This window comes from Brevibacterium gallinarum, assembly GCF_014836885.1.
GTDB lineage: Bacteria > Actinomycetota > Actinomycetes > Actinomycetales > Brevibacteriaceae > Brevibacterium > Brevibacterium gallinarum.
The window spans coordinates 230,474-288,144 of the sequence record NZ_JACSPY010000003.1 but is presented as its reverse complement, the minus strand read 5'-3'; the positions used below and the strand labels follow the sequence as shown (position 1 = coordinate 288,144).

51 protein-coding genes and 1 tRNA gene (2 of these 52 running past the window's edge) are annotated in these 57,671 nt (G+C 67.8%); 41 read left to right on the top strand and 11 right to left on the bottom strand.

The genetic code is table 11. The annotated features are described in order from the left end of the window. From H9634_RS05440 to H9634_RS05420, 5 genes are all read left to right on the top strand, one after another. Window positions 1-944: the 3' portion of a type IV secretory system conjugative DNA transfer family protein gene (locus H9634_RS05440; RefSeq protein ID WP_191725707.1), read on the top strand. Its footprint begins 838 nt before the window's first position; 944 of the gene's 1,782 nt are visible here — the last part of the coding sequence; its start codon lies off the left edge, out of view; the stop codon is at window positions 942-944. A 104-nt stretch (window positions 945-1,048) separates the two neighbouring features. Then, entirely contained in the window at window positions 1,049-1,933 is an 885-nt protein-coding gene (locus H9634_RS05435) for a hypothetical protein (RefSeq protein ID WP_191725706.1), read from the top strand. Between the two features lie 155 nt (window positions 1,934-2,088). Next, window positions 2,089-2,658 carry a hypothetical protein gene (locus H9634_RS05430; protein ID WP_191725705.1) on the top strand — a complete coding sequence of 190 codons (570 nt, stop codon included), beginning with the start codon at window positions 2,089-2,091 and terminating at the stop codon, window positions 2,656-2,658. Next, complete coding sequence (locus tag H9634_RS05425; RefSeq protein ID WP_241241407.1) at window positions 2,655-2,867, top strand: helix-turn-helix transcriptional regulator; 213 nt, start codon at window positions 2,655-2,657, stop codon at window positions 2,865-2,867. The genes H9634_RS05430 and H9634_RS05425 overlap by 4 nt, the downstream gene beginning before the upstream one ends. Beyond that, window positions 2,854-4,224 carry a site-specific integrase gene (locus H9634_RS05420; RefSeq protein WP_191725704.1) on the top strand — a complete coding sequence of 457 codons (1,371 nt, stop codon included), beginning with the start codon at window positions 2,854-2,856 and terminating at the stop codon, window positions 4,222-4,224. The genes H9634_RS05425 and H9634_RS05420 overlap by 14 nt, the downstream gene beginning before the upstream one ends. Window positions 4,225-4,266: 42 nt before the next feature. Here H9634_RS05420 and H9634_RS05415 read toward each other — a convergent pair. Continuing rightward, window positions 4,267-4,340 (bottom strand) — tRNA-Pro (locus tag H9634_RS05415). Window positions 4,341-4,659: 319 nt separating this feature from the next. Between H9634_RS05415 and H9634_RS05410 the strand changes: the two genes are divergently transcribed. The 8 genes from H9634_RS05410 (at window position 4,660) to H9634_RS05375 (ending at window position 11,268) form a co-directional block, all read left to right on the top strand. Continuing rightward, a complete protein-coding gene (locus tag H9634_RS05410) occupies window positions 4,660-5,565 on the top strand; it encodes a DUF881 domain-containing protein (RefSeq protein WP_165882708.1) in 906 nt (301 codons plus the stop codon). After that, a complete protein-coding gene (locus H9634_RS05405; RefSeq protein WP_165882709.1) occupies window positions 5,562-5,894 on the top strand; it encodes a small basic family protein in 333 nt (110 codons plus the stop codon). Before H9634_RS05410 ends, H9634_RS05405 begins: the two co-directional genes overlap by 4 nt. Before the next feature lie 3 nt (window positions 5,895-5,897). After that, window positions 5,898-6,791, top strand: a complete 894-nt coding sequence (locus H9634_RS05400; RefSeq protein ID WP_191725703.1) for a DUF881 domain-containing protein — start codon at window positions 5,898-5,900, stop codon at window positions 6,789-6,791. A gap of 108 nt (window positions 6,792-6,899) precedes the next feature. Next, entirely contained in the window at window positions 6,900-7,304 is a 405-nt protein-coding gene (gcvH, locus tag H9634_RS05395) for a glycine cleavage system protein GcvH (RefSeq protein ID WP_165882711.1), read from the top strand. After that, a complete protein-coding gene (locus tag H9634_RS14990) occupies window positions 7,304-8,191 on the top strand; it encodes an FHA domain-containing protein (protein ID WP_404801668.1) in 888 nt (295 codons plus the stop codon). Before gcvH ends, H9634_RS14990 begins: the two co-directional genes overlap by 1 nt. Before the next feature lie 5 nt (window positions 8,192-8,196). After that, a complete protein-coding gene (locus tag H9634_RS05385; protein ID WP_165882712.1) occupies window positions 8,197-8,673 on the top strand; it encodes a bifunctional nuclease family protein in 477 nt (158 codons plus the stop codon). Between the two features lie 106 nt (window positions 8,674-8,779). After that, window positions 8,780-10,180 carry a class II 3-deoxy-7-phosphoheptulonate synthase gene (locus H9634_RS05380; protein WP_318245008.1) on the top strand — a complete coding sequence of 467 codons (1,401 nt, stop codon included), beginning with the start codon at window positions 8,780-8,782 and terminating at the stop codon, window positions 10,178-10,180. Window positions 10,181-10,242: 62 nt separating this feature from the next. Beyond that, a complete protein-coding gene (locus H9634_RS05375; RefSeq protein WP_191725701.1) occupies window positions 10,243-11,268 on the top strand; it encodes a threonine aldolase family protein in 1,026 nt (341 codons plus the stop codon). 64 nt (window positions 11,269-11,332) lie between these two features. Here H9634_RS05375 and pknB read toward each other — a convergent pair whose 3' ends face one another. Beyond that, window positions 11,333-13,180 carry a Stk1 family PASTA domain-containing Ser/Thr kinase gene (pknB, locus tag H9634_RS05370; RefSeq protein ID WP_191725700.1) on the bottom strand — a complete coding sequence of 616 codons (1,848 nt, stop codon included), beginning with the start codon at window positions 13,178-13,180 and terminating at the stop codon, window positions 11,333-11,335. Further along, entirely contained in the window at window positions 13,177-14,250 is a 1,074-nt protein-coding gene (locus tag H9634_RS05365; RefSeq protein ID WP_318245007.1) for a LysM peptidoglycan-binding domain-containing protein, read from the bottom strand. Before H9634_RS05365 ends, pknB begins: the two co-directional genes overlap by 4 nt. A 270-nt stretch (window positions 14,251-14,520) precedes the next feature. On the opposite strand from H9634_RS05365, the gene H9634_RS05360 reads away from it, so the two are divergent. Beyond that, window positions 14,521-14,862: an Rv2175c family DNA-binding protein gene (locus H9634_RS05360; protein WP_225210639.1), complete on the top strand. Its 342-nt coding sequence runs from the start codon at window positions 14,521-14,523 to the stop codon at window positions 14,860-14,862. A 4-nt stretch (window positions 14,863-14,866) separates the two neighbouring features. Here the strand turns inward: H9634_RS05360 and H9634_RS05355 are convergent, their stop codons facing one another. Beyond that, window positions 14,867-15,994, bottom strand: a complete 1,128-nt coding sequence (locus H9634_RS05355) for a polyprenyl synthetase family protein (protein ID WP_191725697.1) — start codon at window positions 15,992-15,994, stop codon at window positions 14,867-14,869. Next, entirely contained in the window at window positions 15,991-16,605 is a 615-nt protein-coding gene (locus tag H9634_RS05350; RefSeq protein WP_191725696.1) for a hypothetical protein, read from the bottom strand. Before H9634_RS05350 ends, H9634_RS05355 begins: the two co-directional genes overlap by 4 nt. Window positions 16,606-16,632: 27 nt before the next feature. Here H9634_RS05350 and dinB point away from each other — a divergent pair, with 27 nt between their 5' ends. Together dinB and H9634_RS05340 are read left to right on the top strand one after the other, a co-directional pair. Next, window positions 16,633-17,883 (top strand): DNA polymerase IV, encoded by a 1,251-nt coding sequence (gene dinB / locus H9634_RS05345; RefSeq protein ID WP_191725695.1) that lies wholly within the window; start codon window positions 16,633-16,635, stop codon window positions 17,881-17,883. Window positions 17,884-17,977: 94 nt separating this feature from the next. Further along, window positions 17,978-18,430, top strand: coding sequence for a DUF3040 domain-containing protein (locus H9634_RS05340; protein WP_225210600.1), 453 nt, complete (start codon window positions 17,978-17,980; stop codon window positions 18,428-18,430). A gap of 284 nt (window positions 18,431-18,714) precedes the next feature. Here H9634_RS05340 and H9634_RS05335 read toward each other — a convergent pair whose 3' ends face one another. Genes H9634_RS05335 through H9634_RS05325 form a run of 3 tightly spaced genes read right to left on the bottom strand, consistent with a single transcriptional unit; the run spans window position 18,715 to window position 23,191 of the window. Continuing rightward, a complete protein-coding gene (locus H9634_RS05335; RefSeq protein WP_191725694.1) occupies window positions 18,715-20,928 on the bottom strand; it encodes a transglutaminase family protein in 2,214 nt (737 codons plus the stop codon). Continuing rightward, a complete protein-coding gene (locus H9634_RS05330) occupies window positions 20,925-22,073 on the bottom strand; it encodes a DUF58 domain-containing protein (protein ID WP_191725693.1) in 1,149 nt (382 codons plus the stop codon). The genes H9634_RS05335 and H9634_RS05330 overlap by 4 nt, the downstream gene beginning before the upstream one ends. Continuing rightward, window positions 22,070-23,191: an AAA family ATPase gene (locus tag H9634_RS05325; RefSeq protein ID WP_225210599.1), complete on the bottom strand. Its 1,122-nt coding sequence runs from the start codon at window positions 23,189-23,191 to the stop codon at window positions 22,070-22,072. The genes H9634_RS05330 and H9634_RS05325 overlap by 4 nt, the downstream gene beginning before the upstream one ends. A 391-nt stretch (window positions 23,192-23,582) precedes the next feature. Between H9634_RS05325 and mraZ the strand changes: the two genes are divergently transcribed. From mraZ to nrdR, 22 genes are all read left to right on the top strand, one after another. Continuing rightward, window positions 23,583-24,014 carry a division/cell wall cluster transcriptional repressor MraZ gene (gene mraZ, locus H9634_RS05320; RefSeq protein ID WP_102160769.1) on the top strand — a complete coding sequence of 144 codons (432 nt, stop codon included), beginning with the start codon at window positions 23,583-23,585 and terminating at the stop codon, window positions 24,012-24,014. A 180-nt stretch (window positions 24,015-24,194) separates the two neighbouring features. After that, the gene (gene rsmH / locus H9634_RS05315; protein ID WP_191725692.1) at window positions 24,195-25,229 is read left to right on the top strand and encodes a 16S rRNA (cytosine(1402)-N(4))-methyltransferase RsmH; all 1,035 of its coding nucleotides are present in this window, start codon (window positions 24,195-24,197) and stop codon (window positions 25,227-25,229) included. Then, window positions 25,226-25,795, top strand: coding sequence for a cell division protein FtsL (locus H9634_RS05310; RefSeq protein WP_225210598.1), 570 nt, complete (start codon window positions 25,226-25,228; stop codon window positions 25,793-25,795). Before rsmH ends, H9634_RS05310 begins: the two co-directional genes overlap by 4 nt. Before the next feature lie 76 nt (window positions 25,796-25,871). After that, a complete protein-coding gene (locus H9634_RS05305) occupies window positions 25,872-27,803 on the top strand; it encodes a peptidoglycan D,D-transpeptidase FtsI family protein (protein ID WP_225210597.1) in 1,932 nt (643 codons plus the stop codon). After that, window positions 27,803-29,338, top strand: a complete 1,536-nt coding sequence (locus H9634_RS05300; RefSeq protein ID WP_191725691.1) for a UDP-N-acetylmuramoyl-L-alanyl-D-glutamate--2,6-diaminopimelate ligase — start codon at window positions 27,803-27,805, stop codon at window positions 29,336-29,338. Before H9634_RS05305 ends, H9634_RS05300 begins: the two co-directional genes overlap by 1 nt. Window position 29,339: 1 nt before the next feature. Then, a complete protein-coding gene (locus tag H9634_RS05295) occupies window positions 29,340-30,791 on the top strand; it encodes a UDP-N-acetylmuramoyl-tripeptide--D-alanyl-D-alanine ligase (RefSeq protein ID WP_191725690.1) in 1,452 nt (483 codons plus the stop codon). Beyond that, window positions 30,788-31,879, top strand: coding sequence for a phospho-N-acetylmuramoyl-pentapeptide-transferase (mraY, locus tag H9634_RS05290; protein ID WP_170274300.1), 1,092 nt, complete (start codon window positions 30,788-30,790; stop codon window positions 31,877-31,879). The genes H9634_RS05295 and mraY overlap by 4 nt, the downstream gene beginning before the upstream one ends. After that, window positions 31,869-33,521, top strand: a complete 1,653-nt coding sequence (murD, locus tag H9634_RS05285; protein WP_318245006.1) for a UDP-N-acetylmuramoyl-L-alanine--D-glutamate ligase — start codon at window positions 31,869-31,871, stop codon at window positions 33,519-33,521. Before mraY ends, murD begins: the two co-directional genes overlap by 11 nt. Before the next feature lies 1 nt (window position 33,522). Then, the gene (gene ftsW, locus H9634_RS05280) at window positions 33,523-34,821 is read left to right on the top strand and encodes a putative lipid II flippase FtsW (RefSeq protein ID WP_175294949.1); all 1,299 of its coding nucleotides are present in this window, start codon (window positions 33,523-33,525) and stop codon (window positions 34,819-34,821) included. Continuing rightward, window positions 34,818-35,987 (top strand): UDP-N-acetylglucosamine--N-acetylmuramyl-(pentapeptide) pyrophosphoryl-undecaprenol N-acetylglucosamine transferase, encoded by a 1,170-nt coding sequence (locus H9634_RS05275; protein WP_191725689.1) that lies wholly within the window; start codon window positions 34,818-34,820, stop codon window positions 35,985-35,987. The genes ftsW and H9634_RS05275 overlap by 4 nt, the downstream gene beginning before the upstream one ends. Before the next feature lie 3 nt (window positions 35,988-35,990). Further along, window positions 35,991-37,403 carry a UDP-N-acetylmuramate--L-alanine ligase gene (gene murC / locus H9634_RS05270; protein WP_175294947.1) on the top strand — a complete coding sequence of 471 codons (1,413 nt, stop codon included), beginning with the start codon at window positions 35,991-35,993 and terminating at the stop codon, window positions 37,401-37,403. A gap of 10 nt (window positions 37,404-37,413) precedes the next feature. After that, a complete protein-coding gene (locus H9634_RS05265; protein WP_175294946.1) occupies window positions 37,414-38,169 on the top strand; it encodes a cell division protein FtsQ/DivIB in 756 nt (251 codons plus the stop codon). Between the two features lie 159 nt (window positions 38,170-38,328). Then, the gene (ftsZ, locus tag H9634_RS05260) at window positions 38,329-39,615 is read left to right on the top strand and encodes a cell division protein FtsZ (protein WP_175294945.1); all 1,287 of its coding nucleotides are present in this window, start codon (window positions 38,329-38,331) and stop codon (window positions 39,613-39,615) included. Between the two features lie 14 nt (window positions 39,616-39,629). Next, window positions 39,630-40,394, top strand: coding sequence for a peptidoglycan editing factor PgeF (pgeF, locus tag H9634_RS05255; protein ID WP_191725688.1), 765 nt, complete (start codon window positions 39,630-39,632; stop codon window positions 40,392-40,394). 128 nt (window positions 40,395-40,522) lie between these two features. Beyond that, window positions 40,523-41,029, top strand: a complete 507-nt coding sequence (locus H9634_RS05250) for a cell division protein SepF (RefSeq protein WP_175294943.1) — start codon at window positions 40,523-40,525, stop codon at window positions 41,027-41,029. A 101-nt stretch (window positions 41,030-41,130) separates the two neighbouring features. After that, complete coding sequence (locus tag H9634_RS05245) at window positions 41,131-41,430, top strand: YggT family protein (RefSeq protein ID WP_165882732.1); 300 nt, start codon at window positions 41,131-41,133, stop codon at window positions 41,428-41,430. Between the two features lie 266 nt (window positions 41,431-41,696). Next, the gene (locus H9634_RS05240) at window positions 41,697-42,566 is read left to right on the top strand and encodes a DivIVA domain-containing protein (protein ID WP_191725687.1); all 870 of its coding nucleotides are present in this window, start codon (window positions 41,697-41,699) and stop codon (window positions 42,564-42,566) included. A gap of 148 nt (window positions 42,567-42,714) precedes the next feature. Next, window positions 42,715-43,269: a signal peptidase II gene (gene lspA, locus H9634_RS05235; protein WP_191725686.1), complete on the top strand. Its 555-nt coding sequence runs from the start codon at window positions 42,715-42,717 to the stop codon at window positions 43,267-43,269. Further along, window positions 43,266-44,195 (top strand): RluA family pseudouridine synthase, encoded by a 930-nt coding sequence (locus H9634_RS05230; RefSeq protein ID WP_191725685.1) that lies wholly within the window; start codon window positions 43,266-43,268, stop codon window positions 44,193-44,195. Before lspA ends, H9634_RS05230 begins: the two co-directional genes overlap by 4 nt. A gap of 148 nt (window positions 44,196-44,343) precedes the next feature. After that, window positions 44,344-47,871, top strand: a complete 3,528-nt coding sequence (gene dnaE, locus H9634_RS05225; RefSeq protein WP_404801669.1) for a DNA polymerase III subunit alpha — start codon at window positions 44,344-44,346, stop codon at window positions 47,869-47,871. 66 nt (window positions 47,872-47,937) lie between these two features. Next, window positions 47,938-49,278: a histidinol dehydrogenase gene (hisD, locus tag H9634_RS05220; protein WP_225210596.1), complete on the top strand. Its 1,341-nt coding sequence runs from the start codon at window positions 47,938-47,940 to the stop codon at window positions 49,276-49,278. After that, window positions 49,278-49,736 carry a transcriptional regulator NrdR gene (nrdR, locus tag H9634_RS05215; protein WP_102160528.1) on the top strand — a complete coding sequence of 153 codons (459 nt, stop codon included), beginning with the start codon at window positions 49,278-49,280 and terminating at the stop codon, window positions 49,734-49,736. The genes hisD and nrdR overlap by 1 nt, the downstream gene beginning before the upstream one ends. A 209-nt stretch (window positions 49,737-49,945) precedes the next feature. Here nrdR and H9634_RS05210 read toward each other — a convergent pair whose 3' ends face one another. Then, complete coding sequence (locus H9634_RS05210; protein WP_191725683.1) at window positions 49,946-52,189, bottom strand: HelD family protein; 2,244 nt, start codon at window positions 52,187-52,189, stop codon at window positions 49,946-49,948. Between the two features lie 90 nt (window positions 52,190-52,279). Continuing rightward, window positions 52,280-53,089, bottom strand: coding sequence for a spermidine synthase (locus H9634_RS05205; protein ID WP_191725682.1), 810 nt, complete (start codon window positions 53,087-53,089; stop codon window positions 52,280-52,282). On the opposite strand from H9634_RS05205, the gene H9634_RS05200 reads away from it, so the two are divergent. Both H9634_RS05200 and H9634_RS05195 read left to right on the top strand, forming a co-directional pair. Next, on the top strand, window positions 53,088-54,575 hold the full coding sequence (locus tag H9634_RS05200) for a DUF4192 family protein (RefSeq protein WP_191725681.1): 1,488 nt from the start codon (window positions 53,088-53,090) through the stop codon (window positions 54,573-54,575). The genes H9634_RS05205 and H9634_RS05200 overlap by 2 nt on opposite strands. A 239-nt stretch (window positions 54,576-54,814) precedes the next feature. After that, window positions 54,815-56,521, top strand: a complete 1,707-nt coding sequence (locus H9634_RS05195) for an RNA polymerase sigma factor (protein WP_191725680.1) — start codon at window positions 54,815-54,817, stop codon at window positions 56,519-56,521. 104 nt (window positions 56,522-56,625) lie between these two features. Here the strand turns inward: H9634_RS05195 and H9634_RS05190 are convergent, their stop codons facing one another. Continuing rightward, complete coding sequence (locus H9634_RS05190; RefSeq protein ID WP_191725679.1) at window positions 56,626-57,468, bottom strand: N-acetylmuramoyl-L-alanine amidase; 843 nt, start codon at window positions 57,466-57,468, stop codon at window positions 56,626-56,628. Window positions 57,469-57,604: 136 nt separating this feature from the next. Between H9634_RS05190 and H9634_RS05185 the strand changes: the two genes are divergently transcribed. After that, window positions 57,605-57,671, top strand: the start of a protein-coding gene (locus tag H9634_RS05185; protein ID WP_191725678.1) for a DNA gyrase/topoisomerase IV subunit B. Its footprint extends 2,054 nt past the window's final position; only the first 67 of its 2,121 coding nucleotides appear in the window; the start codon lies at window positions 57,605-57,607; its stop codon lies beyond the right edge, outside the window.

The window sequence follows — 57,671 nt, the reverse complement described above, 5'->3', positions numbered from 1 at the left end:
TCCACGCCGCAGCCTTGGACGGGCAGGGTGCACGCACCGTCTACCAGTGGGCGCTCAACCCCACCACTGCTGCCGACGCGGTCCGTATCCTCTCGACCCATCCGGATGCTGCCGATGGGTGGGCCGATTCTCTCGACGCGATGGTCCAGGCCGACCCCCGCACGAGGGACTCGATCTGGCAAGGCGTCTCCCTGGCCTTCGCGGCCCTGGCCGATCCGCGGGTGCTCGATGCCGTCTCACCGGGTCCCGACGAGGCGTTCGACCCGGAGGAGTTTCTCACCGCCAACGGCACCCTGTACCTGCTGGCCACCGGCAGCGGCTCCGGAGCGGCCGCAGCCCTCGTGGCCGCGTTCATCGAAGACCTCGTCGAGACCGCCCGGAAGCTCGCGGCCCGCTCAGCAGGCGCCCGGATGGACCCGGCCCTGCTGTTGGCATTGGACGAGATTGGGAACTTGGCGCCGCTGCCGGCGCTGCCGGTGCTCATGGCCGAAGGCGGGGGTACCGGGATCACGTGTCTGCCGGTGCTGCAGTCCCTGGCGCAGGCGAGGGAGAAGTGGGGCGAGAACAATGCGAACGCGCTCTGGGATGCCTCGATCGTGAAGATCCTCCTCGGCGGGGCGAGCAACTCCAAGGACCTTCAAGACGTCTCCACCCTCGTCGGAGAACGAGACGAGACCACGGACTCGGTGAGCACCGATGCCTACGGGTCGCATTCGAACCAGCGCTCCATCCGACGGGTACCGATCCTGCCCCCGGACACGCTACGGACGATGCCGTTTGGGACCGGGGTGGTCATGCTGCACACCGCCCGCCCGATCATCACGAAACTGCGCGCCTGGCCCACCCGTGCCGACGCCGCCCAGCTGCGCACCGATCGCGCCCAGATCGAGGAGCTGTTGCGCGCGGGCACCCAATCGGGCACCGAGAAGCCCTCGGCTGCATGACTGCCCTGTGACCTGATGGTCGCCGTCGCGGTGTGCCGGGAGAGGCCCATACCTGGTGGACAGCCCCGGTGAGACCGCTGGGGTTCGAAGTGAGAGGAAGCATCATGCCCGTTCCCACCGGCCCCGGCATCTCCGGGTTCATCAAGTCCAGGCCGCAGCTGTCGATGACCGTCAACAACGATCCGCGGTTCTCCGCGTGGGTCGGGATCCCGCAGACCCAGATCGATGAGAACGGGGTCCTGCAGGAACTCGAGCCCCTCGAAACCCGAATGGTCATGTTCGGTGCCTCCGCGCAGCGGGCGCACGAGAAGTTCCGCAGAGGGGATGACATCGTCGCCTTCGGCGCCAACAAGGAATACACCGCCACCCGAGATGGGCAGCAGGTCACGGAGGAGTATTTCCTCGCCTCGCACATCGGCCACGACAACAACGTCACGACCTACACCGTCCACCGCGGCGGGCCCGAGAGGTATGCGGCCGAGCGAGACGGGATGCAGCGCGAGGCCGTCCGCCAGGACGCAGTCGCCCGCGAGAAGGCCCAGCAGCAGGCAGCGGGCCAGCAGCCCGTCGGCCAGCAGGCACCCGCGCAGCAGCAGCCCGGCCAACAGGCACCCGCACAGGCTGCTCCTGCCCAGCAGGCACCGGCGCAGCAGCAGCCGGCCCAGACGGCGCCTGCCCAGCCCGCGCAGCAGGCTCCCCAGCAGCCCGCACAGCAACAGGCGGCGCCCCAGCAGCCGGTCGCTCCGCAGCCGCCCGTTGCGCCGCCGCAGAACGCTCCCGTGCAGCAGGAGGCTCCTGCTGCGGCCCCGGCGCAGGCGCCACCGGCGGCACCGAATGCGGGCCCGCCGGACGGGCAGCAGCCCCAGGCAGGGCAGGCCCCGGCAGGTGACCCGGTCGCCGAGGTGCTCGCGCAGCGACAGAACGAGGTTGCCGCTGAGCCCGCTCCGGCCCGCGCGGAGCCGCCCGGGCACGAGGCGATGTCTCGGTAAGACCCCCTCAGACCGCGCGGCGGTCAGCACCCCACGCCGCCCTCACCGCTGACCGTCGCGCACCCTTCTTCTTCGTGACCCTGCGACCCGGGAGGCATCATGCCGACACCGACGAACCCCGACGAACCTGCTGACATCTCCGATCTGCCCCGGAAGTGCTCAAGCAGGTCAAGCAGATGGTCTCGCGCGAGTACGCCAAAGACCTCCGCGCGCAGCTTGGCAGCGTCCCGCGGACCATCGACTGGACCCGCCTGAGTCCGGAGGATCTCGAGCACGAGCTCCTCGAGCTCAACCAGTTCGTGGACTGGTTGCGCCACACGTATGGGCTGCCGCCGCAGATCATTCCGCCGATGTGGCATCGACACTGGGAGATGATCTGGGAACTCTCCGCGCTCAGGCAGCAGTGGCTGACCTGCTACGACCAGCAGGCCAAGGGCAACATGGGCGTCGTCTTCCACGCCGAGTTCGCCGCCGCCCGCGAACGCCTCCGCGACTGGGTCACCATCTCCGGCAGCCGGCTCGACCGTGACCGGGCCACCCGCATCACTCCCTGGCCTGGCGGAGAGGCCGAGGGGTTCACCCCGACCGACAGCACCGAGTACCCGGTGGAGAATCGGAACGAGGACTTCGTCTCCTTCGTCGAAGACCAGGTCCTCGAGCGTCAGCGTGCCCAGGACGCCGAGGTCCAGGAGATCGTGAACTCCGAGTGGAGCGAGCGGCCGTGACCGAGCCGAGCGGGCAGATCCTCGTCTCCCCGTTGATGGACAGCCGGGAGGTCGCCGCCTACTTGAAGGTCTCCGAGTCGACGCTGTCGCGCTGGCGCGTGGATGAGAAGGGGCCACCGTTCATGCAGATGGGCGGGATCGCCCGCTACCGATACGAGGCCGTCGAGGCATGGCTGGCTTCCCTGGAACAGACCCATGAGCGCACCTGAGAGACTGCCGACGTTCCCGCCGATCGGGGTGAAGGTCTCCACTGACGTCGAACTACGCGTCTCCGTCGTGCGCGCGCGGGTCAGGTGGACCGACCCGGCGACGAAGAAGCGCATCACCCGGGCCTTGGTCGTTCCCGATGAGGAAGCGGCCGAGGCCTTCTTCGACCAGCTGCAACGTTCGGCGAAGGCCGGGGTGGACCTGACGATCACGTTGAGCGATTACATCGAGCAGATCGGCGACCGCTGGAAGCGCGGCCTCGACCCGACCTCGACTGCCACCGGCTACTGGGCAGGACTCCGGCTGCGGGTGATTCCGGCGATGGGGCATGTGCCGGTGGCAGGGATCAGTACCGGCATGATCGATAGGACCATCGATGATTGGGAGCTGAAGCTCTCGCCCTCGTTGATCAAGTCCTCGGTCGCCGCGCTTGTGCGCGTGCTCGACGAGGCGGTGCGGGATGAGCTGATCGAGAAGAACCCGGCGCGCAACCGTTCCCGTCGCTCTTATGGGAAGAGCTCGGTCTTCGACTTCAGCAGCCCCGCCGATACTTCTCCGCGCGCGCACGCGATCAAGGACCTGGAGACGCTGACCAAGCTCGCCGGGGCCTGCGGGGAAGCGGGGCAGCCTTACTCCGACTACGTGATGCTGTGTGCGCTCCTGTCGGCGCGCAGTTCCGAGGTCGCGGGTCTCTGGGTCGAGGATGTCAACTGGGACGCGAACATCGTCACGATCCGCAAGCAGACCTTCCCCTCCTCGAGCGGGCTCGTGACAAAGCAGACCAAGGGCAGGGAGGAGCGGCCCGTGCCAATCCTGCGCCCGCTCGTGCCCGTCCTCGAACGATTGACGACCGGGAAGGAACCGACCGACCGGGTGCTCATCGGCGTGCGCGGCGGAGTGATCACGACCGCGAACGTCAGCCGGGCCACGAAGTGGGATTCGCTCGTGACCGAGATGGGGCTGCCGCAGCTGTCCCGGCATGGTCTGCGGCATACGGGAGCGACCTGGATGGCCGATGCCGGCATCCCGCTGCATGTGCTCCAGAAGATCCTCGGCCACAAATCGATCGACACGACCAAGGGCTACCTGCACCCCGATCTCGGCCATATCGCCAAGGCGGGGAGCTGGCCAACAGGTTCCTCGACGCCCAGACAGAGGCGCCCGAGCGGCCCTCGGGCAAGAGGCGCGGGAAGTCGAAGCCTGGTCCCGACGAGCGTGGCCTCTGAGGCCGAAAATGGGCTTCTGGTTCCGGTTTGGTCCCGGGTGATCAACTTGGGCGCCTTCAGGCACCCTCCGGAGAGGGCGCGGGCGAGGGGTTCAAGAGGATCCAACGGCGCTTGTAAACGAAGCGGGACATGACGAAGCCCAGGTCAGAAACATGCTCTGACCTGGGCTTTTACGTCGGGCTGACAGGATTTGAACCTGCGACCCCATCACCCCCAGTGATGTGCGCTACCAAGCTGCGCCACAGCCCGCTATTCATTTGTTCCCGGGCAAACCAGGGCTAAGCCACCTTACCCCCAGTGCAGCGCGCTACCAAGCTGCGCCATAGCCCGATGCCGATCATGCAGACGATCCTGCGAATCGGCTCGTCTAACTGTATATCGGCACTTCGGCTGGAGCAAAAACTCCCGCACGACTGCGGCACACCTCACAGCCGCGCCATCGGCACCGACGATTCATGAGATGATCGGTCTCAGCATGCTGCTGCGCATGCGGCCCCGCTGACGGGCCCGACGTGCTGCACGCAGTCTCACGCGCACCCGGGTGCGATCAACGAGAGGAGGCCGCCGGATGCCCGAGACCAAGCGCCTCCGGCGCGCTCGCAGGTTCGCTGAACGACGGGTGACATCCCGGGGCAGCGACGCGCTGCGCGAGTCCTACTCGTCCTCGCTGCTCGAGTCGCTGTGGCTGCGCACTCCTGAGCCGGACTACGAGCTGGCGGCCAAGTCCGGGGCCCCCAAGCGGCCGAGCACCAAGCTCATCGCAGGCATCGTCGCTGTGTTCCTCGGGCTCACCGGCTCGATCGCCGTGGTCCAGCTGACTCGCGGCAGCGGGGGAGAGCGTACGACAGCGGACTACCTCATCGAGCAGATCGAACAGCGCTCGCAGGAGAACGAGGACCTCGCCGCCTCCAATGAGCAGCGTGCCGCCCGGCTCAGCGAAGCGCAGACGTCGGTCCTCGGCGAGGATCGCAGCAGCGAGCTGGAAGCGCTGGCTGAGAAGGCCGCGCTGACCCCGGTCACCGGACCGGGCGTGACGCTGACGCTCACCGATCAGGACACCAGTGCGCTTGACAATGACCCGCGGAAAGCCCCGCCGGAGGCCAACAAGGTTCACGACGAGGACATCCAGGCCGTCATCAATGCGATGTTCGCCTCGGGCGCCTACGCTGTGGCCGTCAACGACCACCGGATCACCACCACCTCGGCGGTGCGCAGCGCAGGCGGGGCGATCCTCGTCAACTACGACCCGCTGCGCCCACCCTACGAGGTCGTCGCCGTCGGCCCAGACGACCTCATCGACCGCCTCGACCAGACCCAGGCGGCCAGCTATCTGGCCACCATCAGCAAGGACTACGGGATCGGCTACTCCGCCTCGACCTCCGCCGAGGTGACGATCCCGGCAGCCGAGCTCTCACAACCCCGGTACGCTCAGCCGAAGGGCCAGGAAACAGCAGACTCTGAGGAGACACAGTGATCGCGATCATCGGGCTCATCATCGGCATCATCCTCGGGATCGTCCTCGATCCCGAAGTGCCCGCCGTCATCCAGCCGTACCTGCCGATCGCCGTGGTCGCAGCCCTCGACGCGCTCGCCGGCGGCCTGCGCGCAGTGCTCTCGGGCAACTTCGACGACCGCGTCTTCGTCATCTCGTTCTTCTCCAACTCGCTCGTCGCCGCGCTCATCGTCTTCCTCGGCGACAAGCTCGGCGTCGGCTCGCAGCTCTCGACCGGCGTCGTCGTCGTCCTCGGCATCCGCATCTTCACCAACGCCGCCGCAATCCGCCGGCAGCTGTTCAAGGCGTGACCGATGGCTGATCGAGACGAAGAGATGAGCGCCCAGCAGCCGCACCCAGAGGACCGGCCGCTGACCCGGCGTGAGGCGCTGGCCCGCGAGCAGGGCAAGCCGCTGCCGGACTCCGGTCTCGAAGCGGACGGCGAGCAGGATGCGCCCGCCGCCCCTCGTCTGCCTGGGCCCAACCCCGAGCCTGAGGACGCCGGCACCCGGCGCGACGTCGTCGGCCGGCTCTCAAGCGCGCTGAAGTTCCGGGCCAATCGCTCCCAGCTGCTGGCCGGTGTGCTGTGTGCGCTGCTGGGCTTCGCCTTCGTCGCCCAGCTACAGCAGACCGAGGACGCGGGATTCTCGCAGCTGTCCGAACCTGAGCTCATCCGCATCCTCGGCGACGTCGATTCCCGCAACCAGCGCCTGGAGCAGGAATCCGCCTCGCTGCGCCGTGATGAGGACGAGCTGCGATCCTCGACGAACCAGCAGGAGGCTGCGCAGAAGCAGGCCGAGGAGCGGGCTCGGTCGATGCAGATCATCACCGGCACGGTTCCGGTGACCGGGCCCGGCATCGATGTGACGATCACCGCCCAGCCCGGTCAGCTCAGCGCCTCCAATCTCGTCACCCTGGTCCAGGAGCTGCGCGATGCCGGGGCGGAGGCGATCGAGATCGGCGGGCACCGCGTGGTCGTGTCCACCTACTTCACCGACACCCCGACCGGCGGTCTGGAGATCGACGGCGAACCGGTGGACCTGCCGATCCGGATCCTGGCGATCGGGCAGCCGGACACGATGGACACCGCCCTGCGCATCCCCGGCGGCATCTACGACACGGTCGAGAAGCGCGGCGGGGCGATGACCATCAGCCAGGAGACGAGTCTCGACATCGACAGCATCGTCCCGCAGCTGGGCAGCGGATGACCTCGCGTGCGTTTTCGCATGCATGGTTTCTGTGATGTTGCTCTAGTGTTATCTTCATTCTGTCGACCAGTTATGCTGGGTACACCACCACGATGAGCAGGAGACAACATGCCCGACCTGACCTTCCCAGCCTCACTGCGGTATTCGCGTGACCACGAGTGGGTCACCGAGACTCGTGAGGGATCTGTCGTGCGCGTGGGCATCTCCGATTTCGCGCAGGATCAGCTCGGCGACGTCGTGTTCGTCGATCTCCCCGAGGTGGGTGACAGCGTCACGGCCAACGAGAACTGCGGCGAGGTCGAGAGCACCAAGAGCGTCTCCGACATCGTCGCCCCGGTCAGCGGTGAGGTCATCGCGGTCAATGAGTCCCTCGAAGACGCCCCGGAAGTGATCAACTCCGATCCCTATGGTGACGGATGGCTCTTCGACGTTGAGCTCAGCGATGTCTCTGAGCTTGATACGCTCATGGATGCAGACGCGTATGCCGCAGCAGTGGAAAGCGAGGGAGCCTGATGTCCCAGCAGAACTACCCGCAGGATGAGGCGGGACAGACTCCGTGGTACGGCGGCGATGACTCCGCCCGCGAACCGCGCGCTTTCCCGTATCAGACCGGTGAGACCCCGACCGGCCCGAATCAGAACCAGGGCGGCTCCCACGCTGGCGGTGAGCAGCCTGCGCCCGCAGCTCCGCAGCAGCCGGGCTACGACGCCCAGCAGTACGGCAGCGGACCTGCCGCTCAGCAGCAGTTCGGTTCGCAGCCGCAGTACGGCTCGCAGCAGCCCTATGGCGGCCAGCCGCAGTACGATGCCGGTGCGCAGCCGCAGCAGCAGTACGGTTCGCAGCCCCAGCAGAGGTACCCGCAGGAACAGCAGGGCTTCGGCTCCCAGCCTGGCTACGGCGCTCCGCAGGCGTCGGATCCGCAGCAGCAGGGCTACGGCTCGCAGCCGCAGGGCAGCCAGCCCGAAGCCGGCACTCAGGCGTCTCCGAATGCCTACGGCAACCAGCCTGTCGGCGGCCACGACCAGCAGGTGCCGAGCATCCTCGACCCGCGCACCGGTGAGATCCACCCGGTCTCCGATCTCAACCACCTGCAGGAGACCGATGCGCTCCTCGTCGTCGTCTCCGGCCCTGACGCCGGAGCGCAGATCCTGCTCGACACCGACGTGGTCACCGTAGGACGCAGCCCGAATGCCGACATCTTCCTCGATGACGTGACCGTCTCGCGCAAGCACGCTGAGTTCGTCCGCACCCCGAGCGGATTCACCCTGCGCGACACCGGCTCGCTCAACGGCACCTACGTGGGCCGTCAGCTCATCGATTCGATCGAGCTGCAGAACGGCGCGGATGTGCAGATCGGGAAGTTCCGGATGATCTTCCAGCAGCGTCCACGCAGCAGCTGAGCGAAATGGCCTACGTCAGCGTCGAAGTCGTCGGGGTACGCATCGAGTTGCCCGCCAACCAGCCGATTCTGCTGCTCAAGGCCCTGTATCTGCCGCGCTATCTGCCGATCTGGATCGGCACGGCCGAAGCCAACGCCATCGGCATTGCCCAGCGCGGTCTGACACCGCCGCGGCCGCTGAGCCACCACCTCATGCTCGACATCCTCGAGTCCTACGGGGCCGAGCTGGCGGAAGTGGTCATCACCGGCAAGGAGAACCACACCTTCCTCGCCGAACTGCACACCTCCGACGGCAAGACGATCTCCGCGCGCCCGTCCGACGCTGTCGCGCTTGCGCTCATCGCCGAATGCCCGGTGCTGGCCGATGAGCAGCTCATTCAGGAGAACGGCATCGAAGCTCCCGAGGCAGACGAAGAGGAGGTCGCACAGTTCCGCGACTTCCTCGACCATGTCTCACCGGAGGACTTCGAAGGCGAAAGCTGAGCTTTCCCAGCCTGCCGTTCGCACACCGGACACCGCACCTGCGTGCCGATGCCGCCATGAGACCATGGAGGCATCGTCACTCCCATCGATCGAAGGAACACAGACTGTGAACATCAGCCGCGTCTACCAGGCCGCCGGACAGGCAGAAGCCAGCGAAGAGACCATCACAGGCCTCGACGCCTGGCGCTCCATGTCGCCTCGCCAGCAGCCGACGTACGAGGATGCAGACGAACTCGCTGCCGTTCTCGAGCGGCTGCGGTCCGTTCCGCCCCTCATCTTCGCCGGCGAAGCCGACAAGCTCACCGAGCGCATCGCCGCCGCCAGCCGCGGAGAGGCCTTCGTGCTCGCCGGCGGTGACTGCGCTGAGTCGTTCGCCGACGCCGATGCCGACCGGATTCGCCGCCGGGTGCAGACCGTGCTGCAGATGGCTGCCGTGCTCACGTACGGCGGATCCCTGCCGGTGGTGAAGATCGGCCGGATGGCCGGCCAGTTCGCCAAGCCGCGCTCATCGGACACCGAGGTGCGCGAGGGCGTCGAGCTGCCGAGCTACCGCGGTGACATCGTCAACAGCTATGAGTTCACCCCTGAGGCACGCCGGCATGATCCCAACCGGCTGCTCGAGGCATACAACATCTCCTCGTCGACCCTCAACCTCATCCGCGCCTTCACGACCGGCGGCTTCGCCGACCTGCGACTGGTCCACGACTGGAACCGCGGCTTCCTCGGCTCGAATCCGAACTATCACCGCTACGAGCAGATGGCCCGTGAGATCGACCGGGCGCTGAAGTTCATGGCGGCCTGCGGCGCCGATTTCGACAGCCTCAAATCCGTCGAGTTCTTCTCCGCCCACGAAGCCCTGCTGCTCGAATACGAGCGGGCGCTCACCCGCATCGACTCGCGCACCGGAGACCCGTACGACGTGTCCGGTCACTTCCTGTGGATCGGGGAGCGGACCCGCCAGCTGGACTCAGCACACGTCGACTTCCTCTCCCGCGTGCGCAACCCGATCGGCGTCAAGCTCGGGCCCAATGCCACCTACGATGACGCCATGGCCCTGGCCGAGAAGCTTGATCCCGAAGCAGAGCCGGGCCGGCTGACGTTCATCACGCGCATGGGCGCGGAGAAGATCCGCGAGGGCCTGCCGCGCCTGCTCAGTCAGATCGGCGACCAGCTTCCGCACGTCACGTGGGTCTGCGACCCGATGCACGGCAACACCATCACCTCGAACACCGGGTACAAGACCCGCCGGTTCGAAGACGTCATGGCAGAAGTCGCCGGTTTCTTCGACGCGCACTACGACGCCGGCACCATCCCCGGTGGCCTGCACATCGAACTCACCGGCGATGATGTCACCGAGGTGCTCGGCGGAGCTAGCGAGATCGACGACGAGGGCCTGCGCCGCCGCTACGAAACGCTCGTCGACCCGCGGCTGAACCACGATCAGTCACTGGAGATGGCATTCCAGGTCGCCGAGTACCTCACCAAGCACCAGCAGGAACACGGATGACCCGCAGGCAGGCTGCCGCGCCGCATGCCTGCCTGACCACCACCAGCTGAGGAGCCCGCACGATGATCGACCTGCGATCAGACACCGTCACCCGCCCGGATGCTGCCATGCGCCAGGCGATGATGGACGCCGACGTCGGCGACGACGTCTACGGTGAGGACCCGACGATCAACGCCCTCGAAGCCCGCGTGGCGTCCCTGCTCGGACACGAGGCCGGCATCTTCTGCCCCTCTGGTTCGATGACGAACATGCTCGGTGTCGCTGCACTGGTCGCACCCGGCTGGGAGCTCATCGCCGAATCCCAGGCACACGTGCTGCGAGCCGAGGCCGGCGGTCATGCCGCCCTGGCAGGCGTCACCTCCCGCACCTGGGTCTCACCGGACGGCACCTTCACCGCCGCCGACGCACTCGCACTCATGAGCCGACCGCGCGGCTACCACCAGGTCGGCACTGCTGCGATCGCGGTGGAGAACACCCACAACTTCGGCGGCGGGCGGATCGCCGACATCGACGAGCTGCGCACACTCAGGCGTGAGACCGCAGCAGCTGGAGTCGCCGTCCACATGGACGGTGCGCGCCTGCTCAACGCCTGTGCAGCCACCGGGATCTCCGCCGAGGAATACGGCCGGCAGGCCGACACCGTCTCCCTGTGCCTGTCCAAGGGCCTGGGGGCACCCGTGGGCAGCGTGCTCGTCGGTAGTGCGGACGTCATCGAGAAGACTCGTCTGCTGCGCAAGCGCTACGGAGGCGCCATGCGGCAGGCCGGCATCCTCGCCGCCGCAGGGCTGTATGCGCTCGACAACCACGTCGCCGGACTGGCCGACGACAACGCCCACGCCCGGCAGCTCGCCGACGCCCTGGCAGCCGCCCGCGAGGGCATCGTCGACCCGGCGACCGTGGAGACGAACATCGTCTTCCTCGACGTGAGCCACCTGCCGGTGGACGCCGAGCAGTTCGCCGCTCAGGCAGCCGAGCGCTCGGTGCGGGTCTCAGTGATGGGGGAGAACAGCGTCCGGCTCGTCACCCACCGGGATGTCTCACCCGAGCAGATCGACACGGCAGCTGAGGTGCTCACCAGCCTCGTCTGAGGCTGGAGCTGCTCCACAGGCGGCAGCGGGGCCCAGCCGAGGCCTCCACAGACGGCAGCTAGGCTCAGCTGTCGTCGTCGGCCTTCGTGTCCTCGTCCTTCGGCTTCTCAGGCTCCTTGCCCTTCGACACCTTGAGGATGACGAGGTCGCCGGGGTTCTTCTTCGCGGCGGCCTTCGGGTAGTGTGCGACGACATCGCCCTTCGGGGTGTGATCGCTGTAGACCTCGTCCTTGGCGATCCGCAGACCCATTCGGGCGAGGCGACCGTAGGCGGCCTCATATGAGACTCCCGTGACATCCGGGATGACAAGCGGTTCTGCGCCCTTGGAGACGACCAGGTCGATCTCGGTTCCCTTGGCGACCTCTTCGCCGCGCTCCAGTGACTGGGAGATGACCGAACCCTCGGGCACGGAGCTGGAGTGCTCACGGTCGACAGCCCCCACCTGCAGGGAGGCTCCCTCGATCGCCGAGCGCGCTTCGCTTTCGGTCATCTTGGACACATCCGGGGCTGCGAAGAGCTCCTCGCCCTTCGACACGAGGATCGTGACGACGGCGTCCTTGTCGAGTTCGGTGCCGGCTGCCGGCTCGGTGCCGATCACCTTCCCCGCCGGCACCGCAGTGCTGAACTGCTCACGCGTGGCAGTGGTGAATCCGGCTGCCGTGAGCGCGGAGGCGACATCGGCCTGCTCCTGACCGGCAACGGCAGCCGGCACCTCGGCCGTCGTCTCGACCGAGGCGATCGCACCCCAACCGGCCAGCGCGATGACAGCAGCCGCTGCCGAAAGACCGAGTGCCGTGCGGGTGCGCCGACGGTTTCGGCCGCTGTGCCTCAGACCCTCAGCCGGAGCGGCAGACCGGGCTGCCGCGGCGGCGGCCGGTGCCAGCGGGGCAGGTGCGCCGGCTGAGGTCGCGTCGTCTTCGCCCTCGGCGAGGTATGGGATCTCATCAGTGCGCGCCTTCGGCTCCTTCTGCCGCGGCTCGGCCGGATCGCCGTCGTCGATGGTGATGGTGGCGGTGAGCACCGGAGCATCGGCGACCGGTGCTCCGCTGCCCTCAGCCAGATCGAGCTCCTCTTCGCTCAGCTGGGTGCGCGCCTCAGCGAGGGCCAGTCGCAGTTCGCTGGCATCGGCAGGCCGGTCCTCGGGTTTGCGGGAGGTCGCCCACAGCACGATCGCATCAAGGGTCGGGCTGACCCCGGCGACCGCCTCGGAGGGCGCGGGGACCGTGTCGTGGACGTGACGGTAGGCGACTTGGATCGGCACGTCATCGGTGTAGGGCTGGCTGCCGGTGAGCATCTCGTAGAGCATGATCCCGACCGTGTACAGGTCGGTGCGCTCATCAGCGCCGGTGCGGGTGACGAGCTCGGGTGCGACATAGCCGACAGTGCCGATGAGCGTCTTCGTCGTCGTCGACGTGCTCACCGCGCGGGCCAGGCCGAAGTCGGCGAGTTTGATCTGCCCGTCTGTGCCGAGCAGCACATTGTCGGGCTTGAGGTCACGGTGGATGATGCCGGCACCATGCACCGCCTCGAGGGCGGCGAGGATCGCATCGGTCACGACGATCGCCTGCCGCGGCGTGAGGCTGCCGCGATGCTTGAGCTCCTTGCGCAGCGTCACCGATTCCAGGTAGTCCATCACGAGGTAGACAGCCCGGTCGTCGGAGCCCTGGTCGTGGACGGCGATGAGATTCGGGTGGCTGAGCCTGGCGGCGTGGATGGCCTCACGGCGGAACCGCTCGACGAAGGTCTCGTCGTCGAGCAGGTGCTGGTGCATGACCTTGATCGCAACCTCGCGGTCAAGGCGCAGGTCGGTGCCGCGGTAGACCATCGCCATGCCGCCGCGGGCGATGACGGATTCGACTCGGTAGCGTTCGTTGAGAACGACACCGAGCAGCGGATCGTGCAGGGTCTTCATGATGTGCTCTCCTGGCTGCGGAATCGTTCGGCGGTCACCTGGACGTTGTGGACGAATCGGCGCGTGTCGCGGTGCTGCCCGTGTGCCGCAACCGAGGCGAGACCCTGGTAGTAGCCGGCCAGCGCCTCGGCTTCGGAGTCCGTGTGTTCGAGCAGCCAGCGCAGGATCGCCAGGCCGGCGCGGATATTCTCGGCGGTGTCGAGGATGTCGACCGGTTCGTCGAGCAGCTCGGCAGCCCAGGCTCCGGCGCGCGGGGTCACCTGCATGACGCCGATCGCGTTGACCGGTGAGACGACCTGCTGGCGCATCCCGGACTCCTGCTGGGCCAAGGCGGATGCGAGGTGCTCATCGACTCCGAGGTAGTCGGCGATCCCGCGGACCATCGCGGCGATGTCGCGCTTGTGCAGGGCGGGACGCTGCTGGAGGATCCACTTGTTGTGCCGGGCTGCCGCGAGCACCTCGGCGGGGTACGGGGTGCCGCGGTGGTCGGTGGGCAGCTGCGGCAGCTCGGCGGCCGGGACGTGCTGGCGGGCGCGGTTCGAGGTCGCCCCCGAACCGGAGAGCGCGAGCAGCTCACCCTCGCGGATGACAGTCGAGTCTCCCATCGCGTTGGCGTCCTGCAGGGCCGGCACCGAGATCTGGTACCGCTCAGCGATCGCTTCGAGGGTCTCGCCGGCGGCGACCCGGTGACCGGCGGTGCGCTGCTGGTGGATGTTCTTCGCCGGCAGCGACAGGATCTGGCCGGGTCGCACCGCGCTGCGGCCGCGCAGGTCGTTGAGTTCGACGATCGCCGGGGCGGACACGCCGTGGCGCTTGGCGATCGAGATGAGGGTGTCGCCGGTGCGGACCTTGTAGGTGCGCCCGCCGTGGGTGACCGGGATCGCTTCGCTGACCGTGCCCGAGGTGAATCCCGGCTGGGCATCGGATGCCGGCGCAGCGCGCGGGGTGAAGGCGGGGCTGAAGCCCGGCTGCAGGGTCGGGTCGGTGGTGGGTTCGGGCGCTGCCGAGGCATGTTCGTCAGCAGCAGGGAGACGCTGTGCGGCCTGCTGGGATGCGAAATGCGATGCCACGGTCAACGGCGACGGGACGGCAGCCCGAGCCGATGTCTGTCGCGCCCGTCCGTGCGGCGGGCGGTGCGATGCCCTGTTCATGTACGACCTGCAGTTCTGATGGGGGAAGACAAGCTGCGGTTACAGTTGTTCCCAGCTTAACGACTGCGCTGCGCCACACGTGCGAGCATGCGCACTCGGCGTGTCGGTACTATCCTGAGATCTGTGACTGATTCAACCGCCGCTTCCGGCTCATCTCAGCCAGGTTCGCCCGACCATTCTGCGCAGGCGCTGGCACTCGTCGACGAGTGGCTGCCGCTGCCGGACATCGCCGAGCAGACGGGGCTGGGGATCTCGAAGGTCCGCCGTCTGGTCGAGGACCGCGCGCTCATCGGGTTCAAGCACGGTTCTCCGAAGGTCTTCAAGGTGCCGGCGCTGTTCATCGACGGCGACGCCCCGGTCAAGAACCTGCAGGGCACACTCATGCTGCTGGCCGATGCCGGCTTCGCCGATGACGAGGCGATCGCCTGGCTGTTCACCCCTGACGATTCGCTGCCGGGCCGGCCGATCGACCTGCTGCGCTCGGGATCGAAGAAGGAGGTCCGGCGCCGCGCGCAGGCGCTGGCGGTCTGAGGCCTCAGGCTGAGCGGCGCGTGAGCATGAGCGCGTACTGCGCCAGCTGCTCCCGGGCCGCGTCGCTGACACCGTGGGCGGCCAGCGCGTCGAGACCCTGATGGGCTGAGGTGAGCTGTGCGTCGATTTCGGCTTCGAACTTCTCCAACGCCCCGCATGACTCGATGAGATCCTTCATCTGCTGCAGCTCGTCGAGGCTGAGGTCCGGCTGCCCGAGCCGGCGCATGAGCCAGCCCGCCTGATCGGCTGACGCGCTGTCACCGGCGGCCAGCGCCTGCAGCGCCAGGGCGATGAGGACGGTCTTCTTGCCCTGCCTGAGGTCGTCACCGGCCGGTTTGCCGGTGACTGCCGGATCGCCGAACACGCCGAGTTCGTCATCGCGCAGCTGGAATGCCCGGCCGAGCGGCAGACCGAAGTCCGAGAGCGCCGTCAGCAGAGCGGCGTCGGCCCCGGCCAGGGCAGCGCCGAGCAGCAGCGGCTGTTCGACGGAGTACTTCGCTGACTTGTAGGTCAGCACTTCATCGGCACGCGGCAGCAGTTCGGCACCGGCGACCGGGGCGGCCTGCAGGCGGATGTCGAGATACTGGCCGACCATGACATCGCGTCGGAAGTCGTTGTGACGGCGCACCGCCTCGGCTGTGGCCGACGCCGCCAGCGCCGAGGCGCTGAAGAGCTCCTCGCTCAGGCTCAGGCACAGGTCCCCGGCGATGATCGCAGCGCCATCGCCGAAGAGCACCGCGTCACCGGTCCAATCACGGTCGCGGTGCATCGCGCGGAAGTACGTGTGTACGGCCGGCTGGCCGCGGCGCGTCTCGGAGTCATCGATGATGTCGTCATGGATGAGGGCTGCCGCGTGCAGCAGTTCGACCCCTGCAGCGGTGTGGGCGATGCCGGAGTTCGCAGCGTCGGTGCCGCCGGCCAGTTCGTAGCCCCACCAGGTGATGAGTGCCCGGATCCGCTTGCCCTTGGCGCTGAATGCGCGGATCGGGTCGATGAGCTCATCGGTGACCGGTGAGATCTCGGCCATGCGTGCAGCGGTGGTCCGCAGGTGATCATCGATGACGGCATCGACAGCGGCGATGACCTCGTCTGCAGGTGTGAGTGCGGTGACGGTGGTGGCGGCTGCGCTCATCGCAGCACGACTCCGCCGACGGTGACCTGCCGGTTATCGGCGTCATCGTCCGGTCCGGGCCCGACGGTCAGCGACAGCGTCTGGTCATTCTTGGTGTCGTGGAACGCCTGTGTGGTGACATCGCCTTCCTTGGCGGCGTCTCCGACTGTCTCGAAGCCCTTGTCCTTGAGTGAGTCGGTGTAGAACTTGAGGATCTCCTCCTCGGACTTCTCGCTCAGCTGGACGAGGGACACGCCGATGCGCTCGCTGTCAGCCGGGGCGTTCTCGCCCTCAGCCCCGTCCTCGCCGTCAGCGCCGTCCTCACCCTCGGGTGCCTCAGTGGCCTCGGCGTCTTTGCCCTCGGCCGGCTGCTCGTCGAGAGGGCTGAGGGTGGAGGAGACGATCTCGGCTTCCGGCAGCGGCTCGATCGTCGCGGGGAAACCGTCGATGAGCTCGCCGTAGGCGGTCTGCTCGTCGCCGCCTGAGGCTGCGGTCTCCTCGTTTTCAGCGGCAGCGGTCTCCGTCGCTGTCTGCTCCTCGGACGCAGGCGCATCGTCTCCGGTGCAGCCGGAGAGGATGAGCGCGGCGGAGACGGCCAGGGCTGAAGTCGTCAGAGCAGTGCGTTGTATCATGCTTCCAGACTAGCGCCCAGGAGAGACATGAGTCGAAAGCAGCTCGCCCGCTCAGGCGGAGATCTCGCGGCGCTCGGCACCGACGACACCGGATGCACCATGCTCCACCTGGACATGGACGCCTTCTTCGTCTCCGTCGAACTGCTCACCCGGCCCGAGCTGCGCGGCACACCGGTCATCGTCGGCGGCCGCGCCGGCCGCGGGGTCTGTGTTTCAGCCAGCTATGAGGCCCGCGAGTACGGCATCCACGCCGCGATGCCGATGTCGCGTGCAGTGCAGCTGTGCCCGCAGGCCACCGTCATCCCGCCCTCGCGCGGTGCCTACTCGCACTACTCGCGGCAGGTCTTCGACATCATCGCCGAGGTGACCGACGAGTTCACCAAGGTCAGCGTCGACGAAGGGTATGTCGACGTCACCTCCGCGCTGCGCCGGCTCGGCCGGCCCGCCGATATCGCAGCCGGGCTGCGCGCTGAGATCACCGCGCGCACCGGGCTGACCGCCTCGATCGGGGTGGCTGCGACGATGGTGGTGGCCAAACTCGCCTCCGCCCGGGCCAAGCCCGACGGGCTGCTCGTCGTCCCCGTCGCGCAGACACAGCAGTTCCTCGCCCCGATGCCGATCGAGGCGCTGCCCGGGGTGGGAGCGAAGCTGCAGGAGACCCTGCGCAGGTACGGCATCACCACGATCGGTCAGCTGGCCGACGCCGATGCCGGCTGGGCGGCGCAGACGCTCGGGTCCTTCGGCGCCACTGTGCACGGATTCGCCCGCGGCATCGACTCGCGCACCATCCGCGACTCCGCCAAAGAGCACACCGTCAGCGCCGAACGCACATTCCCTGCCGACATCGCCGACCTGCCCAGCCTCGAGCGCGAACTGCTGAGACTGGCCAACGGCGTGGCTGGGCGGCTGCGCCGCGAGGAGATCGTGGCAGGGACTGTCGGGCTGAAGTTCCGGCTGCACGACTTCCGCACCTTCAGCCGGCAGATCACGCTCCCGGCGCCGACCGATGTGGCAGCTGAGATCCATGCCGCGCTGCTGCCGCTGCTCCGGCGCCTCTATTCCGAGCACCGCGAACCGGTCCGCCTGCTGGGTCTGCGCGCCGCCGATGTCATCGATCGCGATGCTGCCGGACGACAGGCTACTCTCGATGAGCCCGACCGCTCTCCGCGCGATGCCGAACTCGCCCTCGACGAGGTGCGCAGAAAGTTCGGCAGCACCGTTATCGGGCAGGCGTCCTTGCTGGAACCGAGGCGTCGGGAGACGACCGACGGGCAGTGATCTCCCATCCGGTGGCGTCTGGGCTGTGAACCTGGTCAGAGTATGGTCGCCAGCTCGATTCCGAGATGCCGAAACGGGGCCGAAAGGACTATCATTGAGGTACGACTTTTCGAGCGCGCAGGTGAAGGGGGCTACCATGCCACTCTCAGAACATGAACAGCAGCTACTGGACCAGCTTGAGCAGCAGCTGCGCAGTGAGGACCCCCGCTTTGCCCAGAACATCTCGCAGCCGCGTCCGTCCGGCGGGGGATCGGTTTCAGCCAAGCGGTTCGTCATCGGCGTGCTCGGCCTGCTGGCGGGCATCGCCATCACGATTGCCTCCATCTATTTCTTCGGCATGCCCTTCGGCGCCGTCGGCGGTGTGATCGGATTCGCCGTGATGGTCGCCGGAGGTTACTGGGCCGTCAACGGCGGCTCCGGCAGTGCACCGACGGACAGTGTGCACAACGCCACCACCGCCAAGGCCTCGGCCGGCAGCACTGCAGGATCCAGCAACTTCATGGACCGACTCGAAGATCGCTGGGAGAAGCGCCGCCGCGGAGAATGATCCGCCGGCCCCTTATCGCCTGACGACAGATCCCGCTCGGCATTGCCGGCGGGATCTTTTCTTTTCCTCACCGGTGCCACCACGCCCGTTCGAACAGCTCCCAGCAGAAGCCCTTCCGAGGACGCCAGCAGACGTGCCTGCCGCGGATCCCAGCAGAGCGTGACCGGGTTCCGTGAAATCAGAGCGCGGGCCGATGCCGGAATGAGCATCCAGCCGGGCCCCGCGCTCTGCGGGACCCGGCCGGATGCTGTGCGCACAACGCAGGTGATGCCTGCGTCGGCTGACTAGCGGCGGTGGAACACGCTGGCCGGCCACAGGCGGGCGAGCAGCGACGTGCTGCGCGGCGTCACACGGTCGTAGTGCGCGCGGACCGACTCGACGGCCTCGTCGATCCCGGCCTTGTCGATGTGCGGTGCCGCATGCTTCAGGTCGCTGCGCGACCGGTCGAGATAGCGTGCCTGGTCCACAGCCTCCCCGAGATCCTCGAACACAGCCGGCAGGTAGTCGGCATTGGCATCTGACGACTGCTCGGCCACTGCAGCTCGCAGCTCATCGAGGTGGTCGCGCACCGGCAGCGAGGCGGCCGGTGCCAGCTTGTAGTCGACGCCGAGCGCATGGATCTCCTCCCACACCGCCTCGGGATCAAGCGGCTCACCCAGACGCTTGCGGCGCTGCAGGATGCGCACCAGCGCCGGCAGCGCGGCCAGCAGGAGCAGCGCCAGAACCGCCACTGGGATCCACCACAGAGGCATGCCGTCGGCCTCAGCGTCAGCTCCGGCGGTCTCGTCTTCGGCTGCCGGGGTGGTCTCTGCAGCTGTCGGCTCCTCGGTGGCCTCTTCTGTGGCCTCCTCGGTCGGCTCTTCCGTCGGCTCATCTTCAGCACCTGCGCTGCCGTCGGTCTGCGACCACGGCGGGGGAGTGCCGGCCGGGCCGCCGGGGGTGGGCTCGAAGCGCACCCAGCCGATGCCGTCGAAGTACAGCTCCGGCCACGCATGCGCATCCGACATCGCCACTTCGTAGGCGTTCTCCCCGGTCTCCTCACCGGGAGCGAACCCGACGGCGATGCGCGCAGGGATGCCGAGCGAGCGCGCCATCGCCGTCATCGCTCCGGAGAACTGCACACAGTAGCCGGACTTCTCAGACAGGAAGTCGGCGATCGCATCGCTGGAGGCCTCTTCCGGTGCGTCGAGGGAGTACTCGAACTGATCAGAGCGGAAGTACTCCTGCAGCATCACGGCCTGCTCCCACTGGTTGCGGGCGCCGGCGGTGACCTCGTCAGCGGTATCGCTGACGACGCTGGGCATGTCATCGGGCAGTGCGAGGGTGTCGGCGAACTGGCCGGCCGTCACCGGCTCGGAGGACTCGAGCTCCTCCGCAGTCGGCTCGACCGAGGTGTAGGTGACGCTGTACTCCTGATCGGCGGCGATCTCTCCGTTGCCGACGATCGTGAGCGTGTCCTTGTCGAAGATCCAGCGCCGTGACACCCCGTCGACCTGCGCCGGTGCGTAGGGGGCGGGCAGATAGGACTGATCGAAGCCGCCGACGTTGACATTCATCGTCTGCTCCGTCGTCGTCGTGTCGGTGCTGACGCCCTGCGGGTTCGGCAGCCCGTCAACGGCGATGGCGAAGGGATCGATGTCGAACTCTGCGGGCTTCCACGTCTGCCCGTCGAACTCCGAGACCGAGGTCAGCCGGATCGGCGGTTGCAGCGGGTCGCTGCTGGAATAGGCGAAGACCGGTTTGTCACTCTGATCAGCGAGGTTGCTGCGCAGGTCGAGGAACGGGTTGACGACGGTGATGTCGGCAAGCTGCGACTGCCGGGGCGGACGCACCGAGACATCCGGCAGCAGCACTGGGATGCCGACGCCGAGCAGCAGCGCCAGACCGCCGGCCAGCAGCGGGGGCAGCGGGCCGAACGACTCCGCCTGCTCGAAGTACGGGGTGAGCATGAGCACGATGAAGGCGGCTCCGACGGCGGCGAAGTGCCACCAGCGCAGCTCGTTGGGGGCCAGGAACACCGGGATGCAGTAGACGAGCAGCAGCAGCACGCCGGCGACTTTGGGCACGTGCAGGTCGGAGACGAGCCCGTCGATGAGCATGGTGATGAGGCCGAAGCCGACGATGAGGATCGTGGTGAACCCGGGAGTCGAATCGGCAGGCGCGATGACCTTGTACATGTCATCGATGCCGGTGCCGAGCTGGGCGAACAGCTCGAACATCGATGCCGGCGTCGGCAGGATCCCGAACGCCAGGGTGTGCGGCACACACAGGATGAGGACGGTGATGAGGCCGATGACCAGCTGCAGCAGCACCGTCAGGCCGGAAGCCTGGATCCGGGAGCTCATGCGCAGCAGCGCACCGGAGAGTGCGACGACGAGCACGATGATGAGCACCGGCGGCAGCCAGTTGAAGTCGATGAACACACTCGACATCGCCACTGCCAGCAGGGACATCGAGGCGATGACGGCCAGTGTGCCGATCCACAGACGCGAGTTCACCTGCGCCTCCTTCCCAATCGCTTCCATTCCTGCGGGATCGCATGCCCGGTGGCGAACACACCGTCGACGCCGCCGGCGTCGAGGTCGAGGTCTGCGGCGATGAGCCGGCGGCTGCGGGTGCCGCGCGGTAAGGCCGATTCCAGTGCGCTCGCCCGCTGCGGGGTCATCGCGCATACCGCGACATCGGCAGCTCCCGAGACTCCGCGAAGGGTGCCCGGCAGCGCGGTGCCGCCGGTTTCATAGCTGGCCAGAGCCAGGCGCAGCCGCTCGGCCCCGCGGGTCTCACGCACCGGATGCAGCGTGCCGTCGATGCAGCACAGCACCTCGTAGCCGGCCGAGAAGTACACCGAGGCCAGCGACTGGACAGCCGAGATGAGCACCTCGGCGGCCGGATCGGGATGGTCACCGGCACCTGCGGTGTCGAGGAGGATGACAGCGAAGGGATGCTCCTCCTCAGCCTCGTGGCGGACCATGAGCTCATCGTGGCGGGCAGTGGAGGACCAGTGGATATGGCGCAGGTCGTCGCCGGGGACGTACTCGCGGGTGTCGAAGTCGCGGCTCGTGCCCCCGCGCAGCGCACGCGAGGTGTCGGCCATCGGCTGGGCGAGCCCGGCCTTGGGCGGGCGCGGCATCTGCTCCAGGCGCGGGGCGACGGCGATATCGAAGCCGCGCAACAGCGTGTGCGAGACCGCTGAGAGACCGAAGGGACCTTCGAAGGACACAGCCACTCCGTCGACACCGCTGACCCCGCGCTGGGTGGGCGTGCATTCGGCCTCGACGGTCACCGAGGACGAGGCGCTGATGCCCGGTACCCGGACGCCCTGGTCCTCACCGAGGCCCGGCCGGAAGGTCAGGTCGACGCCGAAGGGGCCGATCGGCAGCGGGGTGCGGTTGCGCAGGGCCGCGCGCAACAGCAGCGGGCGGCCCACCTCGGCGACGGGGGTGCCGTCGACGCTGCGCACGGCCGCGGTGAGCGCGACCTCCATCCGGCGGCTCGTGATGACCGCCAGCAGCAGGCTGAGGGCGACGAGGCCGATGAGCAGGATCCCAGCCGGCAGCATGCCCGGCAGTGAGAACCGGTATGCCGCGATGATGAGCGCGATGCCGGCGATGAGGAAGACGAACCCCGAGGTGGTGAGCCTCATGAGCGCACGGGCGTGCGGCTCAGCGTCGCCCGGATGATCTCCGCTGCGTGTTCGTGGTCCTCACCGTCATGGGTGATGATCCGGTGGGCGAGCACGTCGACGGCCAGCGCCTGCACATCGGCGGGGGTGGCGTAGCCGCGGCCGTGCAGCACTGCGTGCGCCTTCGCTGCGCGCAACAGCTGCACCCCGCCGCGCGGGGAGGAGCCGAGTGCGACGGCCGGGTCGCTGCGGGTGGCCTCGAGCAGAGCGACGATGTAGGCGCGCAGCTCGTGGGTGGCGCCGATGTGGCGGACGATCTCGCGGGCCTGCATGATCTCCTCGAGCGAGGTCACCGCCGGCAGCTTGGCCAGTGGGTCGTGGTCGACGTGGTGGTCGAGCAGCTCGATCTCCGAGGCCTGATCCGGGTAGCCGATCGAGACTCGGGCGGTGAAGCGGTCGCGCTGCGCCTCCGGCAGCGAGTAGGTGCCCTCCATGTCGATGGGGTTCTGGGTGGCGACGACCATGAATGGCGCCGGCAGCGGATAGGTGGTGCCGTCGATGCTGGCCTGCGATTCGGCCATGCACTCCAGCATCGCCGACTGGGTCTTGGGTGAGGCGCGGTTGATCTCATCGGCGATGACGATGTTGGCGAACACCGGCCCGGGCCGGAACTCGAAGTGGCGTGACTCCTGGTTGAACAGGTTGACGCCGATGACATCGCTGGGCAGCAGATCCGGGGTGAACTGGATGCGCTTGACCGAACCGTCGACGACGCGGCCGAGCGACTTGGCCAGCAGCGTCTTGCCGACACCGGGAACGTCTTCGAGCAGCAGGTGGCCGCCGGCCAGCAGCGTGATGAGTGCGATCTGCACGACCCGGTCCTTGCCGTCGAGCACCGAGTTCATCGCGCGGCGGGCGTTCTCGGCGATGCGCTGAACATGCTGGATGCGCGGATCGACACCCTGCCGTCCGGCCGGAGCCGCCGGCTGGCTGCTGATGAACGGCGCCTGGGCCCCGCTCGGCTGCGACCCGACCGCTGATGAACCGTGGGCGGGCTGCTGCGACTGTGGGACGGGATAGCCGGACTCGCGGGCCTGACGGCGCGAAAGCGGCTGCTGCGGATCGCTCGGAATGCTCATAGGCTCCATTGTCCCCGACGAGGCGGTTCGACTCCACCTCACCCGGCTCTGCCACCCCTCACCCCACCCCTCACCACCCCTCACCCCACCCCCCTCCACCGGCCACCCCACTTCCCACCACCGGTCACCCCACATCTCTCCGCACCGCCCCCAGAACCTGCCGTTTCAGGCCCGCGACCGCCTCGGCGACGGCCCGAAGCGCACTGCTGCCCGCCCAGCCACGGCCTCGGGCGCGGATTCTCTACCCAAAAACCCCACTTTCTACCACCAGTCTGACCAGCGGAAACATCGAGAAAGCCGCCATAGATAGGCAGGTGTATAGAAAAGGTGGGGGGAAGTGGAGTACAGTGGTTGCTATCGGAACCGGGTGGTTTCGAAAGGGGTGAGCGACATGTTCTTGGGGACGCATCTCCTGCGCCTTGATGACAAAGGTCGGCTCATCCTGCCTGCGAAGTTTCGCAACGAGCTTGAGAACGGTCTCGTTCTCACCCGCGGCCAGGAGCGCTGCCTCACCCTGTTCTCCACGCGGGAGTTCGAGACCGTCCACGAGCAGATGCGATCGGCGCCGATGACGAGCAAGGAGGCGCGGGACTACCTGCGCGTCTTCCTCTCCGGAGCCTCCGCAGAACAACCGGATAAGCAGGGGCGCATCACCGTTCCGCAGATCCTGCGCCGCTACGCCGGCCTGGATCGCGACGTCGCAGTCATCGGCATGGGCAACCGTGCAGAGATCTGGGATGCACCGACATGGGAGACCTACCTGGCAGAGACCGAGCAGGGCTTCGCCGATCGGTCCGACGAGGTGATTCCCGGTGTGATCTAGTCGCTGGGCTGAGATCCTCGCCCGCCTGGTGGTTTTGGGATACTTCCCCGGTTCCAAAGCCCTCCGGTCCTGACGCACTTCCCCGGTGGCAGGGCACAGGCGGACGAGGTTCTGGTCCCAGCGGCACCGCGCACCACCGCGACCAGCACCATCACCGCTCGACGATGCAGAGGAGGAGACATGGCACAGGCACCGCACACCCCCGTCCTGCTTGAGCGCTGCGTCCAGCTCCTCGGCCATGGGGTCACCGCCGCCGAGGCGGAGGGCATCACCCCGGTCATCGTCGACGCGACGCTCGGGGCAGGTGGGCACAGCGAGGGCATCCTCGAAGTCTTCCCGCAGGCCACGCTCATCGGCATCGACCGCGACCCGCACGCCCTCGAGATCGCAGGCGCGCGGCTGGCCGGCTACGGAGAGCGCTTCGAAGCTTTCCACGCCACCGACGATGAGCTGACAGCGGTCATCGCCCGCGCCGGGCACAGCGCCGTCAGCGGAGTGCTGTTCGACCTCGGGGTCTCATCGATGCACCTCGATGAGGACGCCCGCGGCTTCAGCTACGCCCGCTCAGCTCCGCTGGACATGCGGATGGATCCCGGTGATGAGCTCACTGCCGCGCAGGTGCTCAACACCTACCCGGAGGCCGAGCTGGTCCGCATCCTGCGCGACTACGGCGAGGAGCGCTACGCCCGCAAGATCGCCCGCGTCATCGTGGCCGACCGGGACGAGACGCCCTGGGAGACCTCCGACCAGCTTGTGGCGATGCTCCAGCGCGTCATCCCGCAGCCAGCCGGGCAGCGCAACCGCTCGCATCCGGCCAAGCGCACGTTCCAGGCGCTGCGCATCGAGGTCAACGCCGAACTCGACATCCTCCGCTCAGCGCTGACCCAGGCGCTCGACGCTGTGCATGTCGGCGGGGTCGTCGTCGTCGAGTCCTACCAGTCGCTGGAGGACACGATCGTCAAGCGGGCCTTCCGCGCCGGTCTGGAGAGCCAGGCACCGGCCGACCTGCCGGTCATCCCACCCGAGCTGCAGCCCTGGCTGACCGCACTGACCCGCGGGGCCGAGAAGGCTGCGGCCGAGGAGATCGAGAGCAACCCGCGGGCCGCCTCCGTGCGCCTGCGGGCCGTGCAGAAGGCCCGCCGCACGGACCGCACGAAGACAACGGACCGCACGAAGACAGCAGCATCGCAGATGAAAGGTGACCGTTCCTCATGAGCCCCGTCGCCCGCGCCGTCACGACCTCCGCCGCCCCGTCCCGTACGGCCCGCTCACGCACCGCGCCGCTGACCCGCAGCGAGGCATCCCGCCTCAAGCTCATCGTCCCGGGCCTGGCCAAGCGCCGCACACCGGCCGGCCTCATGTTCGTCGGGCTACTGCTCATGGGGCTCGTCGCCGTGCTGCTGCTCAACATCTTCATCTCCCACAGCTCATTCCAGGTCGAGAAGCTCACCGCCGAGCAGCGTCAGCTGCACAGCGAACGCGACCGGCTGACCGAGGACATCTCCTACCGGGAGAGCCCGCAGTCGATCACCAAGGCTGCCGAGGAGATGGGCATGCACCAGCCGACGCACGTGAAGTATCTGCGCCTGTCCGACGGGTCCGTCATCGACCCCGGCGAGGTGCCGGCTCTCAGCGAAGGCTCAGCAGAAAAGGTGCCGGGCCCGCGTGCCGATACGCGTGAAGCCGTCCGCCCGAACCTACGATCAGATGAGAAGCTCCCGGCAGTCGGCGACTCCGGCGCAGAGGAGCTCAGCCCACCGCAGCTCACCGTCCCGCGCTGACACCGGAACCGGTGCTCGGGGGCCGCAGACCGCACAGGCCGAACAGCAGACAGCCGGACACCAGGGGGCAGATGTCATGGGCAAGCCGCAGCAGCGGAAGACCGCCGCACGCACCGGCGCTTCCCAGCAGCGGCGACCCGCCGGCCAGGCAGCGAAGCGACCCGCGCGCAGCACCGCAGCCACAGCCCAGAAGTCGGCGCGCCGGACAGCCGGGCCCAAGCGCGCACCGGCGGCCACGCCGAAGACCCGTAAGCCCACACCCGTCCGGGTGGCCGATCCGCAGAAGCGGATGAAGCTCATCGCCATCTGCGCCGTCGCCCTCATCATCGCGATCACCGGCAAGCTGTTCTACATCCAGGGGATGGACACCCGCCGGCTCGCCGAGCGGGCGCTCGACTCCCGGCTCGTGACCCTGACCCTGCCGGCCTCCCGCGGGGTCATCCTCGCCGCAGACGGCACCGTGCTGGCCGACAACGCGATGCGCTACCGGCTGGTGGCCGACCAGCAGAACGTCGGCAAGTACAAGAACAAGGACGGCGTCATCATCGGCGCCTGGGGTGCAGCCGAGCAGCTGGCCGAAGACCTCGACACCGACCCGGGCCTGCTCTACCCGATGCTGCACGGCGACCGGCAGTGGTCGGTCGTCGCCGACGGCATCACCGCCGAGGTGTGGCAGGCGATCAAGGCGCGTGAGATCCCGGGCATCACCGCCGATGAGTACGCCATCCGCTCGTATCCGGCCGGTGCGGTCGGCGGCAACCTGCTCGGCTTCGTCGGCTCCGATGGCCAGGCGCTGGCAGGCCTCGAACTCCAGCACGACGGCACCCTGCGCGGCCGCGACGGCGAACAGCAGTACGAGCGCGGCCTGTCCGGCGACATCATCCCGCTGGGCGACTCGAACATCACCCCGGCGCAGAACGGCCAGGGCCTCCAGCTGAGTCTCGATTCCGATGTGCAGTACTACGCCCAGCAGGCGATCGCCGACCAGGTCAAGAAGCACGAGGCCGAATGGGGCACGGTGACGATCTTCGAAGTCGGCACCGGGCGGATCATCGCCGCCGCCGAGGCGCCGAGCGTCGACCCGAACAACCCCGGCAAGGCCGATGCCGAGGATCGCGGATCGCGGATCTTCTCCGGCTCCTTCGAACCCGGTTCGACAGCCAAGATGGTCACCGCCGCTGCGCTGCTCGACACCGGCAAGGCCACCCCGACCGACGAATTCGTCGTGCCGGACAAGTGGAAGGCCCCCAACGGCGAGGAGTTCCGCGACTCCAGCAGCCACCCCGACCAGAAGCTCACCGTCGCCGGCATCCTGGAGGAGTCCTCGAACACCGGCACGATCCTCTCCGGTGACAAGCTCACCCTTGAGGAGCGCTACGAGTACCTGACGAGGTTCGGGTTCGGCCAGCCCAGCGGCATCGACTTCCCCGGCACCACCCGCGGCCTGCTGTACCCGCCGGACGAATGGGACGGCCGCACCAAGTACACCGTGATGTTCGGCCAGGGCGTGGCAGCCACCTCACTGCAGACCACCGCGGCGATGGCCACCATCGCCAACGGCGGGAGAAAGGTCGCCCCGCAGCTGGTGACCGGCACCGTCGACGACTCCGGCCGGGTGACCGATATTGCACCTGCCGATCCCGAACAGGTCATCAGCGACAAAGCCGCAGGCGAGCTCATGCGGATGCTCGAAGGCGTGGTCGCCGAGGGCACCGGCCAGTCAGCGCAGGTTCCCGGCTACCGGGTGGCCGGCAAGACCGGCACCGCCCAGGCGCCGAATGAGAACGGACCCGGCTATGACGGCTACACTGCTTCCTTTGTCGGTGCGGCACCGGCCGAGGACCCGAAGATCGCCGTGTCGGTGACCCTGCAGCGGCCCCGCAAGGGCTACTACGGCGGCACCGCAGCGGCCCCGGTGTTCTCCGACGTCGCAGGATTCACCCTGCGCCATATGGGTGTGCCACCATCGACCGAGGAACCCGATCTCTACCCAGGGGAATGGAAGTAATGCGGATCACCGAACTGCAGCTGCCGGACGACGTCGCCGTCACCGGCCCGGCTGACACCGCCGTGCACGGCGTCAGCCACGACTCGCGGCAGACGCAGCCCGGCTGGCTGTACGCGGCCCTGCCCGGCGCCAACGTCCACGGCGCCCAGTTCGCTGCCCCCCTCATCACCGCAGGCGTCCGCGCCGTGCTCACCGATCAGGCAGGCCGGCAGCTGATCGTCGAGGCCCTGGACGGCGACCCCGCCGCCCCGGAGGTCGACGAGCTGTGCCTGCTCATCACCGCCGACCCGCGGGCCCGGCTGGGCAGCATCGCCGCCCAGCTCTACGGCACCGATCCGGCCGCACCGCAGCTGCTGGGCATCACCGGCACCAACGGCAAGACGACGACGAGCTACATCCTCGACGGTCTGCTCACCGCCTTGGGCCGGACCACCGGGCTCATCGGCACCGTCGCCACGACGATCGCCGGGCAGACCCAGCCGGCCGTGCGCACCACCCCTGAGGCCCCTGAACTGCATGCCCTGTTCGCGCGCATGCGCACCGCCGAAGTCGACACATGTGCAATGGAGGTCTCCTCCCACGCCCTGGCCCAGCACCGGGTCGACGGCGCCCGCTTCGCGGTGGCCGGATTCACCAACCTCAGCCAGGATCATCTCGACTTCCACGCCAGCATGGAGGAGTACTTCCAGACCAAGGCGTCCCTGTTCACCCCGGCGTTCTCCGCACGCGGTGTCATCATGCTCGCCGACGACTACAGCCGCCGGCTGGCAGCCACCGCCGAGGTGCCGGTCGCCACGATCTCCCGTGCGAGCGCCGAGAACCCCACCTACCTCATCGCCGAGGAGTCCGGCCCGCACTTCACCCTGCACACACCAGCCGGAGCGCTTGCCGCCCGCGCCCCGCTGCCGGGCAGCTTCAACGTCGCCAACACCGCCCTCACCCTGGCCCTGCTGCTCGAATCAGGCACCGAACTCGGCGCCCTGGCCGCCGTCTCAGGCTCCTTCGACGTCACCGTGCCCGGCCGCATGGAGCAGGTCAACGACGCAGCCCCACTGGCCGTCGTCGACTACTCCCACACCCCCGATGCCATCACGCAGGTGCTCGGCGGACTGTCCTCAGCCGGCCGCCCACTCGTCATCGTCTGCGGCGCCGGCGGCGACCGCGACCCGTCCAAACGCGCCGATATGGGCGCTGCCGCCGCCCGCGGGGCCGACATCGTCATCGTCACCGACGACAATCCCCGCTCCGAGGACCCTGCTGCGATCCGCGCGGCCGTGCGCTCCGGTGCCGAGGCGGCCCGCGCCTCGGGAACGGCCCGCGCCACCCGCATCGAGGAGATCCCCGCCCGCTCCGAGGCGATCATCGCCGGCGTCGCAGCAGCGGGGGAGACCGGCACAGTGCTGGTGGCCGGCAAGGGCCATGAGACCGGCCAGGAGATCGCCGGAGTGGTCCATCCCTTCGATGACCGAGAACACACCCGCCGGGCCTGCGCTTCACGGCCATCGGGCGTCCCAGCAGGTAGAGTTCAGGATTGATATGAAGAGTTTTTCTGCAGGAGAAGTCGCCGCTGCCCTCAAGGGCAGCCTGTACGGCGTATCTGAAGACACGATGCTCACCGGCGGGGTCGTCACCGATTCCCGCGACGTCAGCCCCGGCGACATCTACGTCGCCCGGCGCGGTGAGCAGACCGACGGGATCACCTTCGCCCCGGCAGCCGTTGAAGCCGGGGCCGTGCTCGTCATCGCCGAGGCGGTGCCCGCCGTCGACGGCGAGCACCTGCCGACACTGCACGTCGCCGACGCCACCGCAGCCCTCGGCCAGCTCGCCTCCCTCAACGTCGCCGCGCTGCGCGAATCCGGCGAACTCACCGTCATCGCCATCACCGGCTCAGCAGGAAAGACCACCGTCAAGGATCTGACGTCTGACCTGCTGCTGTCGGTGGGGGAGACCGTGTGGCCGCCGAACTCCTACAACAACGAAGTCGGGGTGCCGCTGACCGCACTGCGGGCAGACGAGACCACCCGGTTCCTCGTCCTGGAGATGGGCGCACGCACGATCGGCAACCTCGCCTACCTCACCTCCCTCATCCGCCCCGACATCGCCGTCGAGCTCAACGTCGGCAGCGCCCACTCCGGCGTGTTCGGCTCCGTGGAGAACACCGCACGGGCCAAGTCCGAGCTCGTCGAATCGCTCACCAGCGGCGGCTGGGCCGTCCTCAACGCCGATGACGCGCGGGTGCGCGCGATGCACGATGTGCTCGCTCCCGGCGTCAACACCCTGTGGTTCTCCTCGAACCCCGGCTCCGAGGGCGCACCGGTCGTGCGCGCCGGCGACATCGAATCCCACGCCTCGGGCCGGACGTCGTTTCAGCTGCAGCTGCCCGACGAGGAGCCCCAGCCGGTCGAACTCGCCCTGCTCGGCGAGCACCATGTCGACAACGCGCTGGCCGCAGCCGCCGTCGCCCACCTGTGCGGTGTCGAATCGCGGACCATCGCCACGACCCTGGGCACCTCCGGTGCTGCCAGCCGGTGGCGGATGGAGCTCATCGACTCACCCAGCGGCGTGACCGTGCTCAACGACGCCTACAACGCCAACCCCGACTCAATGGCCGCAGCGCTCAAGACGCTGGCCGCGATGGGCCGCGGCGACGACGAGACTCCGCCCAGGCGGACCGTCGCCGTGCTCGGAGAGATGCTCGAACTCGGCGAGGACTCCGTCACCGCCCACGACACCGTCGGCCGGCAGGCTGTGCGGCTCAACATCAACCGCACGATCGCCGTCGGCGAAGGCGCCCGCCCGATCTATCAGGCAGCCCACCTCGAAGGCTCCTGGGGCAACGAGGCCGCCTGGGTGGCCACCGTCGCCGAGGCCCGCGACCTGCTCAACGCCGAGCTGCAGCCCGGCGACATCGTGCTGTTCAAGTCCTCACGCGATGCCGGACTGCGCTACCTCGGCGACGAGATCGCCGGAATCTCGGGGGCCCAATGATCGCAGTCGTGCTCGCCGCGTGCCTGAGCCTGCTGTTCACGCTCGTCGGCACCCCGGTCTACATCCGCCAGCTCGTCCGCCGCGGCTACGGCCAGTTCATCCGCGACGACGGACCCGAATCACACGCCACCAAACGCGGCACCCCGACGATGGGCGGCGTCGTCATCGTCTCGGCGACGATCGCCTCCTATCTCATCGCCCATCTCGTCACCGGCTCCTGGCCGACGGTCTCGGGACTGCTCGTGCTGTGGCTGGCCGCCGGGCTCGGCGCGATCGGCTTCCTCGACGACTACATCAAGGTCTCCAAGCAGCGGTCCCTGGGCCTGCGCCCGCGCGGCAAGATCATCGGCCAGGGCTTCGTCGGCATCACCTTCGCGATCCTCGCGCTCAACTTCCCCAACCGCTACGGTGTGACCCCGGCGTCCTCGGCGATCTCCTTCATCCGCGACACCAGCGTCGACCTCGCCTTCGCCGGCGTCATCTTCGGCACAGTGCTGTTCATCGTGTGGGCCAACCTCATCATCACCGCCGTGTCCAACGCCGTGAACCTCACCGACGGCCTCGACGGCCTGGCAGCCGGCGCCTCAGCCGTCGTGTTCCTCGGCTACGTCATGATCAACACCTGGCAGTCGACGCAGAACTGCTCGCTCATGTCCCAAGCCCGCGCCGGCTGCTACGAGGTCCGCGACCCCCGCGACCTCACGATCGTCGCGGCAGCCCTGGCCGCAGCCTGCATCGGCTTCCTGTGGTGGAACACCTCACCGGCGAAGATCTTCATGGGCGACACCGGCTCGCTGGCGATCGGCGGTGCGATCGGCGGCCTGGCGATCATGTCGCGCACCGAACTGCTGCTCGTCGTCATGGGCGGCCTGTTCGTCATCATCACCCTCAGCGTCATCATCCAGGTCGCCTCCTACAAGCTCACCGGCAAACGCGTCTTCCGCATGGCACCGCTGCAGCACCACTTCGAGCTCAAGGGCTGGGGCGAGGTGACGATCGTCGTGCGCTTCTGGATCATCGCCGTGCTCTTCGTCGTCGGCGCGATCGCACTCTTCTACGCCGAATGGGTGTCCAACCTTGCCCGCTGACAGCCACGGCAGCCCGGACAACCCGCTGGCCGGGATGAGCTTCTCACCCCCGCCGGCCGCCGAGCTGCCCCTGCACCCCGAGGGCTGGGAGCCGGTCGACTACCCGCACGCCGAGAACATCCCGGCAGCCCTGCACGGACCGACCCAGAGCCTGCACGGACTCACCATCGTCGTCACCGGCCTGGGAGTCTCCGGCTTCCCGATGGCCGTCCACCTGGCCGAACGCCACGCCGACGTCATCGTCGTCGACGGCGATGCCGAACGCGACCTCAGCGAATGGGAGACGATCCTCTCCGTATTCGACGTCGACATCCGGCGCGGACCCGAACACGTCACCGACCTGCCGACCAGCGCAGCCGGTGCGGTCCCCGACCTCGTCGTCACCTCACCGGGCTGGCGGCCGGACCACCCGATCTTCACGGCCGCCCACGCCCGTGGCATCCCCGTTATCGGCGAAGTCGAACTCGCCTGGCGGGTGCGCGGCCACAACACCGCACCCTGGCTCGTCGTCACCGGCACCAACGGCAAGACCACGACGACCTCGATGCTCGCCTCGATGCTCACCGCCGCCGGCCTGCACGCCAAAGCCTGCGGCAACATCGGCCAGCCGCTCATCGAGGCCGTCCTCGACCCCGCCGCCGAGGTGCTGGCCATCGAACTGTCGAGCTTCCAGCTGCACTGGCAGTACTCGATGAGCGCACACGCCGCCGCCGTGCTCAACCTGGCAGCAGACCACGTCGATTGGCACGGCAGCTACGCCGACTACTGCGCCGACAAGGCCCGCGCCTACACCAATGTCGCCGCCTCCTGCGTCTACAACGTCGACGACCCGGCCACCCGCCGGCTCGTCGAGGACGCCGAGGTCATCGCAGGCGCCCGGGCCATCGGCTTCACCTCCGGCATGCCGGCACCCGGCGAGTTCGGCGTCGTCGACGGGGTGCTCGTCGACCGCGCCTACCTGCACAACCGGCAGTCCACAGCCGCCGAACTCGGCTCCCTCGACGACGTCGCCATCGCCGCCGGCAACCCCGGGGCCCCGGCCGCACCCCACCAGATCGCCAATGCACTGGCCGCAGCAGCGCTGGCCCGCAGCATCGACATCCCACCGGCGGCCGTGCGCGAGGGCCTGCGCACCCACCAGCCGGCTGATCACCGGATGGCCGTCGTCGCCGAGACCGGGGGAGTGCGCTGGATCAACGACTCCAAGGCCACCAACCCGCATGCAGCCGACGCCGCACTGGCCGCTGCCGAATCGATCGTGTGGATCGCCGGCGGCCTGACGAAGGGCGCCGACCTCACCGAGCTCATCAGCACCCACGCCCACCGGCTGAGAGGTGTCGTGCTCATCGGCACCGACCCCGGCCCCTACACGCAGGTGCTTGCCGAGTTCGCACCTGCGGTGCCGCTCGTGCGCGTCGACCCGGCCACCGGCACAGGCGCGGCGACCGGCACCTCGGGCCCGGCCGATGAGACCCGGCGGGGCGAGGCGATCATGCGCGCTGCCGTCGCCGCTGCCGCCGACCTGGCCGCAGACGGCGACACCGTGCTGCTCGCCCCGGCAGCAGCGAGCATGGACCAGTTCCTCAACTACGGCACCCGCGGCACGCTGTTCGCCGCAGCCGTGCAGGACCAGGTGAGCTGAGATGGCCTCGCTGCGACACGATGCCGAGACCCGGCGGACGCGCGCGGCTGACTTCTCGCGCGAGACCGGCGTGATGGCCAGCCTGCGCCGGCTGCTCAACCTGCCGGTCACCAGCTACTACCTTGTGCTCATCTCCGTGCTCTCACTCATCGGCTTCGGCCTCATCATGGTGCTCTCGGCCTCCTCGATCACCGCCTACCGGGCCGGTGAGGGCTCCTCGTTCTCCGTGTTCAATCGGCAGGGCATCTACGCCCTCATCGGCGTGACGGTGATGATCGCGCTGTCCTACGCCCCGGTGGCCTGGTTCAAGAAGGCCGCACCGATCATCTTCATCGGCGCGCTCGCGCTGCAGACCCTGCCGCTGGTCCCCGGGCTCGGCCACGAGGTGCAGGGCAACGCCGGCTGGATCAAGATCGGCGGCTTCCAGGGCCAGCCCGCCGAATTCACCAAAGTCGCCCTGGCGATCTGGCTGGCGACGTTCTTCGCCCACAAGGCCGCCAAGCTCACCTCCCTCAAAGAGCTCATGCCCGCCATCATCGGACTCGTCGCAGTCCTCGGGCTCGTGCTCGCCGGACGCGACCTCGGCACCGCCCTCATCGTCATGGCCACCGCACTGGGCACCGTGTTCGTCGCCGGACTGCCGTGGCGCTACCTCATCACCGCCTTCCTCGGCATCGCCGCCGTCGTCACCCTCCTCGTGCTCACGAGCGCCAACCGCATGGCCCGCATCCGCGCAATGTTCGTCGGCCACGAACACGAGGCGATGGACCCGCTCGGCCAGCACTGGCAGTCCAACCACGGGCTGTTCGCCCTGGCCTCCGGCGGCTGGTTCGGGGTGGGGCTCGGCGCCTCGCGGGAGAAGTGGCTGTGGCTGCCCGAGGCGCACAACGACTTCATCTTCGCGATCATCGGCGAGGAGCTCGGACTGCTCGGCTCCGTGGCGGTGCTGCTGCTGTTCTCCGTGCTCGGCTGCGGACTCATCCGCATCGTCATGCGCACCGACGACCGGATGATCCAGGCCGCCACCGCCGGGATCTTCATGTGGCTGATCGGCCAGGCACTCGTCAACATCGGCGTCGTCTCCGGGGTGCTGCCGGTCATCGGCGTGCCGCTGCCCTTTGTCTCCTACGGCGGCTCAGCACTGCTGGCCACCTGCATCGCCGCCGGGGTCGTACTCGCCTTCGCGCGCGCCGAATCCGGGGCGCAGGAGGCGATGCGCGCCCAGAGCGCCCGGGTGCGCGAATCCCTGGCCGTGCTCGCCTCCTCCCCGCTGCGCCTACGGAAGAAGAAGAGGACATGACCCGACCCCTGACAGCCCTGTTCGCCGGCGGCGGCACCACCGGACACGTCGCGCCGATGCTCGCCATCGCCGAGGACCTGAAATTCCAGGACCCGGCAGCCGAGATCATCATGCTGGGAACCCCCGCAGGCCTGGAGACCCGCCTCGTGCCCGAGGCCGGCTTCGAGCTCGTCACCATCGACAAGGTCCCGGCCCCACGCAGCCTCAACGCCGACCTGCTGCGCTTCCCCGGCCGGCTGGCCGGCACCGTGCGCGAAGTCCGCCGGCTCATCCGCAAGCGCCACATCGACATCGTCGTCGGGGTCGGCGGCTACGTCTGCCCACCGGCCTACCTGGCCGCCAGACTCGCGAAGATCCCCGTCATCATCCACGAAGCCAACGCCCGACCGGGACTGGCCAACCGCCTCGGCGCCGGATTCACCCCTGCGGCCAACATCGGCTACACCTTCTCCGGCACACCGCTCAAGGGCAGCCAGGTCGGCATGCCGATCCGCTCCCAGATCGAGATCGTCGACTACACCGACCCCGCACAGCGGGCCGCCGCCCGCCGGCACCTGGGACTGCGCGAGGACCTGCCGACGCTGGTCGTGACAGGCGGATCATCCGGTGCCCAGCGGCTCAACGAGGCCTTCGCCCACGCGATGAAGGAGATCGCCGCAGCAGGCGTGCAGATCCTCCACATCACCGGCGCCGGCAAAGCCGCCGAGGTCGCCGCCGCAGCCGCCTCGGTGCCGGACTACCACGTCGTCGAATACGTCGACGGGATGCACAGCGCCTACCTCGCCGCCGACCTGCTCATCGCACGCTCGGGTGCCGGCACCGTCGCCGAGGTGTCGATCACCGGAGTGCCGACGGTGTTCGTGCCGCTGGCGATAGGCAACGGCGAACAGCGGCTCAACGCCGCCGGCCTCGTCGAGTCAGGCGCTGCGCTCATGATCGACAACGCCGACTTCGACACCACCGCAGTCACCGGCACGATCCTGCCGCTGCTGACCGACCCGGTGCGCCTGCAGGCGATGAGCGACGCTGCCCTGGCCGCCGACTTCCCGATGGCAGCCGCGCGCACGATGGTGCATAAGATGTATGCGGCCCTCGGCCGGGAGCATCCGCACCGGCCGTACCCGCCGGAACTGCTCAACCGCAAAGAACGCACAAAGGACGACTGACAGATGGCAGCAGCCCCTGACACGCCGATCATCCCGGCCGCTGAACTCGGCCGCGTCCACTTCATCGGCATCGGCGGCGCCGGCATGTCCGGCATCGCCCGGATCATGCTCATGCGCGGCATGACCGTCACCGGCTCCGATGCGAAGGACTCCTCCGTCGTCGCGGCCCTGCGCGCCCTCGGCGCACAGATCGCGATCGGGCAGCGGGCGGAGAACATCGCCGACGTCGACACCGTCGTCGTCTCCTCAGCCATCCGCCGGGACAACCCGGAACTGGCCGCCGCCCGCGACCAGGGCCTGCGCATCATCCACCGCTCGGCCGCACTCGCCGGGCTCATGCACGCACGCACGACCGTCGCGATCGCCGGCACCCACGGCAAGACGACGACGACGTCGATGACGACAGTCGCACTGCAGGCCGGCGGCGGGGATCCGTCGTTCGTCATCGGGGGAGTGCTCACCGCCTCGGGCACCAACGCCCACGACGGCACCGGCGAGGCGTTCATCGCCGAAGCCGACGAATCCGACGGCTCCTTCCTGCTCTACGAGCCGGCCGTAGCCGTCATCACCAACGCCGAGGCCGACCACCTCGACCACTACGGCGACTGGGCCGGGGTGCGCCAGGCCTTCGTCGACTTCGCCGGCCATGTGCGCAGCCGCGGCGGTGTGCTCATCGCCTGCGCCGATGACGCCGGATCCCGCGAGATCGCCGCTCAGGCCGCGGCAGAGGGCACCACCGTCGTCACCTACGGCTTCTCCGAGAGCGCCGATGTGCCGATCACCGACCTGCGCCCCGGCGAGGTCGGCACCGCCTTCACCGTCACCCTCGACGGCCGTGACCTCGACGTCGAACTCCAGCAGCCCGGCGCCTACAACGCTGCCAACGCCACTGCCGCGCTCTGCGTCGTCCACCACCTCGGCGGCGACCTCGATGCCGCTGTTGCGGGCCTGGCCGGATTCGGCGGCACCCGCCGTCGCTTCGAGCTGCGCGGCACCGCCCATGGTGTGCGCGTCTACGACGACTACGCCCACCACCCCACCGAGGTCAGCGCCGTGCTCACCGCCGCCCGCTCGGTCGTGGCCCCCGGCGGGCGGGTGCACGCGATCTTCCAGCCGCACCTGTTCAGCCGCACCCAGAACTTCAAGCAGGAGTTCGGCCAGGCGCTCGGCATCGCCGATGAGGCGATCGTGCTCGACGTCTTCCCCGCCCGTGAAGACCCGATCCCGGGAGTGACCGGAGCGATCGTCGCCGAACAGGTCCCGCACGGCAGCGCGACCTTCCTGCCGGCCTTCTCCGATGCCGTGCCGACCGTCGTCTCCCGCGTCCAGCCCGGTGACATCGTCATCACCATCGGCGCCGGCGATGTCACGATCCTCGGCCCCGAGATCGTCGCCGCACTCGAAACGGCCTGGTGACCGGCAGGCGATGACGCAGACGCAGACCGGCCGCACCGAGACGACCGCGAGCCTGTCCGACCGGCTCGCCGCCCGCCGCCGCGCCCGGCTCACGCGCCTCCTCATCATCGCCGTCAGCGCAGCCCTCATCATCGGGCTGCTGGCGGCCGCCTGGTTCTCCCCGGTGCTGGCGATCACCAGCGTCAAGGCGCAGGGCAGTGAGTTCTACACCGCCGAGCAGATCGAAGACGCGGTGCTGACCGACTGGTCCGGCACCCCGCTGCCGCAGGCCATGCCCGGCCAAGTCGAGAAGGCCGCCCTCACACGCCTGCCGAAGGCCGCCTCGGCCACGGTCCGCTGGGCCGGCCCGCGCGCCCTGGCCGTCACGGTCACCGACCGGGTCCCGCTCATCGCCGTGCGCGCCGGCTCCGGCTGGGACCGAGTCGACGCCACCGGCACGACGATCGACACCGTCACCGGCGAGCCCGAAGGGCTGGCCCGCCTCGAACTCACCTCCGGAGCCGATCGCAAGGCAACGATCAGTGCAGCGCTGGCGCTCCTCGACGAGCTGCCCGACGGTGTGCCGGAGCAGATCAGCGTCGTGCGCGCCGGCAATCCGGCGAAGATCGAGATCGACTACAGCCCCGGCGAGGACGCCTCCCCGGTGACGATCCGGTTCGGCAGCGCCGAGGAGGCGGCCCGCAAATTCGACATCGCCTCCAAGCTCGTCGACACCGGGGCGCAGACGATCGACGTCTCCGTGCCCGAGGTGCCGGTCACCTCGTGAGCGCCCGGCCGGCGATCCGATGGGGGCCGCAGGGGCAGAAGCTTTCGACACACCGCGTGCGAGAGTTGCGCTGAGGGGGAGCGGGCCATAGCGTCGACATGAAGGCAAAATAGGCCCACACGCCCGCATGGGCCCGATGCGTCGAAAGAGGAAACCGACTTGGCTGAATTCCCACAATCCGGAGCGGACATCAAGGTTGCCGGTACCGGCGGCGGCGGTGTCAACGCTGTCCAACGGATGATCGACGTCGGCCTCAAGGGCGTCGAGTTCATCGCAATCAACACCGACGCACAGGCGCTGCTCCTCTCCGAAGCCGACCTCAAGCTCGAGATCGGCCGCGACCTCACCCGCGGGCTCGGCGCCGGAGCCGACCCGGAGATCGGCCGCAAGGCCGCAGAGGACTCCGAAGAGGCCATCACCGAAGCGCTCGAAGGCGCCGACATGGTCTTCGTCACCGCTGGCGAAGGCGGCGGCACCGGCACCGGTGCGGCACCGGTCGTCGCCCGCATCGCCCGCGGACTCGGCGCGCTGACCATCGGCGTCGTCACCCGCCCCTTCACCTTCGAGGGCCGGCGCCGCTCGGCCCAGGCCGAGAAGGGCATCGCCGACCTCCGCGAGGAAGTCGACACCCTCATCGTCATCCCGAACGACCGGCTGCTGTCGATCTCGGACCGCAACGTCTCCGTCATCGAGGCGTTCCAGTCCGCTGACGAGGTGCTGCGCTCGGGCGTCCAGGGCATCACCGACCTCATCTCGACGCCGGGCATGATCAACCTCGACTTCGCCGACGTCAAGTCCGTCATGCAGGACGCCGGCACGGCTCTCATGGGCATCGGCTCAGCCGTCGGCGACGACCGTGCTGTGCAGGCGGCCGAGGCCGCGATCGCCTCGCCGCTGCTCGAAGCCAGCATCGAAGGCGCCCACGGCGTGCTGCTGAGCATCCAGGGCGGGTCCGATCTCGGCCTGTTCGAGATCAACGAGGCCGCCCGCCTCGTGCAGGAAGCCGCGCATCCGGAAGCCAACATCATCTTCGGAACCGTCATCGACGACAACCTCGGCGACGAATGCCGCATCACCGTCATCGCCGCCGGCTTCGACACCCCGGTCGGCGCTGTGGAGGGCTCACCGTCACTGGCAGCCGGCAAGTCCTCGGATGAGCGCCGCTCTGCAGACTCCGGCCGCAGCGAATCCGGTCACCAGTCCGCAGCCCTCGGCGCGGCAGCCGCAGGCACCGGCGCAGCAGCAGGTGCTGCCGGCAGCGACTCCGGTGCCCAGGCGGGCCCGTACAGCCTGCGCTCGGACGAGTCCTCATCGAGCGGATCTGACGATGCGCAGGCTGCGGCAGGTTCCAGCGGAGATTCCGCAGCCCCGGTTCCGCGGGAGCTGCCGGATGAGAAGGTCGACAGCTTCGATGACGACCTCGACATCCCCGACTTCCTCAAATAAGACGGGAACGGCCCATGCTGCACAGCCGCTTCGTCGTTCCGGGAACCCACCGCGTTGCCCACGCGGCGTTCTCGGACCGATGGGGCGGCTATTCCGTTCCCCCCTACAACTCCCTCAACCTCGGGCGCGGAGTCGGCGACGACGACTCCGCAGTGACAGCCAACCGCAATATGCTCGCCCAGGTCCTGGGACTGCAGGCCGACCGGCTGAGCTTCACCTCACAGGTCCACGGCACCGCAGTGCACTCTGTGGCCCTCGACGAGCTCAATGCCTCCGTCCCGCTCGACACCGTCGAAGCCGACGCCCAGGTGACCTCATCGACCCACCTCGGGCTCGCCGTCCTCGTCGCCGACTGCACCCCGGTGCTGCTGGCCGACCCTGATGCCGGGGTCATCGCCAGCGTCCACGCTGGGCGTCAGGGCATGGCCGCCGGTGTCGTCACCGCCGCCATCGAGGCGATGCGGCAGCGCGGGGCGCAGAGCATCTCGGCGATCATCGGCCCATCGATCTCACCGCGGCGCTACGAGGTGCCGGTCGAGCTGCGCGAGGAGATCGCAGCGATCGAACCGGTTGCCGCCTCGGTCTCAGCCGAAGGCACCCCAGCCATCGACGTCGCCGCCGGAGTCGCCGAGCAGCTGCGGCGGGAAGGCGTGCGGCTCGAGCGCTGGGTCTCCGCCTGCACCTACGACAGTCCCGACCTGTTCTCCTACCGGCGCGACGCCGTCACCGGCCGCTTCGCCGGAGTCATCTGGATGGAGCCTGCCGCACAGCCGCGGTGAGAACTTCACCCGAACTTTCGACACGCCCGCAGCGCTTTCCCGGCCATCACCTGCCGGTGGGGTACGTTCTCACTAAGACCTTTGCATGTCGAACCGCGAAGGACGCCCGCAATCACGAGGAGTCGCCCATGTCCGCTCTCAAGAAGATCGGCAGCTACCTGGGATTCGTCGAGGACTACGACGAGCAGGACCTGCGTCATCAGCCCACCGAACAGCGCCGTACCTACGAGGACGAGTACGACGACTACGCTGACGACAGCCTCGAAGCCGAACCCGAGCCGTTCGAGCCGCCGGCAGCTGCTGTCACTCCGATCCGCCCGTCCGTTCGTCCTGTGGAAAGTGCACCGGCCACCGCCATGCAGCGCATTCAGACGATCCACCCCCGCAGCTACAACGACGCCAAAGCCATCGGCACCGCCTTCCGTGACGGCGTGCCGGTCATCATGAACCTCTCGGCGATGGACGAAGCGAACTCCAAGCGCCTCGTCGACTTCTCCGCCGGCCTCATCTTCGGCCTGCGCGGATCCATCGAGAAGGTCACCAACAATGTGTTCCTTCTCACTCCCGAGTCGATCGAGGTATCGACCGAAGAAGCCGCAGGCGACCACCAGGCCAGCTTCTTCAATCAGAGCTGAGGCGGCTGGCCGCAGCTGCGGCTCCCGGTTCGGCATTCACGGCAACGGCGGACTACGCTTGAATGTAGTCCGCCGTCTGCGTTCCCTCAGGAGAAGCCTTCGTGTCATTGCTGTTTTGGATCATCGGCCAGGCTCTGAGCCTGTACGTCTTCGTGCTCCTGGCGCGCGTCGTCATCGACCTCATCCAGGTCTTCGCGCGAGACTGGCGGCCCACCGGCTTCATCCTCGTGCTCGCCGAGATCATCTACACGCTCACCGACCCGCCGGTGAAGCTTGTGCGCCGGATCATTCCGCCGCTGCGCCTGGGCCAGATCTCTCTGGACCTGGGCTTCATCCTCGTGTTCATCGCAGTCCAGATCCTCGCCGGCGTGTTCTTCAGCCTGGCAGCCCAGGGAATGTGACATTCCCTTTTCGCGGTTGTGAAAGCCGCAGCCGGACTCTGCACACAGCTATTCGCCTCGTGTGAATGTGACAGAACTGCAATATCAAGCACGTGATGGATTCCGCGCCGCGCCCGGTGATCGAGACCCGGCTGAAGGGCAAGGCGTATTATGATGCGAATCATGGCAAGGCCTGCACGACAAATAAGCCGGCGTTGCTGTACAGTGGCATCGACATCTGTTGTATAACAGTAGAGTAAAGACGATTTCCGATCGAAGGTGGCCTCATGGCGCTTACGCCTCAAGATGTTGTCAATAAGCGGTTTCAGCATGTGAAGTTCCGCGAGGGATACGACCAGGAGGAAGTCGATGACTTCCTCGATGAAGTCGTCCTTGAACTCCGTCGCCTCTACCAGGAGAACGACGAGCTGCGTCAGAAGCTCTCGGCGTGCGAGCAGCGCAACCAGGAGCTGAGCCAGGGTCAGGGTGCTGCAGGCACCGAGCAGACCGGCGCCCAGACGATCGGATCGCAGCCGGCCGCCCAGCAGCCGGCTGAGGACCCCCAGGCAACCCAGGCAATGCCCGCCGCCGTGCCGGAGCAGGACGTCAACGAGGCCCCGGCCGCCGACGAGAAGAAGGAGCAGGCCGCCTCGCCGCTGGTCGCCCCGCAGCAGTCGGCCGACGCACCGCGTGAGCAGGCTGACGAGAAGCCGCAGCAGACCCAGCAGGGCGCTGCCGCCAACGGCTACGGCTCCAACGCCGCCGCAGCCGGCACCGGTGCCGCCGTCGGCGCTGTCGCCGGTGGAGCAGGCGGAGGTGACCAGGACGCCCACGGCCTCATCTCGCTGGCACAGCGCCTGCACGACGAGCACGTCGCCGAAGGTGAGCGCACCCGCGATAAGCTCATCTCCGAGGCCCGCACCGAAGCCGACCAGATCGTCAAGGACGCTGAGAAGAAGCGCGACGACACCCTCAGCACCCTGGAGAGCCAGAAGACCAGCCTCGAGCGTGAGATCGACGGTCTGCAGAACTTCGAGCGCCAGTACCGCACCCGCCTCAAGAGCTACCTGACCGATCAGCTGCGCGACCTGGAGAACTCCGGATCGCTGGCCCCGGAGACTCTCGGCGGCAATCAGCAGCCGGGTCACTCGATCTGAGGCACCTGATCTGACTCACCTGCGCTGAGTCAGCAGATCCCGCCGGAACGGCCGGCCGCCATCGGGCGGCCGGCCGTTGCGCGTGTGTGCGAAGCTGCTGGTCATCGGTATGATGGACAGCTGAATCACCGAACCGAGGAGGACGCCCGTGCCGCAGACGAGCAGCCGACGTCTGCGCATCGTGCTGTTCGCGATCGCTCTCGCCGTGCTCGCTGTCGACCAGCTGACGAAGTTCATCGCAGTCCAGACGCTTGAAGGCCGTGAGCGCATCCCGGTCATCGGCGAACTCGCCGGCTTCACGTTCTACCGCAATCCCGGTGCTGCTCTCGGCATGGGAGAGAGCACCACCTGGCTGTTCGCTCTCATCGCCATCGGCGTCTTCATCGCCATCCTCGTCCTCAGCCGCAGGCTTGGGTCCCGCGCATGGACGGCCGGTCTGGGGCTGCTGCTCGGAGGTCTGACCGGCAACCTCGTCGACCGGCTGTTCAGGCCGCCGGGCTTCTTCCACGGCGCCGTCGTCGACTTCATCGACCTGTACTTCTTCGTCTGCAACGTCGCCGACATCGCGATCTCGGCGGCGGCCGTGACCATCGTGCTCACGACCCTGCGCAACATCAGTGTCGACGGCACCGCGGCCGGAGACGACAAGTCACCACGCGGCGACCATGACACCCCTACAGAGGAGGCGCGAGCGCAGCCATGACCGAGCGATCATTCCTCGTTCCCGAAGGCCTCGAAGGCGAACGGGTCGATGTGGCCCTCAGCCGGCTGCTGGGCCTGTCCCGGTCCGCGGCAGCAGCCATCGCCGCCGATGACGGCGTGCGCGTCGACGACGCCGTCGTCGGCAAGTCCGAGCGGCTCATCGCCGGATCCCGCATCGACGTGAAGATGCCAGCCGAACCCGAACCCCTGGGCATCGACGCCGAGCCGGTGCCGGGCATGCGCATCATCTACGACGACGACGCCTTCGTCGTCGTCGACAAGCCGATCGGAGTGGCCGCCCACTCAGCGGCAGGATGGCACGGCCCGACCGTCATCGGCGGTCTCGTCGCCGCCGGATACGACATCGCCACCTCGGGTGCGGCCGAACGCCAGGGGATCGTCCACCGCCTCGACGTCGGAACCTCCGGCGTCATGGTCGTCGCCAAGGGCGAACACGCGTACTCCGTGCTCAAACGCGCATTCAAGCAGCGCACGGTGAAGAAGACCTACCACGCGCTCGTCCAGGGACTTCCCGACCCTGTCATCGGCACGATCGAAGCGCCGATCGGCCGCAACCTGCGCCGCGACGGGCTTTACGCCGTGCGCACCGACGGCAAGCATGCCGTGACCCACTACGAGGTCATCGAAGCCTACCGCTCGGCAACCCTGCTCGAAGTCCAGCTGGAGACCGGCCGCACCCACCAGATCCGCGTCCACATGGCCGCCACCAAGCATCCCTGCTGCGGTGACCTGCCCTACGGCGCTGACCCGGTGCTGGCGAAGAAGCTCGGCCTCGAACGCCAGTGGCTGCACGCCGTCGAACTCGGATTCACGCACCCGGAGACAGGGGAGTGGGTCGAGTTCACCAGCGACTATCCCGAGGATCTGCAGACCGCCCTCGACCGGCTGCGCGTCGCCCAAGGCTGAACACGCGAAACGGGTCCACCTCACAGCCGCGATGTCCCTGATGATCGCTAGACTGGTGTGCGTCGCCGGGAGCGGGACATGCCGACTGTGAGAAAGAGGATCCGTGGCTGAGGACTTCGTACACCTGCACGTGCACACCGAGTACTCGATGCTCGATGGGGCCGCCCGCCTGGGCGACCTGATGCAGGCGACGAAGGCCTCGGGAATGAACGCGATCGCCACGACCGACCACGGGTACCTCTTCGGCGCCTTCGACTTCTGGAAGCAGGCCACCGACGCCGGCATCAAACCGATCATCGGCGTTGAGGCCTACCTGACTCCGGGCACCGCGCGCACCGACAAGACCCGCGTGAAGTGGCGCACTGATGAGAGCCAGCGCGGCGACGACGTCTCCGGCGGCGGTGCCTATACGCACAAGACGCTGCTGGCGGAGAACAACACCGGCATGCGCAACCTCTTCAAGGCATCCTCGCTGGCCAGTCTGGACTCCGCATTCGCGAAGTACCCGCGCCTGGATCGCGAGCTGCTCAACACGTACTCCGAAGGCCTCATCGCCACCACCGGCTGCCCCTCGGGAGAAGTGCAGACGCGGCTGCGACTCGGTCAGTACGACGAAGCCGTCAGAGCCGCAGCGGAGTTCCGCGACATCTTCGGCAAGAACAACTACTACTGCGAGATCATGGACCACGGTCTGACGATCGAGCGACGCGTCGTCAAGGACCTGCTGCGCCTGTCGAAGGACCTCGGCCTGCCGCTGGTGGCCACCAACGACCTGCACTACACCCACGAATCCGACGCCAAGGCCCACGAAGCGCTGCTGGCCCTGCAGTCAGGTTCGAAGCTCATCGAACCGACCTACGACCAGGGCGGCAGCCGCTTCGCGTTCTCCGGCTCCGGCTACTACCTCAAGACGCCGGCGGAGATGCGCGCACTGTTCAAGGAGATGCCTGAGGCGTGCAACAACACCCTTGAGATCGCCGAGCGCTGCGAGATCTCCTTCGACACCAGCGCCAACTACATGCCCCAGTTCCCCTGCCCGCCCGGTGAGGACGAGACCTCGTGGCTGGTCAAGGAAGTCGAGAAGGGCCTGCACTACCGCTACCCGAACGGCATCCCCGACGATGTGCGCAAACAGGCCGACTACGAACTCGACGTCATCATCTCGATGGGCTTCCCCGGCTACTTCCTCGTCGTCGCCGACTTCATCAACTGGTCGAAGGAGAACGGCATCCGAGTAGGCCCCGGCCGCGGCTCGGGTGCCGGTTCGATGGTCGCCTACGCCCTGCGCATCACCGACCTCGACCCGCTGGAGCACGGACTGATCTTCGAGCGGTTCCTCAACCCCGACCGTGTGTCGATGCCCGACTTCGACGTCGACTTCGATGATCGTCGCCGCGGTGAGGTCATCGACTACGTCACCGAGAAGTACGGCGACGAGCGCGTGGCGATGATCGTCACCTACGGCACCATCAAGACCAAGCAGGCGCTCAAAGACTCCGCCCGCATCATGGGCAAGCCGTTCTCCCTCGGCGAGAAGCTGACGAAGGCGCTGCCGCCGGCGGTCATGGCCAAGGACATCCCGCTGGCCGACATCGAAGAGCCCCAGGCACCGCGCTACGGCGAAGCAGGGGAGTTCCGCGAACTGCTGGAGACCGATCCCGAGGCGCGGGAGACCTTCGAGACCGCGAAGGGCCTGGAGGGCCTCAAACGCGGGTGGGGTGTGCATGCCGCCGGCGTCATCATGTCGTCTGACCCGATCATCGACGTCATCCCGATCATGCGCCGGTTCCAGGACGGGCAGGTCATCACGCAGTTCGACTACCCCACCTGTGAGGGCCTCGGCCTCATCAAGATGGACTTCCTCGGCCTGCGCAACCTCACGATCATCTCCGACGCGATCGAGAACATCCGGCTGAACAAGGACTTCGAACTCGACCTGGAGCACCTGGCCCTCGACGACGAGGAGTCCTACAAGCTGCTCTCCCGCGGAGACACCCTCGGTGTGTTCCAGCTCGACGGCGGCGGCCTGCGCGGACTGCTGCGGATGATGCGCCCGGACAACTTCGAAGACATCTCCGCCACCATCGCGCTCTACCGGCCCGGCCCGATGGGCGCGGACTCGCATACGAACTTCGCGCTGCGCAAGAACGGCCTGCAGGAGATCACCCCGATCCACCCCGAGCTGGCCGAACCGCTCGCTGAGATCCTCGACACCACCTACGGCCTCATCATCTACCAGGAGCAGGTGATGGCGATCGCGCAGAAGGTCGCAGGCTACTCGCTCGGCCAAGCAGACATTCTGCGCCGCGCAATGGGCAAGAAGAAGAAGGCCGAGCTGGACAAGCAGCAGGTCGGCTTCTTCGGCGGCATGAAGGAACGCGGCTATTCCGAGGCGGCGGCCCAGGCGCTGTGGGACATCCTGCTGCCCTTCTCCGACTACGCCTTCAACAAGGCCCACTCAGCAGCCTACGGGCTCGTGTCGTACTGGACGGCCTACCTCAAGGCCCACTATCCGGCCGAGTACATGGCCGCCCTGCTGACCTCAGTCGGGGACAACAAGGACAAGCTCGCCCTCTACCTCAGCGAGTGCCGGCGCATGCACATCACCGTTCTGCCGCCGGACGTCAACGAATCCGCCAACAGCTTCACGCCGGTCGGCGACGATATCCGCTTCGGCATGGGAGCGGTGCGCAACGTCGGCGGCAACGTCGTGCAGGGCATCGTCGAAGCCCGGCAGGACAAAGGCAAGTTCACCTCCTTCAATGACTTCCTCGACAAGGTGCCCAGCCAGGTGTGCAACAAGCGCACCATCGAATCGCTCATCAAAGCCGGCGCCTTCGACTCGCTAGACCACAACCGGCGCAGCCTCGTCGAGATCCACGAGGAGGCGGTCGATGCGGTCATCGGCGTCAAGCGCCAGGAAGCCGCCGGCCAGTTCGACCTGTTCGCCGGCCTCGGCGAGGAGGACGAGTCGAGCTTCGCGGTCAAGATCCCCGAGCGCACCGAGTGGGAGAAGAAGGAGCTGCTGGCCTTCGAACGCGAAATGCTCGGCCTCTACGTCTCCGACCATCCGCTCAACGGGCTCGAGGACATCCTGCAGTCGGAATCAGAGGGCTCGATCGCTCAGCTGCTCGACCCGGAGAACAAGCGCCCGGACGGATCCCAGACCAAGATCTGCGGCATGATCACCCAGGTCTCGCGGAAGGTCTCGAAGAACTCCGGTCGCCCGTACGCGATCGTCACCATCGAAGACCTCGAAGCGAGCATGGAGGTGATGTTCTTCGGCGACACCTACGAGCCGGTGGCCACCCTGCTGACCAATGACCTCGTCATCACCGTCACCGGGCGGATCCGCCGCTCCGATGACCGGCCGACCTCGCTCATGGCGATGTCGATGACGATCCCGGACGTCACCGATCGCGCCGACCGGCCGCTGTACGTGTCGATGCCGGTCGAGCGCTGCACACCGGACCTCGTCGAGAACCTCAAGATGATCCTGCAGGCCAACCCCGGCCAGACCGAGGTGCGGCTGTGCCTGACGAATCGCGAGCGCACGACGATCATGCGCCTCGACCGCGGCCTGCGGGTGACGGCGGACCCGAGCCTGTTCGGCGATCTCAAGGGTCTGCTCGGGCCCAGCTGCCTGACTGCCCCAGCGACCACATCGATCTTCTGAGAGCCGGCAGGCGCCGCGCTTCTCGCTGTGCGGGGCGCCGGACGGCAGGAAGGCAGAGGACGTAGAATGGAGCGCGTGACTCACGCGCTCATGAATGTCCTCGACCTCACCGACACGCCGCTCGACCGTCGCACGCTGCGCCGGTCCGTGCCGCGCGCCCGCCTCGATTCCGCCTCCGCGGCCGAGGCGGTCATCCCGATCGTCGACGATGTCGAGATCCGCGGCCGGGCTGCGGTGCTGGAGTACACGCAGAAGTTCGACGCGGTGCTCCCCGAACGGCTGCGGGTGCCCGCCGAGGAGCTCACCGCTGCCTGTGCGAGCCTCGACGCCGGGCTGCGCGCAGCGCTGGAGGAGACCATCCGCCGCTGCCGGCAGGTCGCTGACAGCGATCGGCGCTCCTCAGCCACAACCGCATTCTCCGGTGGCGGTTCCGTGACATCGCGCTGGCTGCCGGTCGAACGTGTCGGTCTCTACGTCCCCGGCGGACTGGCCGTCTACCCCTCAACCGTCATCATGAACGCCGTTCCCGCCCAGGCCGCCGGCGTCGACTCGATCGCCATCGTCTCGCCGCCGCAGGCCGACGGCCTGCCCCACCCGACAGTGCTCGCAGCTGCTGGACTGCTCGGCATCGACGAAGTCTGGGCGATGGGCGGAGCCCAGTCCGTCGCCGCGCTGGCCTACGGGTTCGATGACGGTGAAGAGCTCGAGCCGGTCGATCTCATCACCGGGCCCGGCAATGCCTTCGTCGCAGCCGCCAAGGCACGGGTGCGCTCGGTCGTCGGCATCGACACCATCGCCGGGCCGACTGAGATCATCATCCTCGCCGACGACACCGCGGACCCGGCACTCGTGGCAGCCGATCTCATCAGCCAGGCCGAACACGACCCGATGGCCGCCTCGGTGCTCGTCACCGAAAGCCAGGACCTCATCGAGGCCGTGCAGCAGGAGCTCACGCGCCAGGCTGCCGCTGCGACACACGTCGAGCGCATCCGCACCGCACTGTCCGGGGAGCAGTCCGCGATCCTCAAGGTCGCCTCCCGACAGGCTGGACTGGCTGTGGTCAACGCCTATGCCGGTGAGCACGTCGAAGTGCTCGTCAGCGACCCGCACGCCGCAGCCGAGCAGATCACCAACGCCGGTGCCGTGTTCATCGGCCCGTTCTCACCGGTGGCCCTCGGAGACTACTGCGCCGGGTCGAACCACGTGCTGCCCACCAGCGGAACCGCCGCCTACGCCTCGGCGCTCGGCGTGCAGTCCTTCCTCAAGGGAAGCCAGGTCATCGACTACCCGGCTGCGGCACTGGCCGAGGTCGCCGACCACATCGAAACGCTGGCAGCTGCAGAGGATCTGCCCGCCCACGGCGAAGCCGTTCGGCTGCGCCGCGGCAAGCCGGGAATGGAGGCCTGATGCACTGCCCATTCTGCCGCCACCCTGACTCGCGCGTCGTCGACTCGCGCACCGCCGAGGACGGCTCGTCGATCCGCCGACGCCGCCAGTGCCCGCAGTGCTCCCGGCGGTTCACCACCATGGAGGCCACCAGCCTGTCGGTCGTCAAACGCTCGGGCGTGTCCGAGGAGTTCTCCCGGCAGAAGGTCGTTGCCGGCGTGCGCAAGGCATGCCAAGGCCGACCAGTCGGGGAGGACGATCTCGCCAAGCTCGCCCAGCAGGTCGAGGAGAAGATCCGATCGCAGGGAATCGCTGAGATCGAAGCCGACGAAGTCGGCCTGGCGATCCTCGAACCGCTGCGCGAACTCGACCAGGTCGCCTACCTGCGGTTCGCCAGCGTGTACCAGAGCTTCGACTCCTTGGAAGATTTCGAGGCAGCGATCGAATCGCTGCGCGCCGAGCGCGACGAAGAAGCATGAGCACTCTGCTCACCCTGCTGAACGAATTGTGAGAAGAAGCTGGATCCGGTTCGTGAAACGGCCAGAAGTGTGTGTAAGATAAAACGTGCGCCCAAGGCGCACGCCGCCTGTGGCATCGGAGGGGAAGCCGACGCCACGGGCGGCTTTTACTTTGCCCCGAAGAAGATGCGCCTCAGCAGCCGATGAGGATGCTGAGGCGCAAGCTCGCCTTATGTGCGGTTCTCTGCTGCGATGAAGGGTGCGAGGACCGATTCACCGATGCTGAGGATCCTCAGCCGGGCGGTCGAACGGGTCAGCGAGACATACAGCTGGCCGACTCCCGCCGCACTGCCGGCAGGGGCGATCGACGCCGGATCGACGATGATGACGCTGTCGAATTCGAGGCCGCGGACCTCACTGGGATCGAGGACGGCGACTGCGTGATCGATCCCGGCAGGACCGGCAGCGAAGTCGACATCAGGGTCAGACGCCAACGCCGCCACCACCCGATCGACGTGCTCGGGCATCGCAATGACGGCCAGCTGCCCGCCTCCGAGTTCGGTGCGTTCGCTGCGCACGATCTGCGGCAGCTTCCGGCACAGCGTCTCGATGTCATCGAAGCCCTCAGCCAGCGGATCATAGGTCCCCTCGCGCACCGGCGAGGGGACTGACAGCTGCGGGAAGTACTCCTGCAGCAGTTCGTTGGCCACGGTCATGATGCGTCCCGGTGTGCGGTAAGAGACCGTCAGCTCCTCCATCTCGAAGCGATCGCCGACGTGCGGGGCTAAGACCGAGGACCAGGTGCGCGTCGCATCCATCGTCGAAGCCTGGGCGAGGTCGCCGACGACAGTCGCCGACTTGCTCGGCACACGCCGGAACAGCACCCGCCACTGCATGGGACTGAGCTCCTGCGCCTCGTCGACCACGAGGTGACCATAGGTCCACTCGCGGTCCTGCGCGGCCCGCTCAGCCAGGGTCCGCTCGTCGGTGTCCTGCTGATAGCGCTGGGCGATCGTCTCAGCTGACACCATGTCACCGGTGCCGGTCATGTCGAGCACCGCCTGGGCGTACTCCAGCTCGGCATTCGCGGTGCCGGCATGCTCCTGGGCTTCGAGCACCTCGGTGCTCGGCCCGATGAGCTCAGCGATCTCATCGAGCAGCGGCACATCCTCAACGGTGACCTGCCCGCCGCGCACACGGCGGATGAGGGCCATCTCCTCCAAGCTCAGGATCCCGTCGGCGGCGGGCACCAGCCGGTGCGGTTTGCTCAGCAGCGCATCGAGCACTCCGCGCGGGCTCAGCGGCAGCCAGCACAGGTTGATCGCCACGCGCACATCGCGGGCCCGGCGCAGCTCGTCGGTCAGCTCAGCCAGCACCTCGGGCGTGGGCTCGTAGTGCTTCGCGGCCGCCAGCGCACCGGCGAGCAGGCTGAGCAGATGCTTGACGAAGGTCAGGCGCGCCCCGTTGTGCGGCTTGCCGCTGCGACGTGCCCGGTCCTGCGCCTCCTTGACCATCGCCGGGGTCATGGTGATCGTGTGACTGATCGTCTTGAGCTGCTGTGGGTCGTCAGGCACTCGCTGGTAGGCGCGCACCGCCCGCTTGATGACCTCGATCATCCGCAGGTCGCCCTTGACCGCAGCCGTCTGTGCGGTGTCATGGGCGGTGGCGTTGACCTCGGGCATGAGCTGGCCGGGGGTCAGCAGCACGGCACCGGTCTCACCGAGGCTGGGCAGCACCTGCTCGATGTACTTGAGGAACACCGGCGAGGGCCCGATGAGCAGCACACCGGACTTCGCGATGCGCTCCCGGTGCTGGTACAGCAGGTAGGCCGCGCGGTGCAGCGCGACTGCGGTCTTGCCGGTGCCCGGTCCGCCCTGCACGACCACAAGCCGATCGAGGGGACGGCGGATGATGCGGTCCTGTTCGGACTGGATGGTTGCGACGATGTCGCCCATCCGGCCGGTGCGATGGGCGTCGAGGGAGGCGATGAGCGCGCCTTCGCCGTGCAGCCCGGCGCGCTGCTGGTCATTGAGCGCCGACAGGTCGAGGACATCGTCCTCGACGCTGATGACGCGCCGGCGGCGCGTGGCGATGTGCCGGCGGCGGGTGAGGTCTCCGGGGTTCTCGGCAGTCGCGCGGTAGAACGGCTCGCTGGCCGGGGCCCGCCAGTCCATCAGCAGCTGGGTGCGGTCCTGCGCGGAGATCCCGATGCGCCCGATGTAGGTTGTGGCGCCGGTGACGGTGTCGATGCGGCCGAAGCACAGCCCCTCTTCGGCATTGCGCAGGCGGATGAGCTGATCCTCATACATGCTGGCGAAGGCATCGCGTTCCGAACGGTTCTGGTGGTTGCCCCCGACATGCGTCCGGCGCACGTGGTCGAGGCTGGCAGCGGTCTCCTCACGCAGCGCGTCGAGACGCGCGTAGACGGTGTCGAGGTGCTGCTGTTCGTGGCTGATCTCGGTCTCTTCGCTCACCTTCCGCCTTTCTGGTCGGCAATCAATTATGCCGTGTTCTCACGCCCCCGTCACCACAGGCATGTCGGCGGCACAGAATTGAGGAGGAGTTCACCTGCGTGTTGCCGACCAGCCGCAGAAGTCAGCGAGCTTCCGGCCCGCCAGCACCGAGGCGACGACCGGGCCGGCGCGCAGCGCCTTGGCCAGTGCGATGTCGTCGATGTCCGTTCCCGAGGCGAGGGCGATGAGATTGCCGAAGCGCCGGCCGCGCAGCTGGCTGGGATCGGCGATGAGCACGATGTGCGCAAAGTGCTGCCGCATCCGTGTCAGCTCTGCGCGGGCGCTGGCGTGCGGGGGACGGTCGGCGATGTTGGCGAGGTAGATGCCCTGGGGTCGAAGCGTGCGTGCGACATGGGAGAAGAACGTGTCGTCGGCAAGCTGGCCCGGCGTCTCATCGGCGCTGAAGGCGTCACGGACGACGAGGCTGAGGGCGTCGTCGCGAAACGTGGTGATCTCTGTCGCACCGTCGCCTGCACGCAGCTTGAGCGCAGGGGAGCGGGGCAGGTCGAACCACTCGCGGACGTATTCGAGGAGCTTCTGGTCGATGTCGATGGCGGTCTGCCGGGACCCGGGCCGGGTCGCGTCGATGTAGCGGGCCAGTGAGCAGCCGGCCGCCCCGATGTGCACAGCACGCAGGGTCTGACCTGTGTCGAAGAGCACGTCGATCGCGCGGGCCATCCAGTCGAGGTACTCGAAGTCCAGGCGGGTCGGGTCGCTGAGCGTGATGCACGAGCTCGGCACGCCGTTGACGTAGAGGACCCACGAGTCGGGTTCGGCTGGCACCGGTTCGATGCGTACGGTGCCGGTGGAGATGGCGTACTCGCGCTGCTGTGCCTCGTCTTTGGCCCGTCTGCGTCCCATGCGCCTTACTGTAGACCGGCGGGCACTGCTGCACGCCAGCCGGGCACTGCTGCACGCCAGCTGGGCACTGCTGCACGCCAGCTGGGCACGACTGGTCGGCGCCGGTGTGCACAGCCTGCCGCTGTCCACAGCTGGCACACGGCCCGGTGCCCGCAACGGCGGCACAGCACACAGTGAGGGCATGAATGCTGCTCCTGAACACCTCGCCCCTGAACTCATCAGCGCGGTCCCGCACCTGCTGACCTATCAGCCGACCGAGTCCCTGGTGCTGGTCAGCTATGACCGTGACGGCGGACATATCAGCTTCGGTCCGACCCTGCGCATCGACTTCGGTTTCGAGGCCGTCGCCGCTGCCACCGAGACGGACCTGCTCGAACCGGTCTGTGCCTTAGCCCGGGTCTCGGCAGCGCAGTACGTCATCCCGGTGCTCTTCTCCGCTGACATGGACGAGGCGGTGCGAGCGCGCTGGGCAGAGGATCCCCTCGACGATGCCTTCGATCACTACGCGGTGCCCCTGGAGCTCATCCGCGAAGCACTGGAGTGCACCGGCTTCACCGCCCACAGCGCATGGTGGGTCTCACAGGCCGGGTACGGCTCCTTCTCAGCGGGGCGGCGCTCCGGGACGGTCTGCGAGCTTGAGCGCACGCAGTCCTTCCGTCAGCTCAGCCGCGCCAACGGTGACCCCTTCGCCAGCTTCTCAGCCGCCACCGCCCTGCCGGAATGCGACCTGGCCCTCGAGAGCGTCATCACCGGCACGCGGGGAGCAGCCCATGAGCGGGATGAGCTGTTCGAGGCGTGGCTGGCTGAGGTGCTGCGCTACGCCGAACTCATCGAATCCGGTGAGCAGCACAGCCTCAACGCGCTTCCGGCTCCGGATCCGAAGGCGGTGCTCGGATTCGAGGCGCTGTGTCAGGAGAAGTGGGGTCGCGATGCGGTGCTGATGCTCGTGAGCTTCGAACACAGTGCGTTTCTGCCCGAGGATATGCGGCGGATGGAACCCGGTGAGTTCGCCGCCTACGCCGAGGCGGTCGCTCCGCTGGCTGAAGCGACCGCTGAGCTGCCGGGCTTGAGCTCACGGCGGCCGAACGCCCGCGCGTCCGCCTATGGAATCCTGCTGCTCAAGATGATGGCCACGTACGTGCGGATGGAGCACCTGCCTGCGGTGCTGTCGATGATCGCCTGGATGGAGTGGTCGATCGGGCGCGCATCATTCGCGTTGTGCTTCGCCCGCAATGCGCTGACCATCGACAGCACGTGCACGCTGGCCAGGCTCGTCTCCCGAGCGGTCATGACGCCCACGCTGCCGCTGTGGGCACAGGAACCGGTGCGCGAGCCGGTCATGGGCGATGAGGCCCCAGCGTTGCGATCCGGCTCCGCCCCCGTCGCGGCGCTGCCATCCCGAAGGGAGCCTGAGCTGCAGGAACTTCCCTTCGAGCCGCAGGAACTTTCGTTCGACAGGAATGATCCTCCCGTGCTGGAGGGCTGAACCGGCGGATCAGCCGCACCTGCCAGATGGTGTGGCAGACATCACCTGGAGAGGGTCTTGTCAATCGGTCCGCTGCGTGCCTGTGATTAGCGCGGTGGGGAATATCGTGACAGAATGGCGTGTTGACCCGGTCAAGCGGACGAGCTGTCCACAGGCTCGTCGCCCTGCTTGACAAGGGTCTTACTGATGCTCGAAGAGTGTCAGCTGGGCCAGACACGACTCCTCCGAAAGGTGATCCAGTGCCGACAGACGCCAAGGATTCGAGCACCACTGCCGCATCGACGGACACTTCGTCGAAGTCAACCGCATCGAAGAAGTCGGCAACGACCACGGCGAAGGCATCGGCCGCTTCGAAGAAGCCCGCAGCGAAGAGCACCGCTGCGAAGAAGACGAGCACCGCGAAGTCGACCACGGCTTCGAAGACGACTGCTGCAAAGAAGCCAGCGGCCAAGACGACCACCACCGCCAAGAAGACGACGACCGCCAAGAAGGGCACGACCGCCGCCTCCTCTGCCGGTGCCAAGAAGACCACGTCTGCCACGTCGACTGCGGAGAAGAAGACGACGTCGACGGCGAAGAAGACCACCGCGGCCAAGAAGACGACGGCTGCCAAGCAGACGACGGCCGCCAAGAAGTCCGAGGACGCGGAGAAGAAGACCACCTCGAAGGCGGCAGCCGAGAAGAAGCCTGCAGCTCGGAAGTCGACCGCTTCGGCGACCGGTGCCAAGAAGACCGCCTCCAAGCTGACGGCGGCGAAGAAGACCACTGCCAAGAAGACGACCGCGAAGAAGACCACCGCCAAGGACGCAGGGCTCGACGCTGAGGCCAAGGACGCCGCAGCTGCCGCCAAGGGTGCGGACGGTGCAGCCCCAGAGGTGCCGGTCGAGCAGCTCGAGGCAGAAGCCCTGGCCAGCGAAACCGAGACGAAGAACGCGCAGGAAGAGAAGAAGGACGAGGCCGTCAAGGAAGCCGGAGGCTTCGTCGTCTCCGACACCGATGACGACGACCAGCCAGCCCAGCAGGTCGTCTCCGCTGGCGCGACCGCTGACCCGGTCAAGGACTACCTCAAGCTCATCGGCAAGGTCGCGCTGCTCAACGCCGCTGAAGAGGTCGACCTCGCCAAGCGGATCGAAGCCGGCATGTATGCCGAGCACCTGCTCAATGCCGGTGAGGTCACCGAAGCCAAGGACGTCCGCGACTACAAGTGGATCATCCACGACGGCCGGCTGGCCAAGAACCATCTGCTCGAAGCCAACCTGCGCCTCGTCGTCTCCCTGGCCAAGCGCTACACCGGCCGCGGCATGCTCTTCCTCGACCTCATCCAGGAAGGCAACCTCGGTCTGATCCGCGCAGTCGAGAAGTTCGACTACACCAAGGGCTTCAAGTTCTCGACCTACGCCACCTGGTGGATCCGCCAGGCGATCACCCGTGCCATGGCCGACCAGGCGCGCACCATCCGCATCCCGGTGCACATGGTCGAGGTCATCAACAAGCTCGCCCGCGTCCAGCGGCAGATGCTGCAGGATCTCGGTCGCGAACCGACTCCGGAAGAGCTCGCCAAGGAACTCGACATGACCCCGGAGCGGGTCATCGAGGTGCAGAAGTACGGTCGTGAGCCGATCTCGCTGCACACCCCGCTCGGCGAGGACGGCGACTCCGAGTTCGGTGACCTCATCGAGGACTCCGAAGCCGTTGTGCCGGCCGATTCGGTCAGCTTCACCCTGCTGCAGGAACAGCTGCACTCGGTGCTCGACACGCTCTCCGAGCGTGAAGCCGGCGTTGTGTCGATGCGGTTCGGCCTCAACGACGGCCAGCCGAAGACCCTCGATGAGATCGGCAAGGTCTACGGGGTCACCCGTGAGCGCATCCGCCAGATCGAATCGAAGACGATGGCCAAGCTGCGCCACCCCTCGCGCTCGCAGGTCCTGCGCGACTACCTCGACTGACACATGCGAAAGACACACGGAGCCGGGTTCCATTCTGGGACCCGGTTCCTGTCATCAGCGGCCCGGAAGACAGACTCCCGGTGTCGCTGGCCGGCGAAGTGCGGTCACTGCTCGGCGAAGTGCGCTTCGAGGCCTGCGACGATCGCCTCGGCGTAGCGCTGTCGACCCTCTTCGGACTCCATCAGCGCGGCCTCATCGCGGTTGCGCATCTCACCGCATTCGATCATCACCGCCGGCACCTCGGCGTGGTTGAGCCCGGCGATGTCGGTGCGGGCGACGACCCCGTCCCTGCCGTAGGCGGGATTCGGATCGAACTCGGCGTCCTCGAATGCCTTGACCATCTGCTCGGCGATGGCCCGGCTGGGCTCCTCCACATCCGCGTGGACGGCATCGTCGACGACGATGACATGGAAGCCGCGCGCCGAGGTGTCAGCGGTGCCGTTGGCATGGATGCTGACAAGCGCATCGGCGCCCGCCTCACCGGCGAACTGCCCGCGCTCATCGACACACGGCCCGACGCCATCGTCATCGGCACGCGACATCACCACCTCGGCGCCGGCGCCTTCGAGCAGCTCCCTGGCACGCTCGGCGACATCGAAGGTGAAGGCGTGCTCCGGGTAGTCGCCTGCAGTGGCGGTGCCGGTGGTGTTGCAGGCCTTCGTGCCGCCCCGGCCGTCGGGCACTTTCCGGTTTATCTCCGAGGGATTCCTGCTGTTCCTGCCGTTGTGGCCGGGATCCACGGCGATCGTGAGCCCGTCGAGCGCCTCTGCGGTCGCAGGCGGGCTCGGCGAACCGGAGCCTACCGTCTCACCTGCTACCGGCGTCGAGGTGGCAGGCGCCGTGGGTGCCGACGCGGGCTGGCTGCTGCAGCCGCTGAGCAGCAGACCAGCGCTGAGCAGCACGGCGGATACCGGGCCGGTCGTGCGAGCCAGGGGAGGGGAGGACATCACACGTCCAGCGTAGCGGAGAGCCGATCCTGCGGTGCACGGCATGGCAGCAGGCGATCGAACGCATGAGCGCATAGACTCTGATGGCGGCCCTGCAGTGACCGCAGAGCAGCAGTGACGACGAAAGGGTGGAAGCGTGGCAGTCAAGAAGGCCTCGGACAAGGAATACGGAGCGCGTCAGCTCTCCGTCCTCGAAGGGCTTG

Excerpts from the sequence above, each read along its gene's own strand:
- H9634_RS05435 (WP_191725706.1), top strand. The coding sequence starts at position 1,049 with ATGCCCGTTCCCACCGGCCCCGGCATCTCCGGGTTCATCAAGTCCAGG.
- H9634_RS05420 (WP_191725704.1), top strand. The coding sequence starts at position 2,854 with ATGAGCGCACCTGAGAGACTGCCGACGTTCCCGCCGATCGGGGTGAAG.
- H9634_RS05410 (WP_165882708.1), top strand. The coding sequence starts at position 4,660 with ATGCCCGAGACCAAGCGCCTCCGGCGCGCTCGCAGGTTCGCTGAACGA.
- H9634_RS05400 (WP_191725703.1), top strand. The coding sequence starts at position 5,898 with ATGGCTGATCGAGACGAAGAGATGAGCGCCCAGCAGCCGCACCCAGAG.
- gcvH (WP_165882711.1), top strand. The coding sequence starts at position 6,900 with ATGCCCGACCTGACCTTCCCAGCCTCACTGCGGTATTCGCGTGACCAC.
- H9634_RS14990 (WP_404801668.1), top strand. The coding sequence starts at position 7,304 with ATGTCCCAGCAGAACTACCCGCAGGATGAGGCGGGACAGACTCCGTGG.
- H9634_RS05385 (WP_165882712.1), top strand. The coding sequence starts at position 8,197 with ATGGCCTACGTCAGCGTCGAAGTCGTCGGGGTACGCATCGAGTTGCCC.
- H9634_RS05375 (WP_191725701.1), top strand. The coding sequence starts at position 10,243 with ATGATCGACCTGCGATCAGACACCGTCACCCGCCCGGATGCTGCCATG.
- pknB (WP_191725700.1), bottom strand. The coding sequence starts at position 13,180 with ATGAAGACCCTGCACGATCCGCTGCTCGGTGTCGTTCTCAACGAACGC.
- H9634_RS05355 (WP_191725697.1), bottom strand. The coding sequence starts at position 15,994 with ATGAGCGCAGCCGCCACCACCGTCACCGCACTCACACCTGCAGACGAG.
- H9634_RS05350 (WP_191725696.1), bottom strand. The coding sequence starts at position 16,605 with ATGATACAACGCACTGCTCTGACGACTTCAGCCCTGGCCGTCTCCGCC.
- dinB (WP_191725695.1), top strand. The coding sequence starts at position 16,633 with ATGAGTCGAAAGCAGCTCGCCCGCTCAGGCGGAGATCTCGCGGCGCTC.
- H9634_RS05330 (WP_191725693.1), bottom strand. The coding sequence starts at position 22,073 with ATGAGGCTCACCACCTCGGGGTTCGTCTTCCTCATCGCCGGCATCGCG.
- H9634_RS05325 (WP_225210599.1), bottom strand. The coding sequence starts at position 23,191 with ATGAGCATTCCGAGCGATCCGCAGCAGCCGCTTTCGCGCCGTCAGGCC.
- mraZ (WP_102160769.1), top strand. The coding sequence starts at position 23,583 with ATGTTCTTGGGGACGCATCTCCTGCGCCTTGATGACAAAGGTCGGCTC.
- rsmH (WP_191725692.1), top strand. The coding sequence starts at position 24,195 with ATGGCACAGGCACCGCACACCCCCGTCCTGCTTGAGCGCTGCGTCCAG.
- H9634_RS05310 (WP_225210598.1), top strand. The coding sequence starts at position 25,226 with ATGAGCCCCGTCGCCCGCGCCGTCACGACCTCCGCCGCCCCGTCCCGT.
- H9634_RS05305 (WP_225210597.1), top strand. The coding sequence starts at position 25,872 with ATGGGCAAGCCGCAGCAGCGGAAGACCGCCGCACGCACCGGCGCTTCC.
- H9634_RS05300 (WP_191725691.1), top strand. The coding sequence starts at position 27,803 with ATGCGGATCACCGAACTGCAGCTGCCGGACGACGTCGCCGTCACCGGC.
- H9634_RS05295 (WP_191725690.1), top strand. The coding sequence starts at position 29,340 with ATGAAGAGTTTTTCTGCAGGAGAAGTCGCCGCTGCCCTCAAGGGCAGC.
- mraY (WP_170274300.1), top strand. The coding sequence starts at position 30,788 with ATGATCGCAGTCGTGCTCGCCGCGTGCCTGAGCCTGCTGTTCACGCTC.
- ftsW (WP_175294949.1), top strand. The coding sequence starts at position 33,523 with ATGGCCTCGCTGCGACACGATGCCGAGACCCGGCGGACGCGCGCGGCT.
- H9634_RS05275 (WP_191725689.1), top strand. The coding sequence starts at position 34,818 with ATGACCCGACCCCTGACAGCCCTGTTCGCCGGCGGCGGCACCACCGGA.
- murC (WP_175294947.1), top strand. The coding sequence starts at position 35,991 with ATGGCAGCAGCCCCTGACACGCCGATCATCCCGGCCGCTGAACTCGGC.
- H9634_RS05265 (WP_175294946.1), top strand. The coding sequence starts at position 37,414 with ATGACGCAGACGCAGACCGGCCGCACCGAGACGACCGCGAGCCTGTCC.
- pgeF (WP_191725688.1), top strand. The coding sequence starts at position 39,630 with ATGCTGCACAGCCGCTTCGTCGTTCCGGGAACCCACCGCGTTGCCCAC.
- H9634_RS05250 (WP_175294943.1), top strand. The coding sequence starts at position 40,523 with ATGTCCGCTCTCAAGAAGATCGGCAGCTACCTGGGATTCGTCGAGGAC.
- H9634_RS05240 (WP_191725687.1), top strand. The coding sequence starts at position 41,697 with ATGGCGCTTACGCCTCAAGATGTTGTCAATAAGCGGTTTCAGCATGTG.
- H9634_RS05230 (WP_191725685.1), top strand. The coding sequence starts at position 43,266 with ATGACCGAGCGATCATTCCTCGTTCCCGAAGGCCTCGAAGGCGAACGG.
- dnaE (WP_404801669.1), top strand. The coding sequence starts at position 44,344 with ATGCTCGATGGGGCCGCCCGCCTGGGCGACCTGATGCAGGCGACGAAG.
- hisD (WP_225210596.1), top strand. The coding sequence starts at position 47,938 with ATGGAGCGCGTGACTCACGCGCTCATGAATGTCCTCGACCTCACCGAC.
- nrdR (WP_102160528.1), top strand. The coding sequence starts at position 49,278 with ATGCACTGCCCATTCTGCCGCCACCCTGACTCGCGCGTCGTCGACTCG.
- H9634_RS05200 (WP_191725681.1), top strand. The coding sequence starts at position 53,088 with ATGCGCCTTACTGTAGACCGGCGGGCACTGCTGCACGCCAGCCGGGCA.
- H9634_RS05205 (WP_191725682.1), bottom strand. The coding sequence starts at position 53,089 with ATGGGACGCAGACGGGCCAAAGACGAGGCACAGCAGCGCGAGTACGCC.
- H9634_RS05190 (WP_191725679.1), bottom strand. The coding sequence starts at position 57,468 with ATGTCCTCCCCTCCCCTGGCTCGCACGACCGGCCCGGTATCCGCCGTG.